This window comes from Escherichia sp. E2586 (assembly GCF_005781105.1).
Classification (GTDB): Bacteria; Pseudomonadota; Gammaproteobacteria; order Enterobacterales; family Enterobacteriaceae; genus Escherichia.
Window position 1 is genome coordinate 115,344 of record NZ_VATN01000013.1, and the last position, 56,186, is coordinate 171,529.

Sequence of the window (56,186 nt, forward strand, 5' to 3'; positions counted from 1 at the left end):
ACGCCTTACCTGCCTACACAAAATGGCATCGGTTTGTAGGTCTGATAAGCGTAGCGCATCAGGCAATTTTGCATTTGTCTCAACACGAGGAACACTTCACGTGGACAAAATGGCAATCAAACCAGTACGAAAGCAAAAAAAAAGCCAGCACCCGGCTGGCTAAGTAATACTGGAAGCAATGTGAGCAATGTCGTGCTTTCAGGTTCTCCGCGAGGGTCTTCCTGATCGCGAGACAATAATAATCATTCTCATTCGCACTTGTCCAACACTTTTTGCAAAAAAATGCATTTGACTCGTATTTGAAAGTCAATGATGTTGAAAGGGACATTTACCCTAAAGAGGACAGAGGAATGAGTGAGATAGTAATACGCCACGCAGAAACGCGCGATTATGAGGCCATTCGACATATCCACGCCCAGCCGGAGGTGTATTACAACACACTACAGGTGCCTCATCCTTCAGAACATATGTGGCTGGAACGACTCGCCGATCGCCCCAGCATCAAGCAACTCGTCGCCTGTATTGATGGAACTGTAGTAGGTCATCTCACCATTGATGTACAGCAACGCCCGCGCCGCAGTCATGTTGCCGATTTTGGTATCTGTGTCGACGCCCGCTGGAAGAATCGCGGCGTCGCCAGCGCCCTGATGCGAGAGATGATTGAAATGTGCGACAACTGGTTGCGGGTAGATCGTATTGAACTAACGGTGTTCGTCGATAACGCGCCAGCAATTAAGGTCTATAAAAAATTCGGCTTTGAGATTGAAGGGACCGGCAAGAAGTACGCATTGCGTAATGGTGAATATGTTGATGCGTATTATATGGCGCGGGTGAAATAGAGAATTTGTAATCTAAGTTTGTCATTTAAGCCCTCACCTACCAGGAGAGGGCTTAAGATATTAGTACCCTGCCGTTAAATCATCCACCGAGCGCTGGTCGGATGCGCCGTACAACTCACCGTCAGGCCCAACCATAATGCTTTGTGTACTGCCCATCGCCTCTTTCAGCGCCACTTTCTGACCTTTTGCTTCCAGCAGCTTGATCGTATCCGGGCTAAACCCCTTCTCGACACGCAGCTCGTCCGGCAACCACTGATGGTGGAAACGCGGCGCATTGGTCGCTTCGGCGACGTTCATCCCATAATCGATGCTATTTACCACCATTTGCAGCACAGTGGTGATAATCCGGCTACCGCCAGGGCTACCAGTCACCAGCCAGGTTTTACCGTCTTTCACCACAATAGTCGGCGACATCGACGACAGCGGACGTTTGTTCGGCCCGACGGCGTTGGCATCACCGCCCACCAGCCCGTAAACGTTCGGTACGCCTGGTTTGGCGGAGAAATCATCCATCTGGTTATTGAGCAAAATACCGCTCTCGCCTGCGACAATACCCGTACCGAAGGTGGTGTTCAGCGTATAGGTCACCGCCACCGCGTTACCGTCTTTATCCACCACTGAGTAATGGGTAGTTTGATTACTCTCATAAGGCGCAAGCTTGCCAGGACGAATTTCGCTGGATGGCTTCGCTTTATTGATATCGATTTGATCGGCAATGGATTTGGCATAGGCTTTATTGGTCAGCGCCTGCCACGGGACTTTGACAAAATCCGGGTCGCCAAGATATTCCGAGCGGTCGGCGTAGGCGTATTTCTCAGCTTCTGCCATGATTTGCATCGCATCGGCGCTGCCAAAGCCGTATTTCTGCATATCGAAGTTTTCCAGAATATTGAGGATTTGTACGATATGAATACCGCCGGAAGATGGCGGTGGCATGGAGTAAACCTGATACCCGCGATAATCGCCGCTAATCGGTGTGCGTTCTACTGCTTTATACGCGGCTAAATCTTCTTTAGTAATCAAGCCGCCGTTTTTCTGCATCTCCTGGGCAATCTGCTCCGCTATCGTGCCTTTATAGAATTCATCCGGGCCGTTTTCGGCAATCATCTCCAGGCTCTTTGCCAGATTCGCCTGCACCAGTTTGTCGCCCTTTTTCAGCGGCTCGCCCTCTTTCCAGAAGATAGCTTTACTGTTTTCGTGATTCGGCAACACTTCGCTACCGTAGGTTTTGAGATCGTCTGCCAGCGCGTCGTTAACGATAAAACCATCGCGTGCCAGTTTAAACGCTGGCTGCACCACTTTGTTCAGCGGCATGGTGCCGTATTTATCCAACGCCAGCGAGAAACCTGCTACCGTACCGGGCGTGCCGGAAGCCAGATGCGAAGTGAGTGATTTTTTGCTGTCCGGGTTGCCCTGATCATCAAGGAACATATCGCGGGTCGCTTTGGCGGGCGCCATTTCGCGGAAATCGATAGCCGTGGTATTGCCATTTTTCGAGCGGATTAACATAAAACCACCGCCGCCCAGATTCCCTGCCTGCGGATGCGTTACCGCCAGCGCGTAGCCCACCGCCACGGCGGCATCAACGGCATTCCCGCCCTCCTTGAGGATATCCACCCCCACCTGAGTGGCAGTAGCATCTACAGACGCCACCATCCCCTGCTTTGCGCGTACCGGATGGAAGACATCTTCCTCCACACCATAAGAAACAGGTGGCGCGGCTGCCGCACTAAAACAACATCCTGAAAGCAAAGCTGCAATCGCCGCCCGGCGTAAAAACGTCGGTTTTATCATCGTTATTCTCCAGTTATGTGTGGGGCAACCCCAGCTAAGCCTGGTATATAACTCTGAATTAATCATCGTTTTGCCGGGAAGCGAGTAAACTTAAAGGATATCTTCAGAGGAGGATACGCGATGAAACGACTTCTGCTTTTGACGGCACTCCTGCCGTTTGTCGGCTTTGCACAGCCCATTAATACTCTGAATAATCCTAACCAGCCGGGGTATCAGATCCCCAGCCAGCAGCGGATGCAAACTCAAATGCAGACTCAGCAAATCCAGCAAAAAGGGATGCTGAATCAGCAACTGAAAACTCAGACGCAATTGCAACAGCAGCATTTAGAAAATCAGATTAATAGCAACTCTCAGCGGGTATTGCAGTCGCAGCCGGGGGAGCTAAATCCTGCCCGGCAGCAAATGCTGCCCAACACCAACGGCGGGATGTTAAACAGTAACCATAATCCGGATAGTTCGCTAAATCAGCAGCATATGCTGCAAGAGAGGAAAAACGGCGACATGCTGAATCCGCCCAGCACGTCGCAGCCTGACATTCCGTTGAAAACTATTGGGCCGTAAAGTTCGGACCAATCACATCAATCGCATCGGTACAGATGCAATCCACGCCCCAGCGCAGCAACTCTGCCGCGCGCTGGGGTTTGTTGACGGTATACACCAGAATCCGCAGTCCAGCGTCTTTCAACTGCATCACTCGCGCTTTATCGAGCAACTTATGATTGAGATGAATAGAGACGCAGCCCAGCCGCGCGGTCAGTTCGCGCCAGTCGTCGCGCCACTCATCAAGCAATAAACCACGTGGCAGCTCCGGTGCCGCCAATTGTGCGGCTTCTAAAGCATCAATCTCAAACGATGACAGCAGCGGCGGCGTCATACCTGCCCACAGTTCGCGCGCCGCCAGCGCCACCATTTTGCCCGTTAATGGCCCGGTGCCAGTGGTGGGCTTGATTTCGATATTCGCCATCATCCCATGTTCGCGACAGCGTTCCGCCACCTGCGAAAGCAACGGCAGCGGCTCACCTTTAAACGCTTTGCTGTACCAACTGCCTGCATCCACGCGCAGTAAATCCTGCCAGTTCAGCTCACCCGCGACGCCCCAGCCGTTGCTGGTACGTTCGAGGTTGTCATCATGGAGCAGAAAGATCTCGCCATCTTTCGATAACTTCGCGTCAAATTCGATCATCTTATGACCGTATTTTGCCCCTACGTCGATTGCCGCCAGGGTGTTTTCCGGGGCCAACTTACCGCCGCCACGATGAGCGACGATGCGGGGATAAGGCCAGTTACTCATACTCGTTGTCCTGTTTCACCATCAAAAAGATGTAGCTGATTTTCCGGCAGATGCAGCCACAGCGTGCTGCCTGCCGTCGGGCGCTCCTGATGCGCCAGCCGCACCACCAGCTTCTGTTCCCCCCAGCGTCCGTGTGCCAGGTTATCTGCGCCGAGGATCTCCAGCGTGTCCATCACCAGTGGCACGCCGCCTTCTGCCTGCGAACTTAGCGCAATATGTTCCGGGCGGATACCGAGGGTCATTTTACGCCCGGCATACTGGCGATAGTAACCGTTTAGCGGCAGCGCAATACCGCCTTCCAGTTCGAAATGCGTGCCTTCGTTATTCACGCGGCCTGTCAGCAGGTTCATCGCCGGACTGCCGATAAAACTCGCCACAAACAGGCTGGCGGGCTTTTCGTACACTTCCACCGGTGTGCCAACCTGTTCGGCAACACCGCCGTTCATTACCATCACTCGCTGGGCGAGGGTCATCGCTTCAACCTGATCGTGGGTAACGTAGAGTGAAGTTGTTTTCAGGCGACGGTGCAGTTGTTGTAGTTCAAGCCGCATCTGCACGCGCAGCTTGGCATCGAGGTTAGAGAGCGGCTCATCAAACAAGAACACCGCCGGCTCACGCACAATCGCGCGCCCCATCGCCACACGCTGGCGCTGACCGCCGGAAAGCTCGCGCGGGCGGCGCTTGAGCAGGCCGTCCAGCTCCAGAATACGCGCCGCTTCTTTAACGCGCTCGGCTATTTGCTGCTTGCCCATGCCGCGGATTTTCAGCCCCCACGCCATGTTCTCCTCAACGCTCATATGCGGATAGAGCGCGTAGTTCTGGAATACCATCGCAATTCCGCGATCTTTCGGCTCCATTTCAGTAACACGCTTGCGGTCGATCCAGATATCGCCCGTCGTTACCCGCTCCAGTCCGGCCACCATTCGCAATAACGTCGATTTCCCGCAGCCAGACGGCCCGACCATCACGATAAATTCGCCATCCGCCACATCAAGGGTTAGCGGTTTAATGACCTGGGTTTTGCCATCCCAGCTTTTGGTTACTGCCTGTAATTTCAGTCCTGCCATCTTATTTCTCACTATCGACCAGGCCGCGCACAAAGGCACGCTGCATCACTAAAACAATCACTACTGGTGGGATCAGGGTTAACAACATCGCCGCCATCACCGAGTTCCATTCCGTTGTACCTTCGCCAGTGGCGATCATCCCTTTAATCCCTGCCACGGTGGTGCCGAGATCAACGTCGGTAATAATCAACAACGGCCACAAATACTGGTTCCAGCCGTAAATAAAGGTGATCACAAACAGCGCCGCCAGATTGGTTTTTGACAGCGGAAAAACGATGTCGCAAAAGAAACGCATTGGCGACGCGCCGTCGATCCGCGCCGCTTCCACCAGTTCATCCGGCAGCGTCATAAAGAACTGGCGGAACAGGAAGGTAGCGGTCGCCGAGGCCATCAGCGGCAGCGTTAAACCAGCGTAGCTGTCGAGCATCTTCAGGTTGGCGATGACTTCCACCGTCGGGAAGATACGCACTTCAACCGGCAACATCAGGGTGATAAAAATCATCCAGAAGAAGAGGTTACGTAGCGGAAAACGAAACCAGACAATGGCAAATGCCGAGAGCATCGAGACGGTAATTTTGCCGAGCGTAATGCTGAACGCCATCACAAAGCTGTTAAGCAACATCCGCCAGAACGGCGCGCTATTCGTACCAACCCCGTTTACCCAGATATTGTGGATGTTTTCCAGCAGATGCGTGCCGGGAATAAGCGTCATCGGCGCGGCGTAGACTTCTTGTTTATCCAGCGTCGCCGCGACAAACGCCACGTACAGTGGGAAGAGGATCACCGCGATCCCGAGGATCAGCATGGTATGGCTGAATATCGTCAGCCACGGACGGTTCTCAATCATTGGTAACGCACCTTGCTTTCAACATAGCGGAACTGCACCACCGTCAGCACGATGACGAGGAACATCAACACCACCGACTGCGCGGCAGACGAAGCCAGATCCAGTCCGGTAAAGCCTTCGCGGTAGATCTTATAAATCAGCGTCGTGGTGGCCTGAACCGGCCCGCCGGACGTGGCGGCGTCGATCACCGGGAAGGTGTCGAAGAAGGCGTACACCAGGTTCACCACCAACAGGAAGAAACTCACCGGGGCGATAAGCGGCAGCGCAATCTTAAAGAAGCGGCGAATCGGCCCTGCGCCGTCAATAGCTGCGGCTTCAATCAACGAACGGGGAATGGATTGCAGCGCGGCATAGAAGAACAGGAAGTTGTAGCTAATTTGCTTCCACACCGAGGCAAACACCACCAGAAACATCGCCTGACCGCTGTTTTGCGCATGGTTCCAGTCGTAGCCGAACTCTGCGAGAAAATGAGTGATCAGCCCGCGACCGGGGTTAAACAGGAAGATCCACAATACGGCGGCAACGGCGGGAGCCACGGCATACGGCAGCAGCATTAAGGTTTGATAGAAACGGCTGCCGCGCACGATGTACTCCACCAGCGCCGCGAAGAACAACGACACCAGCAAACCGCTGACGGTGACAAAGGTGCTGAATTTTATCGTCGTCCAGAAGGAGTCGAGATAGTAGCTGTCATGGAACAGCGTGACAAAGTTATCCTGGCCGACAAACTGGCTGGAGAAACCAAACGGATCGACGCTTTGTAGCGAGTACCACAACGCTTCGCCCGCAGGCCAGATAAAAAAGATAACGGTGATGATGAGCTGCGGCGCGACCAGCAAATAAGGCAGCCAGCGCGAGCGAAACACCGGACGGGATGATGGCATTACGGTTAATTCCTGAACTGTGCCGGATACGCTTCGCTTATTCTGCCTACACTCGATGGCAGGTCGGATAAGCGAAGCGCACCCGACATTTCACTGGTTAAGACTTCGTCGATTTCTCAAAGCGGCGCAGCAACTGATTCCCACGCTCAACGGCGGTATCCAGCGCCTGCTGTGGCGTCTTCTTACCGGTCCACACGCTTTCCAGTTCTTCATCCACAATCACGCGGATCTGCGGCATGTTGCCCAGACGCAGCCCTTTGGTGAACGGCAACGGCGGCTTGTTCAGCATCTGACGCGTCGCGGTATCCGCCCCGGGGTTTTTCTCGTAAAAGCCCTGCTCACGGGTCAGCTCATACGCCGCTTTGGTGATTGGCAGATAACCGGTTTTCTGATGCCACTCGGCAGCGTTTTCTGGCTTCGCGAGGAAGTCGAGGAACTTCGCCACGCCGGTATACGTTTCTTTATCTTTGCCCTGCATCACCCACAGGCTGGCCCCGCCGATAATGGCGTTTTGTGGCGCACCTTTCGCATCGGCGTCGTAAGGCATCATGCCTACGCCGTAGTTGAATTTGGCGTACTCGCGAATGTTGGCAAGAGAACCAGAAGAGGCTGTCGTCATTGCGCAATCACCGTTATAGAACTTCTCGGTGGATTCATCCTTACGCCCGACGTAGCTGAAGTCGCCCTTCTTGTTCATCTCTTCGAGCATGGTGATGTGTTTCACCTGCTCCGGCTTGTTGAATTCAAGCACCGCGTCTGTGCCGTCAAAGCCGTTGTTTTTGCTGGCAAACGGCAGACCGTTCCAGGCGCTAAAGTTTTCCAGTTGGATCCAGCCCTGCCAACCGCTGGCGTAGCCGCAATTCATGCCGGAGGCTTTCAGTTTCGCGGCATAGTCAGCCAGATCCTGCCAGGTTTTCGGCGGCTGTTCCGGGTCTAACCCTGCTTTCTTGAAGGCGTCTTTGTTGTAATAGAGAACGGGAGTCGAGCTGTTGAACGGCTGGGAGAGTAAGTGGCCCGTTTTGCTGTCAGAGTAGTAACCTGAAACCGTCGGCACAAACTGCGACTCATCGAATTGAATCCCCGCCTCTTTAAACACGTCATACACCGGTTTAATGGCTTTCGACGCCATCATGGTGGCAGTACCAACTTCATAAACCTGCAAAATAGCCGGCGCGTTACCGGTACGGAATGCGGCAATCCCCGCGCTTAAATTCTGTTCGTAGTTGCCTTTATAGGTCGGTACAATTTTGTAATCCGGGTTTTCGGCGTTAAAACGTTGGGCCAGAGAGTCCACCTCTTTCCCCAGTTCCCCTTCCATAGAATGCCAGAACGGAATGGTCGTCACTGCCTGCGCATTGCCCATTAACGCCAGTCCGAGCGCCAGTGCTGAAGCTGTATAATGTAACGGTTTCATTGATTATCTCTCTTGTTGTACCGAATGCGCGAATTCACGCGTTTTATGCTCGCGGGGTAACATGACATGCTCGAATTACAGAAAAATAACTCTTTTGTTACATTTTTAAGATAGTAAGGTGTCAGAAAGATGACAAGGCGGTGACGGCGCGGGTGAGGGAAAATGGGAGATGGGGCACGGATATCCCAAGAATGCACTGAAAAGAGGCGATTAACGACCTTCTAATCGCCAGAACGCCTTACCATGAAGAGCAAAAATGGCAGCAAATTCTGCGTCCAGTTTTGCTGCCCGATGAGAAGTACATTTTTCAATTTTAACAATAGATTGCCGCTACACTGGTCTAACGGCAAAGAAGATTTTCATCGCACCACACTCTGCTTCAGCCGTTCATTGGCGGTCTTAATCCATTCCCGGTAGTGTTTTCTATAATGAGGTCTTGAGCGTTTAGCCGTATCAACCACAGCAACATACTGCTCGTTGGCTTCACGTAGTCGACTCATTTTCGCCAGCATTTCCGCATAGTAAATACGCGCCTGCGGGCCGGGGTAATAAGAAACAAGCACCTCAAACTCGCTTTCCGCATCAGCGTATTTTTCCTGGGCGGCTAAGGTTCTGGCGAACAATAAATGCCCGTCTGCCGACTGAAAATCGGGGTTATAACGCATCACATCTTCCAGCGTCTGCTGGCAGGCGGCGAACTCCTGGATGGCAAATTGTGCCTGCGCCAGGCTCAACATCATTGCCGCTTCATGGACGAATATCCCGCTTAACGCCCGCTGATAATGGGGAACGGCTTCGTGATAACGCCCAAGGCGCGCCAGTTCATTAGCCAACGCATAATGGTTTTGATTGGTCTTCGCAATCGCCAGCTCTTCGGTTAATTTGTGCAGGTGGCGTTCCGGGCTGATTGTGTCCTGCAGACGCATCAGCAAAGTACGCCCGTGACGGTCAGCGCCCGTTTCAGGCAGCATCACCATGACAAAATACGCCACGCAACCAATCACCGGAAAACAGAAGATGATAAAAATCCAATACCGCTCTTGTCCGGTACGGTAAGCGTGAATACAGCAAAGCAGTTCAAGCATGGCGACAACAGCATAATGCATGGGAGGGAACCTTTCCGTGGCAAATAAGTGGTCTGGTTTTAATCCTCCTGGTCAGTCGAAACAAGTCTGTATACGGACGAATACCCGACAGAAGCTGGCTGCCGGGTATTCGATAATTTACCCGCCTAAATACGCACTTCTCACCGCTTCATTCGCCAGCAGCGCATCGCCGGTATCGGAGAGCACCACATGACCGTTTTCCAACACGTAGCCGCGATCAGCAAGCTTCAGCGCCTGGTTGGCGTTCTGCTCGACAAGGAAGATGGTCATCCCCTGCTCGCGCAGCTGCTCGATGGTGTCGAAAATTTGCTGAATGATAATCGGCGCCAGTCCGAGTGATGGCTCATCAAGCAACAACAAACGCGGGTTGCTCATCAGCGCGCGACCAATCGCCAGCATCTGCTGTTCGCCGCCGGACATCGTTCCCGCCCGCTGAACACGGCGCTCATGCAGACGTGGAAACAGTTCATACACCCACTTTATGCGCTCCTGAAACTGGTCACGTTCAGCAAAAAAGCCGCCCATCGCCAGGTTCTCTTCCACCGTCATCCGCGAGAAGACGCGACGCCCTTCTGGGACAATCGCTACCGCTTCGCGCATGATTTTCGCCGTCTGCCAGTCGGTAATGTCTTTATCATCAAACACAATTCGCCCGCTGGTGGCGCGCGGGTCGCCGCATAACGTGCCGAGCAAGGTGGTTTTCCCCGCCCCGTTCGCGCCAATGAGGGTGACAATCTCGCCCTGATTGATATGCAGGCTCACCTCATGTAGCGCCTGGATTTTGCCGTAGTGGGCGCTGACTTTGTCAAAGGACAACATGACTTTTTCCATCTTATGCCTCACCTAAATAGGCACGGATCACGTCCGGGTTATTACGGATTTGCTCCGGCGTACCGTTTGCCAGCGGCGTACCCTGATTGACCACGTAGATTCTGTCTGAAATTCCCATCACCAGCTTCATATCGTGTTCAATCAACAAGATAGTGGTGTTGTGATGGTTACGCAGTTCGGCAATCAGCTCATCCAGCTCTTTCGTCTCTTTCGGGTTAAGACCTGCTGCCGGTTCGTCGAGCATTAAAATCTCCGGCTGCGTCACCATACAGCGGGCGATCTCCAGACGGCGCTGGTCACCGTAGGCCAGGTTACTCGCCTGACGGTTAGCGTGTTCCAGCAAACCAATGCGCTCAAGCCAGGTGGCGGCGCGATCGAGCGCTTCGCTCTGGGCGCGACGGAAAGAAGGCGTTTTCAATAGGCCAGAGAACAGCCCGGTTTTCAGTTGCTGATGCTGCGCCACCAGCAGGTTTTCAATCACCGTCATTTCGCGGAACAGACGCACATGCTGGAAGGTACGCACCACGCCCATGCGGGCAATTTGCTGACCTGGCAAACCTTCCAGATGCTGATCGCGCAGTAAAATGGTGCCGCCAGTGGGTTTGTAGAATCCGGTCAGGCAGTTGAAGACCGTGGTTTTTCCGGCTCCGTTAGGGCCGATTAACGAGACGATCTCCTGCGGGTACAGTTCAAGATTGACGTTGTTCACCGCCAGCAGGCCGCCGAAGCGCATCATCAGGCCGTTAACAGATAATAATGGCTGACTCATGCCTGCTCTCCTTTCGCTGCGCCGTTTTTCAGCTTCAGTTGCGGGCGCGTCATGGGCAGCAAGCCCTGCGGGCGCCAGATCATCATCAGCACCATCAAACCACCGAGCATTAACATGCTGTATTCGTTGAAATCACGCATCAACTCGCGCGATACCACCAGCAGAACTGCCGCCAGAATCACCGCGAATTGCGATCCCATACCGCCGAGCACCACTATCGCCAGCACAAACGCCGATTCGGCAAAGGTGAAGGATTCCGGGCTGACAAAGCCCTGACGCGCCGCGAACAGCGTTCCGGCAAAACCGGCAAACGCGGCACTGATGGTAAAAGCGGTCAGCTTGATACGACGCGGGCTTAAGCCCAGCGAACGACAGGCGATTTCATCTTCTCGCAACGCTTCCCACGCGCGGCCCAGCGGCATCCGCAGTAAGCGGTTGATGACGAATAAAGAAAACACCACCAGCAGCAACGCCACCAGGTAGAGGAAGATAACACGATCGGACGGATCGTATTTCAGGCCAAAGAAATTACTGAAGGTGTCCCAGCCGCCTTCACGGGCGGTACGGCTGAACTCAAGGCCGAAGAAAGTCGGTTTCGGGATCTGACTGATACCGTTTGGGCCGCCGGTAATCTCGGTGTTATTGAGCAGCAATATACGCACAATTTCGCCGAAACCGAGGGTAACTATCGCCAGATAGTCACCGCGCAGACGCAACACCGGGAAGCCGAGCAGGAAGCCCGCCGCCGCTGCCATCAATCCAGCAATCGGCAAACAGGTCCAGAAGCCAAGGCCGTAATAGTGATTGAGCAGCGCAAAGGTGTAAGCGCCGATGGCGTAAAAGCCGCCGTACCCCAGCACCAGCAGGCCGGAAAGCCCCACCACTACGTTCAGCCCGAGGCCGAGGATAATGTAGATCATGGTCAGGGTGGCAATATCCACCGTCCCGCGCGACACCATAAACGGCCACACCACCGCAAGCACCAGCAGCGCCACGAGGAACAGCTTTTGCTTCACCGTGGAGCCATCAATGGCTGGCAGAATAAACTTCGGCCCGGAAACGCTTTTTAGCCCTTTCTGGAAAGCAGGTCGCACAAGCTGGAAGAAAAAGACCACCGCCGTGCCGATAAACACCCACTCCCAACGGACATCCGAAGCCGTGTCGACCACCAGTTTGGTGCCGTCCAGCTCCAGCTGCACGCCCATAAAGACGCCCGCCAGCACAAAGAACATAGCGGCAGAGAGCAGCGCCATTGCAATATGCATCGGTTTCATACTTTCTCTACCTCCGGACGGCCCAGAATACCGGTCGGCATCACCAGCAGCACCAGAATCAGCAGGGCGAATGAGACCACATCTTTATATTCCGTACTCAGATAGGCAGAAGAGAGCGCCTCCGCAATCCCCAGGATCAGCCCGCCAATCATCGCCCCCGGAATGCTACCAATCCCACCGAGTACCGCAGCGGTAAAGGCTTTCATCCCGGCCATAAAGCCGATGTAGGGGTTAATTACGCCGTAGAACTGACCGAGCAGTACGCCCGCCACCGCCGCCATCGCCGCACCAATCACAAAGGTCAGCGCAATCACCCGGTCGGTGTTGATGCCAAGCAGGCTCGCCATTTTCAGGTCTTCGGCGCAGGCACGACAGGCGCGCCCCATGCGGGAATAGCGAATGAAAATCGTCAGCGCCAGCATGGCGAGGAAGGTGACAATCCAGATCACCGCCTGCATGGTAGTAATAGAGGCAGAGAAGTTTTCGCTATGGCCCACCACCCACTGCCCGTTAAACAGGCTGGGCAGCGCCACGTCGCGCGAACCTTCGGTCAGGCTGACGTAGTTTTGCAGGAAGATGGACATGCCGATTGCCGAGATGAGCGCAATCAGACGCTTAGAGTTGCGCACCGGGCGATAGGCCACCCGTTCGATACTCCAGCCGTAGGCGCTGGCAATGACTATCGCGCCGACGAATCCCGCCGCCACCAGCAACCAGCCGGTATCAATGCCCATCATCATCAGTGCGGCGATGATCATAAATGAGACATAGCTGCCAATCATATAAACCTCGCCGTGGGCGAAGTTGATCATGCCGATAATGCCGTAAACCATGGTGTAGCCGATGGCTATCAACGCATAGGTACTGCCCAGCGTGACGCCGTTAAACATCTGCTGCAAGAAATACAAAAACTGCTCAGACATAAGGTAACCTTTCTAAACCCGCCCGCATTTCACGGGCGGTGGGATGATCACTTGGCTGCCGTGGATGAACCGTCGGCGTGCCACTGGAAGACACCAAAATCAAATCCCTTAAGATCGCCTTTTTCATCCCAGTTCAGCGGCCCAATCACGGTATTTGCACCGTTAGCTTTTAAATCTTTCACCAGCGCCAGCGGTTCATCGCTGCCGGTACGCTCAAGGGCAGTCGCCAGAGATTGCACCGCCGCGTAGGTGATCCAGACATAGGGGCCGGTTGGATCTTTTTTGTCGGCTTTCAGGGCATCAACGATGCCCTGGTTTGCCGGATCCTGGTCATAGCGCTTTGGCATGGTGACCAACATACCTTCGGCGGCATCACCGGCAATGTTCGACAGCGACGCATTACCCACACCTTCCGGCCCCATAAACTGAGTTTTCAGGCCAACGGAACGGGCCTGGCGCAGCATCTGCCCCATTTCCGGGTAGTAACCACCGTAGTAAACAAAGTCGATATTTTCTTTTTTCAGGCGGGCAATCAGCGCGGAGAAATCTTTCTCGCCAGCGGTAATGCCGTCGAAGAAAACGATGTTGGCATTAGCCGCTTTCAGACTATCCTGCACCGAACGCGCCAGCCCTTCGCCATACTGTTGTTTGTCGTGAATGATGGCGATGCGCTGGGGCTTCACCGTCTCAAGAATGTATTTCGCCGCCGTTGGCCCCTGGGAGGAATCCAGTCCGGCAGTACGCATAATGTGTTGATAACCGCGTTGGGTCAGTTCCGGGTTGGTCGCTCCCGGTGAGATCATCAAAATACCTTCGTCTTCGTAGATATCTGATGCAGGTTGGGTAGAAGAAGAACACAGATGACCAATAACGTATTTAATGCCGTCATTAACGATTTTGTTGGCGACCGCAACGGCTTGTTTCGGGTCACAGGCATCGTCATATTCCACGCCAACCAGCTTATCGCCCTTAATTCCCCCTTTGGCATTGATGTCTTTGATTGCCTGACGCGCGCCGTTAAATTCCATATCGCCCCACTGGGCAACCGGGCCGGACATCGCGCCGACAACGGCAACTTTAATATCGTCGGCCAACGCGGTGTGTGATATTGCCAGTGCAATCATCCCTGCGATGATAGTTTTCGCATTCCGTTTCATTATTCAAAATCCCCACTCGTAATGTTGTGCTGCTTTGTTTTTATGTATTCAGAAATCAGACTGTTCTTTTTTTATACTGCACTGTTTTTACCTGTCTGATTAAGGGTTTAGCGCAGTATATTGTGATAATAGCGATTAAAATCCCTATTTTTCAGTCGATTAAGAACAGATAATATTCTGAATATGTTGATAGATAAACAGAAAAAAGCGTCGTTGTCAGCATAAAATAACGGCATAAAGGGCGGAACAATTCACTACCCATCAGGGGATTATGCTGGACAATTTTCATTCTCTAATGTTTTTAATTTGTAATTATTGCTGAAAAAAAATTAATCACCTGCCAAAAGAAATAAAAAAGAGAAAGCCTCCGATTAAATTATTTCGCTACACTGGTTCCACTTTTGTGATTTACACGGGTTACCCATGAAGCTGACCATCATTCGATTAGAAAACTTTAGCGACCAGGACCGGATTGACCTGCAAAAGATCTGGCCGGAGTATTCCCCTTCCTCTTTACAGATTGACGATAACCACCGTATCTACGCCGCGCGTTTTAACGAGCGTCTGCTCGCGGCCGTGCGGGTAACCTTAAGCGGCACCGAGGGAGCACTGGATTCCCTGCGCGTGCGGGAAGTCACCCGGCGTCGCGGTGTAGGGCAATATCTGCTGGAAGAGGTTTTGCGTAACAATCCTGGCGTTTCAGGCTGGTGGATGGCGGATGCTGGCGTGGAAGATCGCGGCGTGATGACAGCGTTTATGCAGGCACTGGGGTTTACGTCACAACTGGGCGGCTGGGAGAAGCGTTAATCGCTCTGTGTAAAAAGCAGTTCAATGGATTTAGTTGGGAAAAATAACGCATTTTCGTTTTCTCCGACCAACGGGATAAAGCCCAGCGACCGATAAAACGTATGGGCTTTTTCATTCAGCGCCTCGACAAAAAGACCGTGAATACCTACCGCTAAAGAGGCTGACCAGACGACTTTCATGGCATGAGCAACCAGTGTTGCTCCCCATCCCTGCCCCTGTAATGAACGATCAATTGCCAGACGCCCAAGAGTGACGCTGGGAATATTTTTGTAGGGAATTTTTTTCTGTTTCGATTTCGAGGGCAATGCGGCTCGTTCAAAACAACTGCCGGATAATGTGTAATATCCCAGCACCTGACGTTCTGGAGTGTTGCGACAAAGGATATACGCTCGCAGAATTTTATTGCGATGTTGACGAACCAGATGTGTCGTCAGAAAGAGATTTAACGCTTCCTCGCCGCAGTCGAATCGCTGTAGATCATAATCTGCATCATCGGTCAGAATCTCTATCGTCAGATCATCCATAAATTATTACATTCCCTGAAGACGTTTTGCCGCGCGTTTTAGCTTTTCACCTGGTGACGGGGGATTACTCAGCGCATCCATCACCCGCGTCCAGGATTCCTCATTGAGGATCATCCGCCGATGCTGTTCAATCACTTCCGCAGCCCGCTGTGAAGCGCTGTTCAACATAAATTGGCTGACGGACTGATTAGATATCGCTGCCGCTTCCTCAATCATACTTTTATCATCGTCAGTTAAACGCAGATCGATACGCTGCTTTTTAACAGCAGACATGTGAACTCTCCTGCTCCGTATAATATGTACGGCACATCACCGTACAATAAGCATATCCTGGATTGTTTAATCTTTCTACAACCATTTCGACAAACACAAAAAAACCCGATAGCCGTTAAGCGCATCGGGCATTTTCATTTATCTATCTGTTACTTCGCATCGGTCGCCGTGCCATTGGCGTGCCAGTCAAATACGCCGAACTCAAAACCTTTCAGGTCGCCTTTCTCATCCCAAGTCAGTGGTCCCATCACGGTATCAACCGAGTTCGCTTTCAGGTATTTAGCGATCTCCGCCGGATCGTCAGACTGATTCAGGCCCGCCTGCAAAGATTGCAGCGCGGCGTAGGTGGTCCAGACGAACGCACCGCTTGGATCCTGTTTTTTCGCTTTGATCGCGTCAACAATCGGTTTGTTCGCCGGAACCTGATCGTAGTTCTTCGGCTTGGTCACCAGCAGCCCTTCCGCTGACTCGCCCGCGATATTAGACAGCGAGACGTTAGCCACGCCTTCCGGCCCCATAAACTGAGTTTTCAGCCCTGCCGCGCGTGCCTGACGCAGGATTTGCCCCATTTCCGGGTGGTAACCGCCGTAATAAACGAAGTCGATATTCTCTTTCTTCAGACGCGCCACCAGCGTCGAGAAATCTTTTTCCCCAGCGGTGATGCCATCAAAGAACACCACGTTAGCATTGCCTTTCTTCAGGCCGTCCTGCACCGCACGCGCCAGACCTTCACCGTACTGTTGTTTGTCGTGGACGATAGCAATACGCTGCGGTTTCACTTTCTCAAGAATATATTTCGCCGCCGTCGGTCCCTGGTCGGAGTCCAGGCCGGTGGTGCGCATAATCAACTTATAGCCGCGCGCGGTCAGCTCTGGCGCGGTTGCCGCTGGGGTGATCATTAAAATGCCTTCGTCTTCGTAGATGTCAGACGCTGGCTGCGTTGATGAAGAACAGAGGTGACCAATCACGTATTTAATGCCATCGTTAACGACTTTGTTCGCCACCGCGACCGCTTGTTTCGGGTCACAGGCATCGTCATATTTTACGATTTGCAGTTTGTTGCCTTTAACGCCGCCTTTAGCGTTGATATCCGCTACCGCCTGCTCTGCGCCAGTAAACTCCTGGTCACCGTACTGGGCCACCGGACCAGACATCGCGCCCACGACCGCAACTTTAATATCTTCCGCCAGAGCCATATTGCTGAATGCCAGCGCGATACATCCTGCCAGTAACGCTTTACCCTTTATATTCATCCTGAGAATCCCCATTCTTCTGGTTATTACGTGTGTTGTGATGTTGTTATTCAGCACTTTATTTCGTTTTATGCATGGCTACCCGTGCTTTAGCAGCATACTCTGCTAAAACATACCCGATTTTTATGATATTGGAATAGCTATTTTGACAGTTTATTAACAATCTGCGTGGGGATTGGCGTTTTGCCGGAGGGGGAAATTGATTATTGCAGAGGCCCAAAAAACAAAAACCCCGGACTCTCATCCAGGGTTCTCTGCTTAACAGCGGAAATTACGCTTCAATAGCAGCGCGAAGTTTTTTCATCGCGTTCTTTTCCAGCTGACGCACACGCTCAGCGGAAACACCGTAACGGTCAGCCAGTTCCTGCAACGTGGACTTGTTGTCTTCGTCCAGCCAGCGCGCGCGGATGATATCCTGGCTACGCTCGTCCAGACCTTGCATCGCATCGGTCAGGCGGTTTGCCGCCTGCTCTTCCCAGTTATCATCTTCAATGCCGTCGGCAAAGTTGGATGATTTATCCTGCAGATAGAGCACCGGAGCCATCGGCTGGCTATCGGAATCGTCGTCGGAAGACAGGTCAAAGGTCATGTCCTGCGCTGCCATACGTGACTCCATCTCACGCACGTCTTTGCTGGTTACGCCCAGTTCACGGGCCACCATTTCGACTTCGTCCTGGTTAAACCAGCCCAGACGCTGCTTGGTTTTACGCAGGTTGAAGAACAGTTTGCGTTGCGCTTTGGTGGTCGCAACTTTGACGATACGCCAGTTACGCAGAACGTATTCGTGGATCTCTGCTTTGATCCAGTGAACGGCGAAGGAGACCAGGCGCACACCCACTTCCGGGTTAAAACGGCGCACTGCTTTCATCAGGCCGATGTTACCTTCCTGAATCAAATCCGCCTGTGGCAGGCCATAGCCCGCATAATTACGAGCAATATGAACAACAAACCGCAGGTGAGACAGGATCAGCGTTTTAGCTGCTTCCAGATCGCCATGGTAATGCAGCTTTTCAGCCAGCGCCCGCTCCTCGTCAGCCGACAACATCGGCCACGCGTTAGCTGCCCGGATGTAGGAATCCAGGTTGCCAACAGGGGCTAAAGCTAAACTTTGCATTTTGTCAGTCATTCAAATCCTCTCAATCGATATCTTCTGGCGCCTCAGTGGTAGCAACAACTGTGCCAGAGCTTAAGAGCAATGAGGTTATCATTCACTGTTTTATCAGACCGTGATTTTATCCACAAGTTCAATGCAACGCTGTGAATAAATTACGCACAAAATGTGACATAGAGATGAAATACCGGGAAGAGACAACGGGGTCTCTTTCCCTGCTACGGAACCCATTGCAGGGAAAGAGTATAACACGCTTTTATTATTCAGGCGTAAAATGGCGTAAATGTTGTACCGTGGCAAGCCAGGCTGCCACCCAGCCAATCATCGAACACACCAGCAGCAAAAGCAGACATTCATCGAAAGATAAGCCATTGATATCAAACTTAGTTCCGAAAACCTGCGCCACTTCCGCCACCGCTGACGACAAACGCAGTACCAGAATTTCTGACAAAATTAATGACAACAATGCGCCAGAAAATCCCAGCAGCGCACCGCCGTACAGGAACGGGCGAAGGATGAAACCATCCGTCGCACCAATCAGTTTCTGCACGTTGATGGAGTCACGGCGAGCAAAGATGCTCAGACGTACGCTGTTGCCGATGACGAGGAACACGGCCGCCACCATCAACACGCCGATCATCGCCGAAACGCGCCCGACCAGCCCGGTCAACGCCGCCAGACGGGCAAACCAGCTGTCATCCATCCGCACTTCGTCAATGCCGTTAATCTGAGTGATTCGATCGCGCAGCGTATTCAGTGACTCCGTCCCCTGAAAATCGAGTTTCGGGATCACCACCGCTACTGCCGGAAGCGGGTTTTCTTCCAGCATATCCAGCGCACCACCAAAGCCAGACCAGTTACGGAACTCGCCCAGTGCGTCTTCACGAGAAAGATAGTTCACTTTCTCCACGCCCTGCTCGGCCTGTAGCTGCGCCACCACGCCTGCTGCGGCGTCATCATCCAGTGTTTTTTGTAGATAAACAGTGATTTGTGGTGACGGATAATACTGCGTCGCCGCCTGGTTAACGTTTTTGTACACCATATAACAGACGCTTGGCAGCGTCAGGGAGATGGCAATGACCATCACGGTTAGAAACGTGGCGAACGGTTTGCTTTTCAGATCCTGCAAAGCGCCGTGGAACGCATAGCGCACCTGTTCGTTGAAAACGTTGGTTTTGCGATTTGCCGGTTTTGGCGAGGACTTCGCGCGTTTCGGCGCGTTACGCCCCCCGTCGCCAGAGCCGCCAGCCGATTTACGGAAGCGATCAAGACGCCCGCCAAACTGCCGGATATGATTGATTGCATCGCGCTTATTCATGGCCCACGCCTCCATGCAAGTGACCATCGCTCAGGGTGAGCATGCGATAGGAACGTCGTGAAATCAGGTTGATGTCGTGTGTAGCCATCAATACTGTTACCCCAACGCGATTAAACTCTTCAAACAGACGTAAAATCCCTTCTGACAGCGCATCATCCAGGTTACCGGTCGGTTCGTCCGCCAGCAGTACCGCAGGTTTGTTCACCACCGCGCGGGCAATGCCAACGCGCTGCTGTTCACCGCCAGAAAGCTGTATTGGAAAGTTTTTCGCTTTGTCCAGTAGCCCGACTTTGTCCAGCGCCGCCGATACACGGCGACGAATATCGTCACCGCTGGCACCGGCGATAATCAACGGGATCGCCACGTTATCATAGACAGTACGGTCCATCAGTAGATGGTGCTCCTGGAAAATCATGCCGATCTGGCGGCGCAGAAACGGAACTTCACGGTTTTTCAGACGCGTGATGTCATGGCCGCTAAACCAGATTTTCCCGGCGCTTGGCCGCTCAATCCCACAGATCAGCTTCAGGAGGGTACTTTTCCCTGCACCGGAATGACCGGTCAGAAACGCCATCTCACCCGGCTGCATATGAAACGTAACGCCCTGCAGCGCCTGTCTCCCACCGAGATAAGCCTTGCTGACATGTTCAAAGCGAATCATTGTTAATCCTCTCGGGCAAAAAGTGCCTCTATAAAGTCGTCCGCCTTAAACGGACGCAAATCCTCAATACGTTCGCCGACACCAATATAGCGGATAGGAATACCAAACTGGTCAGCCACCGAGAAAATTACCCCGCCTTTCGCCGTGCCGTCCAGTTTCGTTAACGTGATGCCGGTTAAGCCAACCGCTTCGTGGAACAATTTGGCCTGGCTTACCGCATTCTGCCCGGTGCTGGCATCGATAGTCAGCATAACTTCATGCGGGGCTTCAACGTCGAGTTTCTTCATCACGCGGACGATTTTCTTCAGCTCTTCCATCAGGTGCGATTTGTTCTGCAAGCGTCCGGCGGTATCGGCAATCAGAACGTCAACATTACGCGCCTTCGCAGCCTGAATGGCGTCGAAGATAACAGAGGCGGAATCCGCACCAGTATGCTGGGCAATCACCGGGATATTGTTGCGCTGCCCCCAGACCTGAAGCTGCTCAACCGCTGCCGCACGGAAAGTATCGCCCGCCGCCAGCATGACAGATTTACCTTGCTGTTCAAACTGACGCGCCAGCTTGCCAATCGTCGTGGTTTTCCCCACGCCATTGACGCCGACCATCAGGATCACAAACGGCGCTTTGCCTTCGACGTTCAGTGGTTCATCGACTTTCGCCAGAATCTCGCCCATCTCTTCTTTCAGCAGGCCATAGAGCGCCTCGGCGTCACGAAGCTGCTTGCGGGATGCGCCTTCTGTCAGATTGGTGATGATTTTACGCGTGGTTTCCACACCCACATCGGCGATCAAAAGCTGCTCTTCCAGCTCCTCAAACAGATCATCGTCGATTTTTTTACCGCGGAACAGGCTGATAAATCCGGAACCGAGATTTTCTTTGGTTTTTAACAGGCTGCGTTTCAGGCGCGCGAAGAAACCTTCTTTGGTCGGTTTTTCTTGCTCCTGGGCAATTTCTTCAACCGGCTGCTCTTCTTCTGCCGGAGGAACCACCATCACCGCCTCTTCTGCCGCTTCGGCAGCCAGCGCCTGTGCTTCCAGCTCTTCGTCGGTGATTTCTTCTTTAGCCGCTTCTTCTTGCGCCGCTGCGACAATCTCCACGGTTTCCGCTTCTGCCTGCCATTCTTCTGGCGAAACCTCTTCGGCGTTGACGTCTTCCGGCAATGGCAGCTCTTCACGCTCGATAGCCACTGGCTCCGGCGTGACTTCAGGTTCAACTACCGGTGCTGGCGATTCTTCCACTACGGGTTCTGGCTGCGCACTGACTTCCGCTTCGATAACAGCGTCAGGCTGCACTTTCTCGCTTTCGGCAACCTGTTCCGTCACTTCCACCACTTCGGCAGCAAAAGTTTCCGCCTCGGCTTCAGTATGGGACTGCGGCAACTCCTCAACAGGTTGTTCAGCAACCTTCGCAGGCTCTTCTGCCTGGACAGTTTCTTCTACAACCGATTGATCATTTTGGACTTCTGTCTCTTTTTCCGGGGTCTGCTCTTTTTGACCAAAGCCCAGCCAGGAAAAAAAGCCACGTTTTTTTTCTTTCGCCATCTGCGACTACACTCCTCGCTGTTGCTTCATGGCACAGCGTTAACGCTATGTACATAGCAGCTAAAAAAATGATGAAATAGTCTATCACTTAACTGAATACACATCACCGCCTGCAATTATGTGTTATCTGGCGGATTGAGCAATTTATCATGAAAAAACCGAATCATTCCGGTAGCGGCCAAATCCGCATTATTGGCGGGCTGTGGCGAGGCCGTAAACTCCCGGTTCCGGACAGCCCTGGCCTGCGCCCCACCACCGATCGCGTGCGCGAAACGTTATTTAACTGGCTGGCTCCGGTTATCGTCGATGCGCAATGTCTGGATTGCTTCGCCGGTAGCGGCGCGCTGGGGCTGGAAGCCTTGTCTCGCTACGCTGCGGGTGCCACGCTGATTGAGATGGATCGTGCGGTGCATCAGCAATTAATCAAGAATCTGGCAACCCTGAAAGCAGATAATGCGCGGGTGGTTAACAGCAATGCAATGTCATTCCTGGCGCAAAAAGGCACACCGCATAATATCGTGTTTGTCGATCCGCCATTCCGCCGTGGCTTGTTGGAAGAAACCATTAATTTACTGGAAGATAACGGCTGGCTGGCTGACGAAGCCTGGATATATGTCGAGAGTGAAGTAGAAAATGGCCTGCCTACTGTTCCGGCAAACTGGTCGTTATATCGGGAAAAAGTGGCGGGTCAAGTTGCTTATCGGTTGTATCAGCGTGAAACACAAGGAGAAAGTGATGCTGATTAATATTGGACGTTTGTTAATGCTTTGCGTATGGGGATTTTTAATCCTCAATCTTGTTCAGCCATTTCCGCGACCGCTGAATATATTCGTTAACGTGGCGCTGATTTTTACCGTGCTGATGCATGGTATGCAGCTGGCGCTATTGAAATCCACTTTGCCGAAGGATGGTCTGCAGCTAAGCAGTGCCGAAAAGGTGCGTATTTTCCTTTTCGGCGTGTTTGAACTGCTGGCCTGGCAGAAGAAATTTAAAGTTAAAGTTAAAGTTAAAAAATAACCTTATTCTTCGCCAGCAAAGCTGACAAAACGCGTGCCTTTATAGCTCAGCGTACCTTTATCGCCCACTGTCAGGGCGTGGTACTGCTGGGCATCTAGACGGAACGTCTGCTCCAGTCCACCGCTTTGCGGTTTGAAGCTTGCCTCATAGCGCACACTGGTGCCAGCCGGTGTCACTTCCTGCTGGCGCGAACGGCGATCGTTAATTGGTTTTTCCCGCTTGTTACTCACCACCACCAGTTTTTGCTGGAGCGGTGCCATATCATTATCAACTTTTTCCCGCCGCTGCTGCATAAAGCGAAACGATGCAGCGACAACAATTAAGCCAATGATAACAATAAAGAAAAGAGGTGGTTTACTCATCTTTGTACCTTATCGGAAAATGCGGAAATAAGCATACCCTGCCCGTTATGGTGTTGTCATCTGTCCGCCCTCGCCACTAAACTGAATAGCAAGACTGTAGGCATTCCGCTTACTAAATAATAACGAATTCAAGGAACTAAGATGCTTTGGTCGTTTATCGCTGTCTGTCTTTCCGCATGGCTATCTGTGGATGCCTCCTATCGTGGTTCAACCTGGCAACGCTGGGTGTTTAAACCGTTAACTCTTCTTCTCCTGCTATTACTGGCGTGGCAAGCGCCGATGTTCGACGCCATTAGCTATCTGGTGCTGGCGGGGCTATGTGCGTCGCTGCTGGGCGATGCGCTAACGCTATTGCCACGTCAGCGTCTGATGTACGCCATTGGCGCATTTTTCCTCTCGCACCTGCTGTACACCATCTATTTTGCCAGCCAGATGACGCTCTCTTTCTTCTGGCCATTGCCGCTGGTGCTGCTGGTACTGGGCGCGCTGTTGCTGGCCATTATCTGGACACGCCTGGAAGAGTTACGTTGGCCCATTTGTACCTTTGTCGGTATGACGCTGGTGATGGTGTGGCTGGCAGGCGAACTGTGGTTCTTCCGCCCGACCGCTCCGGCGCTCTCTGCGTTTGTCGGCGCTTCGTTACTGTTTATCAGTAACTTTGTCTGGCTGGGTAGTCACTATCGCCGACGCTTCCGGGCCGATAACGCGATTGCTGCTGCCTGCTACTTTGCCGGTCACTTCCTCATCGTCCGCTCGCTGTATCTCTGATAAAACTTGACTCTGGAGTCGACTCCAGAGTGTATCCTTCGGTTAATGAGAAAAAACTTAACCGGAGGATGCCATGTCGACTCCTGACAATCTCGGCAAGAAAGCCCCTCAATTTGCTGCGTTCAAACCGCTAACACCAGTAAAGAACGCTAACGACTGTTGCTGCGACGGCGCATGTTCCAGTACGCCAACACTCTCCGAAAACGTCTCCGGCAACCGCTATAGCTGGAAAGTCAGCGGTATGGACTGTGCCGCCTGTGCGCGCAAGGTAGAAAATGCCGTGCGCCAGCTTGCAGGCGTGAATCAGGTGCAGGTGTTGTTCGCCACCGAGAAGCTGGTGGTTGATGCCGACAATGACATCCGTGCACAAGTTGAATCTGCGGTGCAAAAAGCAGGCTATTCCCTGCGCGATGAACAGGCCGCCGACGAACCGCAAGCATCGCGCCTGAAAGAGAATCTGCCGCTGATTACGCTTATCGTGATGATGGCAATCAGTTGGGGACTGGAGCAGTTCAATCATCCGTTTGGTCAACTGGCGTTTATCGCGACCACGCTGGTTGGGCTGTACCCAATTGCTCGTCAGGCATTACGGCTGATCAAATCCGGCAGTTACTTTGCTATTGAAACGTTAATGAGCGTAGCCGCCATTGGTGCGCTGTTTATTGGCGCAACGGCTGAAGCTGCGATGGTGTTGCTGCTGTTTTTGATTGGCGAACGACTGGAAGGCTGGGCCGCCAGCCGCGCACGTCAGGGCGTTAGCGCGTTAATGGCGTTGAAACCAGAAACCGCCACGCGCCTGCGTAACGGTGAGCGGGAAGAGGTGGCGATCAATAGCCTGCGCCCTGGCGATGTGATTGAAGTTGCGGCAGGTGGGCGTTTGCCTGCCGACGGTAAACTGCTCTCACCGTTTGCCAGTTTTGATGAAAGCGCCCTGACCGGCGAATCCATTCCTGTGGAGCGCGCGACGGGCGATAAAGTTCCTGCAGGCGCCACCAGCGTAGACCGTCTGGTAACGCTGGAAGTGCTGTCAGAACCGGGTGCCAGCGCCATTGACCGGATTCTGAAACTGATCGAAGAAGCCGAAGAGCGCCGCGCGCCCATTGAGCGGTTTATCGACCGTTTCAGCCGTATCTATACGCCCGCGATTATGGCCGTCGCTCTGCTGGTGACGCTGGTGCCACCGCTGCTGTTTGCCGCCAGCTGGCAGGAGTGGATTTATAAAGGGCTGACGCTGCTACTGATTGGTTGCCCGTGTGCGTTAGTTATCTCCACGCCCGCGGCGATTACCTCCGGGCTGGCGGCGGCGGCACGTCGTGGGGCATTGATTAAAGGTGGCGCGGCACTGGAACAGCTAGGTCGCGTTACCCAGGTGGCGTTTGATAAAACCGGAACGCTGACCGTCGGGAAACCACGCGTTACCGCCATCCATCCGGCAACAGGTATTAGCGAATCTGAACTGCTGACACTGGCGGCGGCGGTCGAGCAAGGCGCAACGCATCCACTGGCGCAAGCCATAGTTCGTGAAGCGCAGGTCGCTGCACTCGCTATTCCCGCCGCCGAGTCACAGCGGGCGCTGGTCGGGTCCGGCATTGAAGCGCAGGTTAACGGTGAGCGCGTATTGATTTGCGCTGCCGGAAAACATCCTGCTGATGCATTCGCCGGTTTGATTAATGAACTGGAAAGCGCCGGGCAAACGGTAGTGCTGGTGGTACGTAACGATGACGTGCTGGGTGTCATTGCATTGCAGGACACCCTGCGCGCCGATGCCGCAACTGCTATCAATGAACTGAACGCGCTGGGCGTCAAAGGGGTAATCCTCACTGGCGATAATCCACGCGCAGCGGCGGCAATTGCCGGGGAACTGGGGCTGGAGTTTAAAGCGGGCCTCTTGCCGGAAGATAAAGTCAAAGCGGTGACCGAGCTGAATCAACATGCGCCGCTGGCGATGGTCGGCGACGGTATTAACGACGCGCCAGCGATGAAAGCCGCCGCCATCGGAATTGCAATGGGCAGTGGCACAGACGTGGCGCTGGAAACCGCAGATGCGGCATTAACCCATAACCACCTGCGCGGCCTGGTGCAAATGATTGAACTGGCGCGCGCCACTCACGCCAATATCCGCCAGAACATCACCATTGCGCTGGGGCTGAAAGGCGTTTTCCTCATCACTACGCTATTAGGGATGACCGGGTTGTGGCTGGCAGTGCTGGCAGATACGGGGGCGACGGTGCTGGTGACGGCGAATGCGTTAAGGTTGTTGCGCAGGAGATAAAGGTGTTGCCTGATAGCCTCTGGCTATCAGGCTTAGTGCTGAGGCGGGAACGGCGGCATGGTCAGAATAGCGTAATATAGCGCTAACATCAGAATGACTGAGATAACACAGCATGCAGCAACCAGGCGGGATGCTAATGATGGCCTTTTGAACATCAACCACAGGGCATAAGCAAGCCCAACACCGTTAAGTAAAGGTAAAAAAATCATTAGCCAGAGCCAACCCCAGGCAAGTACCCCCAGCCATCCCCCCACGACGATAAAAACAGGGATCAGCCAATTGGGAGTGAAGATCGCCAGCAATCCCAGCAATGCCAGACAAACTGGAATTAAATAATCCATTTTTGTATTCCATTACGCTTGCGTGCCGGATGCGGCGTGAACGCCTTATCCGGCCTACATAAGGCATCGAACTCGTAGGCATGATAAGACGCGACAGCGTCGCATCAGGCATTGCGCACCGTATCGCCAGATGCAGCTTGAACGTTTTATCCGTCCTACAAACCCGTTGCAAACCGCAAAATTGAGCGCGATCGGTCCGCTAGCCTGCTCCACCTTAACCCGATTTGCGAATCAAATAACGATAAGGCAGTCCATCCGTCTCTTTAGCAACCAGTTCGTGTTCCATAAAGGTACAAAACCCAGGAATATCTCGGGTCGTCGCCGGATCGTCGGCGATAATCAGTAACGTTTCGCCAGGCTGCATATTGCGCACGGTTTTGCGCACCATCATCACCGGTTCCGGGCAGCGCAGGCCAAGCGCGTCGAGTGTGTGGTCAGGGCTGGAAAAGAGATCGGTCATTTTCTTCTCATCACATAAAAAAACGGCGCTAGTTTACGCTCTGTATGTCCGTTAGCAAACCAGGTTAACGATTGCGTGAAAATTAGCCATTGCATTGTCAACGTAAAGCAGTATCATGCGGCGGCTCGAAAAAAGGGTAAGAACGTTATTTAATCAAGGTAAAATAGCGTGTCGTACGTATTGGGTTCCCTCACCCCAATGGTTAATCAAAAAGGTACAATATGAACGTTTCCTCACAAACTCAACGCTATAAGGCGTTGTTCTGGTTATCGTTATTTCATCTGCTGGTGATCACCTCCAGTAACTATCTGGTTCAGCTTCCGGTCTCCATTTTTGGTTTTCACACCACCTGGGGTGCGTTTAGCTTTCCGTTTATCTTTCTCGCTACCGACCTGACCGTGCGTATTTTTGGCGCACCGCTGGCCCGTCGTATCATCTTTGCAGTGATGATCCCGGCGTTATTGATCTCCTATGTCATCTCGTCGCTGTTCTATATGGGTTCATGGCAGGGATTCGGCGCTCTCGCCCACTTCAACCTGTTTGTCGCCCGTATCGCTGCCGCCAGTTTTATGGCCTACGCACTGGGGCAGATCCTCGACGTGCATGTATTTAACCGCCTGCGCCAGAATCGCCGCTGGTGGCTGGCACCGACGGCGTCCACACTGTTCGGTAACGTCAGTGACACACTGGCCTTCTTCTTCATTGCTTTCTGGCGTAGTCCGGATGCCTTTATGGCCGAACACTGGATGGAAATCGCGCTGGTTGATTACTGTTTCAAAGTGTTAATCAGCATCGTTTTTTTCCTGCCAATGTATGGCGTATTACTCAATATGCTATTGAAAAGACTGGCAGATAAATCCGAAATCAACGCTTTGCAGGCCAGTTAAAGGTTCGTTATCAGACTTGTGATAAGATGGATGAATGAGCCGTTATGGCCGTTTATCGAAAGGAAGATGTCAATGCGCAATCTGGTTAAATATGTCGGAATTGGCCTGCTGGTTATGGGGCTTGCGGCCTGTGATGATAAAGACACTAACGCTACAGCGGAAGGTACAGTCGCGGAAAGTAACGCTACCGCGAATCCCGTCAACCTGCTTGATGGCAAGTTAAGCTTCTCGCTGCCAGCGGATATGACCGACCAGAGCGGTAAGCTGGGAACACAGGCCAATAACATGCACGTCTGGTCCGACGCCACCGGGCAGAAAGCGGTGATTGTTATTATGGGCGATGATCCGAAAGAAGACCTGGCTGTGCTGGCGAAGCGTCTGGAAGATCAGCAACGTAGCCGCGATCCACAGCTGCAAGTGGTGACCAACAAAGCCATTGAGCTGAAAGGTCACAAAATGCAGCAGTTAGACAGCGTTATCTCTGCTAAAGGCCAGACGGCGTACTCTTCCGTCATTCTGGGTAACGTAGGCAACCAACTGCTGACCATGCAAATCACACTGCCTGCTGACGATCAGCAAAAAGCGCAGACTACCGCAGAAAACATCATTAACACGCTGGTTATTCAGTAAGTTTTAAGATGACGAAACGGCCTCAGGTGCTTCCACCGGAGGCCGTTTTTTTAATCGCCACGTCAGCAATAACGCGATTGCGACCAGCCCCGCCGCCGCCAGATAAATCACCGGTACGCCCGCCCAACTCATCACCAGCCCTGCCAGTGGTCCGGTCACGCCAAGCGATAAATCCATAAATACGGTGTAGGTTGCCAGCGCCGCCCCCTGATTCCGCTGCGGCACCGCTTTGACCGCCACTACGCCCAATGCCGGGAACACCAGCGAAAAGCCCGCTCCCGCCAGTAAGACGCCGATTTTCGCCATCCACGGCATAGTCGCCACGCCAACCAGCAGCAGGCCGATTATCTCAACGCTAAAGCAGAGCATCGCCACGTTTAAGCCACCAATGCGGTTTATGCCGTTAGGGAATAACAATCGCGTTCCAACAAACGCACAGCTAAACAACGTCAGCGCGAAGGCCGCACCGTCCCAGCCTTTAGCGTCATAAAACAGCGTGATAAAAGTGGCGATAACGCCAAACCCAGCGGAAGCCAACGCCAGCGCCATACCGTACAGCCAGACGCGCCCAAGCACCGCGCGAAACGGCAAAGGTTTGCCTTTACTGGCTTTCACCGTCGGACGCGGTATTGCCAACAAAATAGCCACCAGCGCCACGCCCATAATGATTAATGCTAACGCCTGCAAACCGCCCCAGTGATAAAACACCACACCTAACGGCGCGCCCATCGCCATCGCCCCGTAAGTGACAATACCATTCCACGAAATCACTCGCCCGATATGCAGCGAACCGACCACGCCAACGCCCCACAGTGTCGACCCCGTTCCGGCAAAACTTTGCCCAATACCAAGAATCACGCGCCCCAGGCAAAGTAATAACAGACTGATAATTGGCAGACTGGCGGTTAACCCTGCCACCAGATAACCCAGCCCGCTCAAAAAGCAGCCGCACAAACCGAAGACGACAATCTTTTTTGGCCCCAGCAAATCAGCATAACGCCCGGCATGAGGACGACTCAGCAACGTGGCGAAATATTGCAGGCTGATAACCAACCCCGCCCAGAAGGCGCTAAAGCCCATCACATCATGGACATAGCCCGGTAGCACGGCGAGCGGTAACCCAATGGTCAGATAGCTGGCGAAGTTAAACATGACAATGGAGACAATGCGCAAATTCAGACGCATTCCGTTAAGCGCCGGTTCGGCAACAGGTACGGGCATGAGAAGCACCACATTTTTACAACAGTGTTTCATTTTTACCACGTGGTGGCGTGTAAATCAGCAAGAAGAATCAGAATATTGCTGGCGTGACTCCCGCTACACTTAATACAAAAAGTCATAAGGAAGCCCCAATGGAAACATCTCAACCCGATAAAACGGGCATGCACATTCTACTCAAGCTGGCTTCACTGGTAGTAATCCTCGCAGGTATTCACGCAGCGGCAGATATCATTGTGCAATTGTTACTGGCGCTGTTTTTCGCCATCGTCCTCAATCCACTGGTGACCTGGTTTATTCGTCGCGGAGTTCAGCGTCCCGTTGCCATTACGATTGTGGTCGTAGTGATGTTGATTGCGCTTACTGCGCTGGTCGGTGTGCTGGCGGCATCGTTTAACGAATTCATCTCTATGCTGCCGAAGTTTAATAAGGAGCTGACGCGCAAGCTTTTTAAATTGCAGGAGATGCTGCCTTTTCTTAATTTGCATATGTCGCCGGAACGAATGTTGCAGCGGATGGATTCAGAAAAAGTGGTTACCTTCACCACCGCTTTAATGACCGGGCTTTCCGGGGCCATGGCGAGCGTACTTCTGCTGGTGATGACCGTTGTTTTTATGCTGTTTGAAGTACGCCACGTCCCTTACAAAATGCGCTTTGCGTTGAATAACCCACAGATTCACATCGCCGGATTACACCGCGCATTAAAAGGCGTTTCGCATTATCTGGCATTAAAAACGCTGCTAAGTTTATGGACGGGCGTTATCGTCTGGCTGGGGCTGGCGCTGATGGGCGTGCAGTTTGCGCTGATGTGGGCGGTACTGGCTTTTTTACTCAACTACGTCCCCAATATCGGCGCGGTAATTTCCGCCGTACCGCCAATGATTCAGGTGCTGCTGTTTAATGGTGTTTACGAATGTATTCTGGTCGGCGCATTGTTTTTAGTTGTCCATATGGTCATCGGCAATATTTTAGAACCACGGATGATGGGCCATCGCCTGGGGATGTCCACCATGGTGGTATTTCTTTCGTTGTTGGTTTGGGGATGGCTGCTCGGTCCGGTAGGGATGCTACTTTCGGTGCCATTAACCAGCGTCTGTAAAATCTGGATGGAAACCACGAAAGGCGGTAGCAAACTGGCGATTTTACTGGGGCCAGGCAGACCGAAAAGTCGGTTACCGGGGTAATAGCGCACCCTGATCAGACAATGGCCACCGTTTATCTAACGGTGGCCATTTGATTCGAGAAAATGATGCAATATTATTCAGAAAATTAATTTCTAAAAACCACTCCTTAAGTCAAATATATATAAACACCGAATAATCATTAAATTCCCATCCCAGAGAACGCACTGATTATATTGTGTTATTTTTATTGCCTCATTTTTCTCACTCACTTATAGTTGGTCCCCGCTGGCAGTAATTTAGTCATCTCAAAATGATTTGTTCTGATGTGCACTTACTGACTTATCTCATAAGTAAATTTTTCGCTAAATAAAGAATAGTGATACCAGCAATTACAGTTAAATCCTGCTTTACTCGTAAAAACAATACTTTAATGGGGCTTTAATGAAACACTACATGAAATGGTTTGCTGCTATTGCTGTTGTCGGCGCTTTAGCGGGTTGTGCGCGTACTGCACCAATTGATCAAGTCCACTCAACCGTCAGCGCCGGTCATACCCAGGATCAAGTTAAAAAAGCGATTCTGAAAGCTGGCGTTGAACGCAAATGGATTATGTCCGAAGCCGGACAAGGTGTAATTAAAGCACGTCAACAATCACGCGATCATTCAGCAGAAATTCGCATTAACTACACGGCATCCAGCTACGATATCAATTATGAAAATAGTCAGAACCTGCAAGCATCAGGCGGACAAATTCATAAAAACTATAATCGCTGGGTCCGCAATCTCGACAAAGATATTCAACTGAATTTGTCGGCTGGCGCAGATTTGTAATTTCCCCTAAAGTCGGGCCGCTTCGGTCCGATAATAATTTAATTCCCTCTTAACAGGTTGTGCCCAACATGTACGAACAGGATTCTCTTAGCGCACTGGATGCGATTACCGAAGCTCAACGCATTGCCTTTGCCCCCATGCTTTTTCAAACAGCTCTCTGCCTGCGTAATGCGGGTGTACTTTCTTATCTGGATCGGCAAGGCAAAGATGGCGCAACGCTGGCTGATATCACCGAAAATAGTCATATCAACGAATATGCTGCCAGCGTTCTGTTAGATATGGGCTTAAGCGGGCGAATTATTACCTGCAAAGAGGGAATTTATTACCTGGCGAAAATCGGTCATTACCTCCTGCATGACACCATGACGCGCGTGAATATGGATTTCACCCAGGATGTCTGTTATCAGGGGCTATTCTTCCTCGCCGATTCACTCAATGAAGGCAAACCTTCCGGGTTAAAAGTATTTGGCGACTGGCCGACGATATATCCGGCACTTTCACAATTACCTGACGCCGCCCGTGAAAGCTGGTTCGCGTTTGATCATTACTATTCAGATGGCGCATTTAACGCCGCACTGCCTTATGTATTCGCCAACAACCCCACAACCTTGTACGATGTAGGCGGCAATACCGGTAAGTGGGCTTTGCGCTGCTGTAAATACAACGAAAACATCACCGTTACGTTATTAGATCTGCCACAACAAATCGTGCTCGCCAAAGAAAATATCGCGAATGCAGGCTTTTCTGATCGTATAGATTTCCATGCTGTGGATATGCTAAGCGATGCGCCGTTACCGGGCGAGGCTGATATCTGGTGGATGAGTCAATTTTTAGACTGTTTTTCACCCGAACAAATAATTAGCATACTCAGCAAAGTTGCCAGCGTAATGAAGCCCGGCGCAAAACTTTGCATTATGGAGTTGTTCTGGGATGCGCAGCGGTTTGAAGCGGCATCGTTTAGCCTGAATGCCTCCTCACTTTATTTCACCTGCATGGCAAACGGTAACAGTCGTTTCTATAGCGCAGAGAAATTTTACGACTATCTGAATAAAGCAGGATTTCAGGTAGCAGAGCGCCACGATAATTTAGGCGTTGGGCATACATTATTGATATGCCAAAAGAAATAATCGTCACTTAATAATTTTGGTTTACCGCGGGCGCGCGTTGATGAAATTTACATTAAATATTACCGACTGGAAGGCACTGGCGCCTGGACTTAGCGAAGTCCAGCAATGGCAAGCATGGTCGCGCCAGCCTTGGGCGGTTGACCCTGCGGCACCGTTGGCAAAATTATGCGAATTGCCAATGATGACCGCCCGCCGTCTCAGTTCTGGCAGTAAACTGGCCGTGGAGTGCGGTCTGGCAATGCTACGCCGCCATCAAATAGACGCCGTTTTGTATACCAGTCGTCATGGCGAACTGGAACGCAATTACCGCATTGTTCATGCACTGGCAACCGAACAGGCACTCTCTCCGACAGACTTCGCGCTCTCCGTACACAACTCTTCCGTGGGTAACCTGACCATTGCGGCCAAACAACCGATCGTTTCGTCATCGCTTTCGGCTGGTCGCGACAGTTTCCAGCAAGGTTTATGTGAAGTGCTTAGCCTGTTACAAGCGGGATACCAGCGCGTGTTGATGGTCGATTTTGATGGCTTTCTGCCTGAGTTCTATCACCCACAACTGCCAGCAGAAATGCCGACCTGGCCGTACGCCATCGCGCTGGTGATTGAAGCTGGCGATGACTGGCAATGTGAAACACAGCCAGCCATTGCGGGCAATGAAACATCACTGCCGCAAAGCATGTTGTTTTTACAGCACTATTTACAAAACGCTAATAAATTTTCACTGCATGGCGAGCGCGTGCAATGGCGCTGGAGCCGCAGATGCGTAAGCTGATGTCGCGCCTGGAGTGGGCATGGCGATTGGTTATGACCGGGTTGTGTTTTGCCCTGTTTGGCCTCGGCGGACTACTGCTCTCTGTGGTGTGGTTTAACGTATTGTTAGTTTTGGTGTGGGATACTTCCCGCCGCCGTCGTGTGGCGCGCCGCAGCATTGCCGCCAGTTTTCGTCTGTTTTTAACAGTCGCAAAAGGGCTTGGCGTGCTGGATTATCGGATTGATGGGGCTGAAATTTTACGTCAGGAACGCGGTTGCCTCGTCGTAGCCAATCATCCCACGCTGATCGATTACGTACTGCTGGCGTCAGTCATGCCAGAAACTGACTGCCTGGTGAAAAGCGCGCTGTTAAAAAATCCTTTTCTTGGCGGCGTCGTGCGGGCGGCAGATTATTTAATCAACAGCGAAGCTGAAACCCTCTTACCCCGTTGCCAACAGCGACTGGCACAGGGCGACACTATCTTGATTTTCCCCGAAGGCACGCGAACGAAGCCTGGTGAAAAAATGACGTTGCAGCGCGGGGCAGCGAATATTGCCGTGCGCTGTGCCAGCGATTTACGCATCGTGACGATCGGCTGTAGCGAGCATCTGCTGGATAAACAAAGTAAATGGTATGACGTTCCGCCTGCCAGGCCGTTTTTTACGGTTGAAGTCCGTGGGCGGGTAGAAATCAATAAATTTTACGATGCAACTTCACAAGAACCGGCGCTGGCAGCAAGGCGGTTAAACCGGCATCTTTTGCTTCAATTACAACAAGGTTGTTTACCTCTCTCAGGAATAAATAATGCAAGCGCTTTATCTGGAAATTAAAAATCTCATCATCAGCACCCTCAATCTGGACGAGTTGACTCCTGATGATATCGATACCGATGCGCCGCTGTTCGGCGACGGTTTAGGGCTGGATTCCATCGATGCCCTGGAACTGGGGCTGGCAGTGAAAAATGAATATGGCGTTGTACTTTCCGCGGAAAGTGAAGAGATGCGTCAGCACTTTTTCTCCGTCGCCACTCTGGCCTCTTTCATTGCTGCGCAACGCGCCTGAGGAAAGCCATCATGACAGAACAACAAACCGTCTATCAGGAAGTCTCAGCCCTGCTGGTCAAGCTGTTTGAAATCGATCCGCAGGACATCAAACCTGAAGCGCGCCTGTACGAAGATCTGGAACTGGACAGCATCGACGCCGTTGACATGATTGTGCACCTGCAAAAGAAAACCGGTAAGAAAATCAAGCCGGAAGAGTTTAAAGCAGTGCGTACAGTCCAGGATGTCGTAGAGGCCGTAGAACGCCTGCTACAAGAAGCCTGATCTGATGTCGGGCATTCGCTCGCTACCGATTATTAAGCTGCTGACCGGATTATTGCTGCTCGCCTGGCCGTTTGTGATTTGGCTTGGTTTGGCACATAACGGCCTGCATTGGCTGTTGCCGCTGATGGCGCTGCTGCTTTTGTTGCGCCTGCGCCAGACCCGTCGCCAGGCGGGGCCACTACAAGCCGTCACACAAATCGTCGCTGTCGTAGGCATCGCCTTGTGTGTCGCCAGCTTTCTGTTGAAAACGCACCAGCTACTGCTGTTTTACCCGGTAGTGGTTAATACGGTAATGCTGGCGGTTTTTGGCGGTTCGCTGTGGTCGGCAATGCCGATAGTTGAGCGGTTGGCGCGTTTGCAGAAGCCAGACCTTCCAGAAAAGGGCGTGCACTATACCCGCCACGTCACGCAAATCTGGTGCGGCTTTTTCATCATCAACGGCGGAATTGCCCTTTTTACCGCGCTGCATGGCGATATGTCGTTATGGACTGCCTGGAACGGCATGATTGCTTATTTGTTGATGGGAACATTAATGGCTGGTGAATGGCTGGTGCGCCGTCAGGTGATGAAAAGAGATCGCTCATGAAGCAGACCTTACCGCTTGCACGCTGGCTGACTGCGCCACGCCCTGATGACACGCCCATTGCGTGGCTGGACGAAAGCACCTGGACGCTGGGCGATTTGCGTCACGATGTCGCGCAACTTATCTGCCGTTTACAGCAACAGCCCGGGAAACGCTGGGCGCTATGCTTTGAGAACAGCTATCTGTTTATCGTTGCCCTGCTCGCCACGCTACACGCCGGAAAAACGCCGGTGCTTCCGGGGCATAACCGCGTCATCCAGCTTAATGAGCAACGTGAACTGTTCGATGGTGTGCTTAGCGACAGCGAACTTAACTGGCAAGGTTCATTGCTGTTGGTAGCAAGTTCCCCACAAGTCGCGCCACAATCATTCACCTTTGCTGCTATAGCGCCAGACGCTTATATCGAGCTATTTACCTCTGGTTCCACGGGACAGCCGAAGCGGGTGATTAAACCTGTTCATTTGCTGGACCGTGAAGCAGAACTGCTGGCTGAACGATTAGGCGCACGTCTGGCGGGTTGTCGGGTGGTCGGTTCCGTATTGCCGCAGCATTTGTATGGCCTGACTTTTCGCATTTTCCTGCCAATGGCGCTGGGAATACCCCTGCATGCCGCCATGCTCTGGTATGTCGAACAGTTTGCCGCGTTGAGTCACCAGCATCGCTATATCTTCATCAGCAGCCCGGCATTTTTGAAGCGTCTGGATGCTCAGCTATCCCCGCCGCCTGTTCAGGTGCTTCTCTCTGCTGGTGGTGAGCTACCGTGGCAGGACGTACAACACACCGCGAGCTGGCTGCGCGTCTGGCCTGATGAAATCTACGGCAGCACGGAAACCGGCGTCATCGCCTGGCGTTACCGCGAACAGGAGCAACGCCGCTGGCTGCCTTTCCCAGGTATGCAGTTCCAGGTCGAAGGTGATGTTTTTCGCCTCTTTTCACCGCTGATGGCGGATGATAACGGCCTGTTACTCGACGATATCTTGCAGTTTAGCGAAGACGGCCAGTTCCATCTGATGGGGCGTCGTGGGCGCATCGTTAAGATTGAAGAAAAACGTATTTCTCTGCAGGAAGTGGAACAGCGTCTGCTGGCGCTGGACGGTATTCGCGAGGTGGCGGCAGTTCCCGTTACGCGCGGCGGGCGTCAGTGCATTGGCGTTTTGCTGGTGCTGGATGACGAAGCTCATCTGCAATGGCAGAACGGTGGCGGGCATAGCCAGGAAATGACCTGGCGGCGATTACTGCGCCCGACGCTGGAGCCAGTTGCCATTCCGCGTTACTGGCGCGTTATTGATGAAATGCCAGTAAACAGTATGAACAAGCGTGTCTATGCGCAATTACAGGAGTTATTTCATGAAGCCCCATGAAATCGAGCGCCATCAGGCACAAGCGAATCACCTTGAGATTGTTTTGCATCTCAGGGCAGATCTGTTCTGGTTTCGCGGTCATTTTGCCGTGCAACCATTACTCCCTGGCGTGGCGCAAATCGACTGGGCGATGAGCTACGCGCTCACTCTGCTCGCGCCCGGCTGGCGTTTTCACTCCATTCAGAACATAAAATTTCAGTCTCCGTTGCAGCCGGAAAACCGCGTCACGCTCACGCTTAACTGGCAGGAAGATCGCCAGATTCTGAGCTTTAGCTATCAGCGTCACGACGGTGACGCCCGCCACACCGCCAGTAGCGGGAAGATCCGCCTATGTCGGTAAACTTTTCTCCCTGCGTGTTGATCCCCTGCTACAACCACGGCGCAATGATGCCGGGCGTGCTGGCGCGTCTTAAGCCATTTAATCTGCCCTGTATTGTGGTGGATGACGGCAGCGATGCCGCCACGCAACAGCAACTGGATAAGCTGGTTAGCGAACAGCCTGGCGTGACCTTAATTCGCCTGGCAGAAAACGCAGGTAAAGGCGCGGCGGTGATGCGCGGCTTACAGGCGGCGGCAGACGCAGGGTTCAGCCATGCGGTACAGGTGGATGCTGACGGCCAGCACGCGATTGAAGATATCCCCAAACTGCTGGCACTTGCCGAACAGCACCCTGCGGCGCTGATCTCCGGCCAGCCGATTTACGATGAATCCATCCCCCGCTCACGGCTGTACGGGCGCTGGGTCACCCACGTCTGGGTATGGATCGAAACGCTCTCCCTGCAACTGAAAGACAGCATGTGCGGCTTTCGCGTTTATCCGGTTGCGCCAACGCTGCAACTGGCAAAACACGCCACCATCGGCAAGCGGATGGATTTCGACACCGAAGTGATGGTGCGCCTCTACTGGCAGGGAAATACCAGTTATTTCGTGCCGACCCGCGTCACCTATCCGCTGGACGGGCTTTCGCATTTTGATGCCCTGAAAGATAACGTCCGCATCTCGCTCATGCACACGCGTCTGTTTTTCGGCATGTTGCCGCGTATTCCTTCGCTGTTAATGCGCCGCTCTTCCAGCCACTGGGCGCGGCAGAGTGAAGTGAAAGGATTATGGGGAATGCGCCTGATGCTGCTGGTCTGGCGTCTGCTGGGAAGAACGGCGTTTAGCGCGCTGCTTTACCCGGTAGTGGGCGTCTACTGGCTCACCGCCTCCCGTGCGCGTAAAGCATCGCAAGACTGGCTCGCCCGTGTGCGCCAGCATCAACCACAGGCAGCAAAACTCAACAGCTACCAGCACTTTTTACGTTTCGGCAACGCCATGCTCGACAAAATCGCCAGTTGGCGCGGCGAGCTGCAACTGGGGCGCGATGTGCTGTTTGCGCCAGGCGCAGAAGCGGCGCTTGACGTCCGCGATCCGCGCGGCAAATTGCTGCTGGCCTCGCATCTTGGCGATGTAGAAGTGTGCCGGGCGCTGGCAAAAATTCAGGGCTACAAAACCATTAACGCGCTGGTGTTTAGTGAAAACGCCCAACGCTTTAAACAGATAATGCAGGAGATGGCCCCGCAGGCTGGCATCAACCTGCTCCCGGTAACAGATATCGGCCCGGAAACCGCCATCCTGCTGAAAGAGAAGCTGGATAACGGCGAATGGGTGGCGATTGTCGGTGACCGCATCGCCGTCAACCCGCAACGCGGCGGCGACTGGCGCGTCTGCTGGAGTCCGTTTATGGGCCAGCCTGCGCCCTTTCCACAGGGGCCGTTTATTCTCGCCTCTATTTTGCGCTGCCCGGTGAATCTGATTTTCGCCCTACGCCAGCACGGCAAGCTGCATATTCACTGCGAAACCTTTGCCGACCCACTGCAGCTGCCGCGTGGCGAACGCCAGCAGGCGCTGCAAAACGCTATCGACCACTACGCCGCGCGTCTGGAACATTACGCGCTCCAGTCGCCCCTCGACTGGTTTAATTTTTTCGATTTCTGGCAACTGCCGGAAATTCAGGACAAGGAGTAAAGGGTGCTTAACGATCCCCGATTTACCGCTGAAGTCGAGCTGACCATTCCCTTTCACGACGTCGATATGATGGGCGTGGCCTGGCACGGTAACTATTTTCGCTACTTTGAAGTGGCCCGCGAGGCGCTGCTCAACCAGTTCAATTACGGCTATCGGCAGATGAAAGAGTCAGGTTATTTGTGGCCAGTGGTCGATGCGCGGGTGAAATATCGCCACGCCCTCACCTTTGAGCAACGCATCCGCGTGCGTGCGCATATCGAAGAGTTCGAAAACCGTCTGCGGATTGCCTATCAGATTTTCGATGCCGAAACGGGTAAACGCGCCACCACCGGATACACCATTCAGGTCGCGGTCGACGAGCAAAGCCGCGAACTGTGCTTTGTCAGCCCCGATATTCTGTTTGAACGCATGGGAGTCAAACCATGAAATTTTTGCCGCTGCTGGCGATGCTGATTAGCCCGTTTGTCAGCGCCCTGACCCTGGACGATCTTCAGCAACGCTTTACCGAACAGCCGGTGATCCGCGCCCATTTCGATCAAACCAGGACGATTAAAGATCTGCCGCAGCCGCTGCGATCTCAGGGCCAGATGTTGATCGCCCGCGACCATGGGTTATTGTGGGATCAAACCTCACCGTTCTCCATGCAGCTATTGCTGGACGATAAACGCATGGTGCAGGTGATCAACGGTCAGCCGCCGCAAATCATCACGGCAGAAAATAACCCGCAGATGTTCCAGTTTAACCACCTGCTGCGCGCGCTGTTCCAGGCCGATCGCAAAGTGCTGGAACAAAACTTCCGCGTCGAATTTGCTGACAAAGGCGAAGGCCGCTGGACGCTGCGCCTGACCCCAACCACCACGCCGCTGGATAAAATTTTCAACACCATCGATCTCGCCGGGCAAACCTATCTGGAGAGCATTCAGCTTAATGATAAACAGGGCGATCGCACCGATATCGCTCTTACCCAACATCAACTGACGCCAGCGCAACTGACCGATGACGAACGCCAACGTTTTGCCGCCCAGTAAACGCCCCGCGCTGTTATGGGGGATCGTCTGCCTGGTCATGGCGGCGGCGTTGCTGATTCTGCTGCCGCAATCACGGCTGAACAGTAGCGTGCTGGCAATGTTACCCAAACAGGCGATGGGCGATATTCCCCCAGCGCTGAATGACGGCTTTATGCAGCGTCTGGACCGCCAACTGGTGTGGCTGGTCAGCCCCGGTAAAGAGGCTAATCCCAGGGTGGCTCAGGAGTGGCTGACGCTGCTGCAAAAATCCGCTGCGCTCGGCGACGTTAAAGGGCCAATGGATGCCGCCAGCCAGCAGGCGTGGGGAGCATTTTTCTGGCAGCACCGCAACGGCCTGATTGACCCCGACACTCGCGTCCGCCTGCAAAACGGCGGCGAAGCGCAGGCGCAGTGGATCCTCTCCCAGCTTTATTCTGCGTTCTCCGGGGTAAGCGGCAAGGAGCTGCAAAACGATCCGCTGATGTTAATGCGCGGCTCGCAGCTGGCGATGGCGAAAAACGGCCAGCGTTTACGACTGATGGACGGCTGGCTGGTGACGCAGGATCCCCAGGGCAACTACTGGTATCTGCTGCACGGAGAACTGGCGGGATCGTCGTTTGATATGCAGCAAACCCACCTGCTCATCACGACCCTGAATACGCTGGAAAAGGATCTGAAAACGCGTTACCCGCAAGCGCAGTTGCTCTCGCGCGGCACGGTGTTTTACAGCGATTACGCCAGCCAACAGGCGAAGCAGGACATCTCCACCCTGGGCGTGGCAACGCTGCTGGGGGTGATATTGCTGATTGTGGCGGTGTTCCGCTCTTTACGTCCGTTGCTGCTCTGCGTGATTTCCATCGGCATCGGCGCGCTGGCGGGAACGGTCGCCACCTTGTTGATTTTCGGTGAATTACACCTGATGACGCTGGTGATGAGCATGAGCGTTATCGGCATTTCCGCTGACTACACGCTCTATTACCTCACCGAACGGATGGTGCACGGCAACGACGTTTCGCCGTGGCAAAGCCTGGCGAAAGTGCGTAATGCCCTGCTTCTGGCGCTGCTCACCACCGTGGCGGCATATCTGATTATGATGCTCGCCCCCTTCCCCGGTATTCGCCAGATGGCGATTTTTGCCGCCGTCGGGTTGAGCGCCTCCTGCCTGACCGTCCTGTTCTGGCATCCGTGGCTGTGCCGTGGCCTGCCGGTGCGTCCGGTTCCGGCGATGGCGCTGATGCTGCGCTGGCTGGCAGCGTGGCGGCGTAATAAAAAACTGTCGCGGGGTCTGCCCGTCGCGCTGGCGCTATTTTCGCTGGCAGGGATGTCAATACTGCGCGTCGATGACGATATCTCGCAGTTACAGGCGCTGCCGCAGCATATTCTGGCGCAGGAAAAAGCCATTACCGCCCTGACCGGACAAAGCGTCGATCAAAAATGGTTTGTAGTTTACGGCGACTCCCCACAGCAAACCTTGGGACGACTGGAGACATTTACCACCTCGCTGGAGAAAGCGAAAAAAGACGGCCTTATCAGCAACTACCGCACTATTCCGCTGAACTCCCTGGCGCGGCAGAAGGAAGATTTACATCTGCTGAAAACGGCTGCCCCGACAGTAACGAAAGCACTGCAAAATGCCGGGCTGACGGCGGTGAAACCAGATCTCAACGCCATGCCAGTGAAGGTCGATGAATGGCTGGCAAGCCCCGCCAGTGAAGGCTGGCGTCTGCTGTGGTTGACGCTGGAAAACGGCGCAAGCGGCGTACTGGTGCCGGTTGAAGGGGTTAAAAGTAGCGAGTTGTTGCAGGAAATCGCCAGCTATTACCCTGGCGGCATTGCCTGGGTTGATCGCAAAAGTACCTTTGATGAATTGTTCGCACTTTACCGCTACGTCTTAACCGGCTTGTTGCTGGTGGCGCTGGCAGTGATTGCCTGCGGCGCAGTGGCCCGCCTCGGCTGGCGCAAAGGGCTTATCAGCCTGGTGCCTTCGGTACTTTCGCTGGGCTGCGGTCTGGCGGTGCTGGCGATGAGCGGGCAGGCGGTGAATCTCTTTTCGCTACTGGCGCTGGTGCTGGTGCTTGGCATCGGCATCAACTACACGCTGTTTTTCAGTAATCCGCGCGGTACACCGTTAACTTCACTACTGGCGATCACGCTGGCAATGCTCACCACCTTGCTGACGCTGGGTATGCTGGTATTCAGCACCACCCAGGCCATCAGCAGTTTTGGCATTGTGCTGGTGAGCGGTATTTTCACTGCCTTCCTGCTTTCGCCGCTGGCTATGCCCGATAAAAAGAGAACAAAAAAATGATCAAACCTACCTTCTGGCGAGCGTTCGCCCTGACCGCTACGCTTATCCTCACCGGCTGTAGCCACTCGCAACCGGAACAGGAAGGCCGCCCGCAAGCGTGGCTGCAACCTGGCACACGCATCACGCTGCCTGCGCCGGGGATTTCACCCGCCGTCAATTCCCAACAACTATTGACCGGAAGCTTCAACGGCAAAACCCAGTCGCTGCTAGTGATGCTTAACGCCGACGACCAGAAAATCACCCTTGCCGGGCTGTCGTCGGTCGGCATTCGCCTGTTTCTGGTGACCTACGATGCGCAAGGGCTACGCGCCGAGCAATCCATCGTCGTCCCACAGTTACCGCCCGCAAGTCAGGTACTGGCTGACGTAATGCTCAGCCACTGGCCGATTAGCGCCTGGCAGCCGCAACTTCCCACTGGCTGGACGCTTCGCGACAACGGCGACAAACGCGAGCTACGTAACGCCAGCGGCAAACTGGTCACGGAAATCACCTATCTGAATCGCAAGGGCAAACGCGTGCCAATCAGCATTGAGCAGCATGTCTTTAAATACCACATCACCATTCAATACTTAGGTGACTGATATGATTTATATTTCCGCCGTCGGCATGATCAACGCCCTGGGAAATAACCTTGACGAAATCGCGACCAACCTGACTCGCGGTGCCGCTCCCGGAATGCGCCCACGCGCAGGCTGGTTGCAGGGCCATCCGCAGGCAGTCCTGGCTGGCGTGGATGGCGAGCTTCCGCTTATCCCGGAAAAATTCGCTGCGCACCGCTCGCGCAACAATCAGATCCTGCTGGCGGCGCTGGCGCAGATCCAGCCGCAGGTTGATGACGCTATCGCGAAATATGGCCGCGAGCGCATCGCGATTGTGCTTGGCACCAGCACCTCCGGCCTGCATGAAGGCGACACGCACGTTAAGCTGCGCACCAACGGACAGCCGAGCACCACGTGGCACTATGCACAACAGGAACTCGGCGATCCGTCGCGTTTTCTCAGCCACTGGCTGGCGCTCGACGGCCCGGCCTATACCCTTTCAACCGCCTGCTCCTCCAGTGCCAGAGCGATGATCAGCGGGCGCAGACTTATCGAAGCGGGGCTGGTCGATGCCGCCATTGTGGGTGGCGCAGATACCCTGAGCCGAATGCCGATTAACGGTTTTCACAGCCTCGAATCGCTCTCGCCAACCTTATGTCAGCCGTTTGGTCGTGACCGCGCGGGTATTACCATTGGCGAAGGGGCGGGGCTGATGTTATTAACCCGCGAACCGCAGCCCATCGCGTTGCTGGGCGTTGGTGAATCAAGCGACGCTTACCATATTTCGGCCCCGCATCCGCAGGGCGAAGGGGCGATCCGCGCTATTAATCAGGTGCTGACCGATGCGCAGCTTACGCCAGATGACGTCGGCTATATCAACCTGCACGGCACCGCCACACAACTCAACGATCAGATTGAATCAATGGTGGTTAACGCCCTGTTTGGCGAACGCGTACCTTGCAGCTCCACCAAACATTTGACCGGACACACGCTGGGCGCGGCGGGCATTACCGAGGCGGCAATCAGCATGTTGATCTTACAGCGTGATTTACCGCTGCCCGCTCAGGACTTCAGCCTGTCGCCGCGCGATCCCAGGCTGCCACCGTGTGGCATTATCGAACAACCGCAGCCGCTGGCACGTCCGGTGATCCTGTCCAATTCCTTCGCCTTTGGCGGCAATAACGCCAGCATTCTGCTCGGGAGGGTTTCGTGAGCCACTATTTATCACCCGGCGCTTATCTGCCCCACGACGCGCCCATGTTACTGCTGGAAGAAGTGGTGAGCGTCAGCGATGACAGCGCGGTGTGCCGCGTAACAGTCTCGCCCAGTGGCGTACTGGCACCGTTTCTCGACCCGGACGGCAATCTCCCTGGCTGGTTTGCCCTTGAACTGATGGCGCAAACCGTCGGCGTCTGGTCTGGCTGGCATCGCCACCAGCAGGGTAAAAACAGTATTGAGTTAGGGATGGTACTGGGCGCGCGTGAATTGCTTTGCACCACTGGCATTCTGCTCACAGGCCAGACACTGACCATTACCGTCAAACTGCTGATGCAAGACGATCGCTTCGGCAGTTTTGAGTGCAGCATCAACGACGGCGAGGCGACGGGCCGCATTAACACCTTCCAGCCGACCGCGGAAGAACTTACCACCCTGTTTCAACAAGGAGCGTCCTGATGAGTCGTTCAGTTCTGGTTACTGGTGCCAGCAAAGGCATTGGTCGCGCCATCGCCTGCCAACTGGCGGCAGACGGCTTTAACATTGGCGTTCACTATCACCGTGACGCCGCAGGCGCTCAGGAAACGCTGAATGCCATTGTCGCCAACGGTGGTAACGGGCGTTTGCTCAGTTTCGACGTCGCAAACCGCGAACAATGTAGGGAAGTGCTGGAGCACGAGATCGCGCAACACGGCGCCTGGTACGGCGTAGTCAGTAACGCCGGGATCGCCCGCGACGCCGCTTTTCCGGCTTTAAGCGATGACGACTGGGATGCGGTGATCCACACCAATCTCGACAGTTTCTACAACGTCATTCAGCCGTGCATTATGCCGATGATCGGTGCGCGCCAGGGCGGACGCATCATCACGCTGTCCTCGGTTTCCGGCGTAATGGGCAATCGCGGCCAGGTGAATTACAGCGCTGCCAAAGCCGGAATTATCGGCGCAACAAAAGCACTGGCTATCGAACTCGCGAAGCGCAAAATCACCGTCAACTGCATCGCGCCGGGACTTATTGATACCGGGATGATCGAAATGGAAGAGAGCGCCCTGAAAGAGGCAATGTCGATGATCCCAATGAAACGCATGGGCCAGGCGGAAGAAGTTGCCGGGCTTGCCAGCTATTTAATGTCTGATATTGCGGGTTACGTCACCCGCCAGGTTATTTCCATCAACGGAGGGATGTTATGACACGTCGCGTAGTGATTACAGGAATGGGCGGCGTGACTGCCTTTGGTGAAAACTGGCAGGACGTTTCTGCACGCTTACTGGCGTATGAAAACGCGGTGCGCAAAATGCCGGAGTGGCAGGTCTACGATGGCCTGCACACCCTGCTTGGCGCGCCTATTGATGATTTCACGCTGCCGGAGCACTACACCCGCAAGCGTATCCGTGCGATGGGCCGCGTGTCGCAAATGTCGACCCGCGCCAGCGAGCTGGCGTTAGAGCAGGCAGGGTTGATTGGCGATCCGATATTAACCAGCGGCGAAACGGGCATTGCGTACGGTTCATCGACCGGCAGTACCGGTCCGGTGAGCGAATTTGCCACCATGCTGACGGAAAAGCACACCAATAACATCACTGGCACCACCTATGTGCAGATGATGCCGCACACCACCGCCGTTAATACTGGCCTCTTTTTCGGCCTGCGCGGGCGGGTGATCCCAACCTCCAGCGCTTGTACCTCCGGCAGCCAGGCGATCGGTTATGCGTGGGAAGCCATTCGCCACGGTTATCAAACGGTGATGGTTGCTGGTGGTGCCGAAGAGTTATGTCCTTCAGAAGCAGCGGTATTTGATACGCTTTTCGCCACCAGCCAGCACAATGATGCGCCGAAAACCACACCTTCACCGTTCGATGAAAACCGCGACGGGCTGGTGATTGGTGAAGGCGCAGGGACGCTCATCCTCGAAGAACTGGAGCACGCCAAAGCGCGCGGCGCGACCATTTACGGTGAAATCGTCGGCTTTGCGACTAACTGCGACGCCGCGCATATCACCCAGCCACAGCGTGAGACCATGCAGTATTGTATGGAGCAATCGCTGAAAATCGCCGGGTTAAGCGCACAAGATATCGGCTATATTTCAGCGCATGGCACGGCGACCGATCGTGGTGATATGGCAGAAAGTCTGGCGACAGCAACCATTTACGGTGATAATGTGCCGCTCTCCTCGCTGAAAAGTTATTTTGGTCATACGCTTGGTGCCTGTGGCGCGCTCGAAGCCTGGATGAGTCTGCAAATGATGCGCGAAGGCTGGTTTGCTCCTACGCTAAACCTGAATAAACCAGACCCGAATTGTGGCGCGCTGGATTACATCATGCATGAAGCCCGCAAGGTTGATTGTGAGTTTTTGCAGAGTAACAACTTTGCCTTTGGCGGCATTAATACATCCATCATCATTAAACGTTGGCCCTGATATGTATCGGATAGTTCTGGGGAAAGTTTCGACCTTAAGCGCAGCTCCACTGCCACCGGCTTTACACGATCAAGCACCGCAAGGTCCACGACGCGAACGCTGGCTGGCGGGGCGTGCATTGCTTTCGCACACGCTTTCCCCGCTACCGGAGATCATCTATGGCGAACAAGGCAAACCTGCATTCGCGCCGGAAACGCCGCTATGGTTCAACTTAAGCCATAGCGGTGACGATATCGCCCTGCTGTTGAGCGATGAAGGCGAAGTCGGCTGCGATATCGAAGTGATTCGCCCGCGCGCCAACTGGCGCTGGCTGGCGAACGCCGTGTTCAGCCTCGGGGAACACGCTGAGATGGACGCCGTGCATCCTGATCAGCAACTGGAAATGTTCTGGCGCATCTGGACGCGCAAAGAAGCCATCGTTAAACAGCGTGGTGGCAGCGCCTGGCAAATCGTCAGCGTAGACAGCACCTATCAGTCATCGCTGTCAGTCAGCCATTGCCAGCTCGACAATTTAAGCCTGGCAATCTGCACCCCTACCCCCTTTACGCTCACCGCTGACAGTGTGCAATGGATCGATTCAGTTAACTGATCCGCCCGTCCGACTGCCTATCTCTTGATCCAGAACAGGTAATCAGTATGACGAATACTTAAAATCGTCATACTGATTTCCGCCATCTATTTTAATCCATTGGGGTTACCATGCTCTCCACACTCCGCCGCACTCTATTTGCGCTGCTGGCTTGTGCGTCTTTTATCGTTCATGCCGCTGCGCCAGATGAAATCACCACCGCCTGGCCGGTGAATGTCGGGCCACTAAACCCACACCTTTACACGCCTAATCAGATGTTCGCCCAGAGCATGGTTTATGAACCATTGGTGAAATATCAGGCTGATGGTTCGGTGATCCCGTGGCTGGCAACAAGCTGGACCCATTCGGAAGATGGCAAAACCTGGACCTTCACTCTGCGTGATGGCGTGAAATTCTCTAACGGCGAACCGTTTGATGCAGAGGCGGCGGCAGAAAACTTCCGCGCAGTGCTCGATAACCGTCAACGTCACGCCTGGCTGGAGCTGGCAAACCAGATTGTTGATGTCAAAGCACTCAGTAAAAACGAGCTGCAAATCACCCTGAAAAGCGCCTACTATCCTTTCCTGCAAGAACTGGCCCTGCCCCGCCCTTTCCGCTTTATCGCCCCCTCGCAGTTTAAAAACCATGAAACCATGAACGGGATTAAAGCGCCGATTGGCACCGGGCCGTGGGTTTTGCAGGAATCGAAACTGAATCAGTACGATGTCTTCGTCCGAAACGAAAACTACTGGGGCGAAAAGCCGGCGATTAAAAAGATCACGTTTAACGTGATCCCGGACCCGACTACCCGCGCGGTGGCGTTTGAAACTGGCGATATCGACCTGCTGTACGGAAACGAAGGGTTATTACCGCTCGATACCTTCGCCCGCTTTAGCCAGAATCCGGCTTACCATACCCAACTGTCACAGCCGATCGAAACCGTGATGCTGGCACTTAATACCGCCAAAGCCCCCACCAACGAGCTGGCAGTACGTGAAGCTCTCAATTACGCGGTAAACAAAAAATCGCTGATTGATAACGCGTTGTATGGCACCCAGCAGGTCGCAGACACTCTGTTTGCCCCTTCTGTACCCTACGCCAACCTCGGCCTGAAACCGCGCCAGTACGATCCGCAGAAAGCGAAAGAGTTGCTGGAAAAAGCAGGCTGGACGCTACCTGCGGGCAAAGACATCCGCGAGAAAAACGGTCAGCCGCTGCGCATTGAACTGTCGTTCATCGGTACCGATGCGTTAAGCAAATCGATGGCGGAAATCATTCAGGCTGATATGCGCCTGATTGGCGCAGATGTCTCGCTGATTGGCGAAGAAGAGAGCAGTATCTATGCTCGTCAGCGCGACGGTCGTTTTGGCATGATTTTCCACCGCACCTGGGGCGCGCCATACGATCCACACGCCTTCCTGAGTTCAATGCGCGTACCGTCGCATGCTGACTTCCAGGCACAGCAAGGATTAGCCGACAAACCGCTGATTGATAAAGAGATCGGCGAAGTGCTGGCGACCCATGACGAAACGCAACGTCAGACGCTGTATCGCGACATTCTGACCCGTCTGCATGACGAGGCGGTTTATCTGCCTATCAGTTACATCTCAATGATGGTGGTATCAAAACCGGAGCTGGGTAACATCCCCTACGCGCCGATCGCCACCGAAATTCCGTTCGAACAGATTAAACCGGTGAAACCTTAATGTTGCGTTACGTATTACGCCGCTTTCTGCTGCTGATCCCGATGGTGCTCGCCGCCTCGGTGATCATTTTTCTGATGCTGCGCCTCGGCACCGGCGACCCGGCGCTCGATTATCTGCGTCTGTCTAACCTGCCGCCGACACCGGAGATGCTGGCCTCTACCCGCACCATGCTGGGGCTGGATCAGCCGCTGTACGTGCAATACGGCACCTGGCTATGGAAGGCGCTGCATCTCGATTTCGGTATCTCATTCGCCAGCCAACGCCCGGTGCTGGACGATATGCTGAACTTCCTGCCCGCCACGCTGGAACTGGCGGGTGCGGCGCTGGTATTAATTCTGCTCACCTCCGTGCCGCTCGGTATCTGGGCGGCGCGCCACCGCGATCGCTTGCCCGATTTCGCCGTCCGTTTCATCGCGTTTCTCGGCGTGTCGATGCCTAACTTCTGGCTGGCGTTTTTACTGGTGATGGCGTTTTCGGTGTATCTGCAATGGCTACCTGCGATGGGCTACGGCGGCTGGCAGCATATCATTTTGCCTGCGGTTTCCATCGCCTTTATGTCGCTGGCGATTAACGCGCGGCTGCTGCGCGCCAGTATGCTGGACGTTGCCGGTCAGCGTCATGTGACCTGGGCGCGACTGCGCGGTTTGAACGACAAACAGACCGAACGCCGCCATATTCTGCGCAATGCGTCGCTGCCGATGATCACCGCAGTGGGGATGCACATCGGCGAACTGATCGGCGGGACGATGATTATCGAAAACATCTTTGCCTGGCCGGGCGTCGGGCGCTATGCGGTGTCGGCGATTTTTAACCGTGACTATCCGGTTATTCAGTGCTTTACGCTGATGATGGTGGTGGTTTTTGTGGTCTGTAATTTGATTGTTGATTTGCTCAACGCCGCGCTGGACCCGCGCATTCGTCGTCATGAAGGAGCGCACGCGTGAACTTTTTCCTCTCTTCCCGCTGGTCGGTTCGCCTGGCGCTGATCATTATCGCCCTGCTGGCGCTGATTGCGCTCACCAGCCAGTGGTGGCTGCCGTATGACCCCCAGGCGATTGATTTGCCTTCGCGCCTGCTTTCACCGGATGCGCAGCACTGGCTGGGCACCGATCATTTAGGGCGCGATATTTTCTCGCGGCTGATGGCAGCGACCCGCGTGTCGCTCGGTTCGGTAATGGCCTGCCTGCTGCTGGTGCTGACATTAGGGCTGGTTATTGGCGGCAGCGCCGGACTGATTGGCGGGCGCGTTGATCAGGCCACCATGCGCGTCGCCGATATGTTTATGACCTTCCCGACTTCGATTCTGTCGTTCTTTATGGTTGGCGTGCTCGGCACCGGGCTGACCAACGTGATTATCGCCATCGCCCTGTCGCACTGGGCGTGGTATGCACGCATGGTGCGCAGCCTGGTGATTTCACTGCGCCAGCGCGAGTTTGTGCTGGCGTCACGGCTTTCTGGTGCGGGCCATGTGCGGGTGTTTGTTGATCATCTGGCAGGTGCGGTGATCCCCTCGCTGCTGGTGCTGGCAACGCTGGATATCGGCCATATGATGCTGCACGTCGCGGGGATGTCCTTCCTCGGCCTCGGCGTGACCGCGCCGACCGCCGAATGGGGCGTGATGATTAACGACGCGCGCCAGTATATCTGGACCCAGCCGCTGCAAATGTTCTGGCCGGGGCTGGCGCTGTTTATCAGCGTGATGGCCTTTAACCTGGTGGGTGACGCACTGCGCGATCATCTGGATCCTCATCTGGTGACGGAGCACGCACACTAATGCCGCAACAGATTGAACTACGTAATATCGCGCTACAGGCCGTGCAGCCGCTGGTGCACGGTGTATCGTTAACCCTGCAACGCGGGCGCGTGCTGGCGTTAGTCGGCGGCAGCGGCAGCGGAAAATCACTGACCTGCGCCGCAGCGCTGGGCATTCTGCCCGCTGGCGTTTGCCAGACGGCGGGGGAAATTTTAGCCGATGGCAAACCGGTTTCTCCCTGCGCCCTGCGCGGCATCAAAATTGCCACCATCATGCAGAACCCGCGCAGCGCCTTTAATCCGCTACACACCATGCACACTCACGCGCGAGAAACCTGCCTGGCGCAGGGGAAACCCGCCGACGACGCCACGCTTACCGCAGCCATAGAAGCGGTGGGGCTGGAAAACGCCGCACGCGTGCTGAAGCTGTACCCGTTCGAGATGAGCGGCGGCATGTTGCAGCGCATGATGATTGCGATGGCGGTGCTGTGTGAATCACCATTTATCATCGCCGATGAACCTACCACTGACCTTGACGTGGTGGCGCAGGCCCGCATTCTCGATCTGCTGGAAAGCATTATGCAAAAACAAGCACCGGGAATGCTGCTGGTCACCCATGATATGGGCGTGGTGGCGCGCCTGGCGGATGACGTGGCGGTGATGTCGCACGGTAAGATTGTCGAACAGGGCGATGTAGAAACGCTGTTTAACGCTCCCAAACATGCGGTGACGCGCAGCCTGGTTTCCGCTCATCTCGCCCTCTACGGTATGGAGTTGGCATCATGACTTTACTTAACGTCTGCGACCTTTCCCATCACTATGCGCACGGTGGATTCAGCGGTAAGCACCAGCATCAGGCGGTGCTGAATAACGTTTCCCTGACCCTGAAAAGCGGCGAAACCGTCGCTCTGCTGGGGCGCAGCGGCTGCGGAAAAAGCACTCTCGCGCGGCTGCTGGTAGGCTTAGAGTCTCCCTCACAAGGGAATATTAGCTGGCGCGGCGAACCGTTGGCAAAGCTCAATCGCGCGCAACGTAAAGCGTTCCGCCGTGATATTCAAATGGTGTTTCAGGACTCCATCAGCGCCGTGAATCCGCGCAAAACCGTGCGCGAGATCCTGCGTGAACCGATGCGCCACCTGCTATCGCTGAAAAAATCCGAACAACTGGCGCGCGCCAGCGAAATGCTGAAGGCGGTCGATCTTGACGACAGCGTGCTCGACAAACGCCCACCGCAGTTAAGCGGCGGCCAGCTCCAGCGCGTCTGCCTGGCGCGCGCGCTGGCGGTCGAACCGAAACTGCTGATTCTGGATGAAGCCGTTTCTAACCTTGATCTCGTGTTACAGGCGGGCGTCATTCGCCTGCTGAAAAAGCTACAACAACAGTTTGGCACCGCCTGCCTGTTCATCACCCACGACTTACGTCTTGTAGAACGCTTCTGTCAGCGGGTGATGGTGATGGACAACGGACAAATCGTCGAAACCCAGGTGGTGGGAGATAAATTAACCTTTTCCTCTGACGCCGGACGTGTGCTACAAAACGCGGTATTACCCGCATTCCCCGTGCGCCGTCGCGCCGCAGAAAAGGTTTAAGTCAATGCAACGAGTCACTATCACACTTGATGACGATTTACTGGAGACGCTGGACAGCCTGAGCCAGCGTCGTGGTTATAACAACCGTTCCGAAGCTATCCGCGATATTCTGCGCAGCGCCCTGGCGCAGGAAGCTACCCAGCAGCACGGCACACAAGGTTTCGCGGTGCTGTCGTATGTGTATGAACACGAAAAACGCGACTTAGCCAGCCGTATTGTCTCCACGCAGCATCACCACCACGATCTCTCGGTCGCCACGCTGCATGTGCACATTAATCACGACGACTGTCTGGAAATTGCCGTGCTGAAAGGTGACATGGGCGACGTGCAGCATTTTGCCGATGACGTTATCGCCCAACGCGGCGTGCGGCACGGGCATTTGCAGTGCTTACCGAAGGAAGATTGAGTTATTTCTAAAACGAGGAAAGAAAAGATATTAACTGAACTTAATTTATATAATTAAGTTCAGTTGCATAGATAGATCCTGTAAAGGCAGATATTCTGCGTAATGTACGCCGCTAAAATTTATAAATGATTCAAACGCTCATTCAGCGTTTCAATAATATAAGTATTAACAGAGACTTGTTGCTGCGCAGCCGCATTATTAAGGCGTTCACTCAGCGATTCTGGATAGCGTAACGTAAAGGTTTTAATCTTTTCTGTACGCGCATACGGCTCAATACCCGCAGCTTTACAATCCTCAAGATACTCTCGCAGGGAAAGCTCCCCTTCTTTTTGCAGCCCCTGAATGCTGTCAGAGACAAAATCACAATAACCTGACAAGCCCAGGAATTTGCCACGAAATGCATTTAGTTCTGGCACGTAGGTAATAACAGCAGGTTGCCCGGCAATCTCCATAGAGTTTGGCGTCTTCAGTTTGATCATGGTTTTACCCCTATACTTAGTAACCAGTCACGCACGCTTTCTACAGCGCCTTTATCGGTATCTGGCGACGGATGAGGCCGATGGAAACACGCAACGCTCATATTTAGTATGAACTTACAACGCGAACCTCTTCCTTCCTTAATTTCTCCGCCTAATGCTTTAACCAGTGACTCTATATCAGACCACTTGATCCCTTGAGGAACAGGAGATTTAAATATTTGATCCAATGTGTTTTTTTGTTTCTTCCGTAAAGCCTGTACCTGGGTTCTCATGGCATGTCCTTATGACTTCACTTTATGACATCAATAGTATGACATCACAGTATGAAGTCAAGTTTCCCTTCCTTACGCCATTGTTCCAATCGTCTTCCTGAATCGCAGTAGCGCGATGGTGAAAAACGCGCCGCCAATTGCCATCAGCGTCAGGAACTGCGGCCAGACGATTTCGAATCCGGCACCACGGTAGAGAATGGCCTGCGCAAGGCTGACAAAGTGTGTCGTCGGCATGGTCAACATAATGTCCTGCACCATCTGCGGCATACTTTCGCGCGGCGTGGAGCCACCAGAAAGCATTTGCAGCGGCAGCAGCACCAGAATCACCAGCAGCCCCAGTTGCGGCATTGAACGCGCTATCGTCCCCATAAAAATGCCAATTGACGTAGTGGCAAACAGACTGAGCGCCACGCCCAGCATAAACAGCGGGATAGAGCCTTCAATCGGTACGCCTAGCACGCCTTTCACCATCAATACCAGCGATAATCCCGATACCACCAGCACCACCAGCCCCATCGACCAGACCTTCGCCATCATGATCTCAAACGGCGTTATCGGCATCACCAATAAATGTTCCACCGTGCCGTGTTCACGCTCGCGGATCAGCGCCGATCCGGTCAGCACAATCGCCAGCATGGTAATGTTGTTGATGATCGCCATCACCCCGCCAAACCACGCAGGATCAAGGTTCGGGTTAAAGCGCATCCGGGTTTCCAGCGATACCAACGGTTCGCTGTTATCACGGTAGCGCGCGACGAAACTGTTCACTTCACCGTTGATAATATTCTGGATATAACCGTTGCCAGTGAATGCCTGGCTCATGCGCGTGGCATCGACGTTCACCTGAATATCCGGCTGGCGTCCGGCGAGGACATCACGCTGAAAATTAGGCGGGATATTTATCGCGAAGGTATAGCGTCCGGCGTCCAATCCGGCATCCATCTCATCGGCGGTGATCATCTCCGGTGGCAAAAACCACGGGCGATAGAAGCTGTTAACGATCCGGTTCGATAACTGCGATTGATCCATATCGGCAATGGCGATCGGCGCCAGGTTCAATGATCCTGGCGTGACGGTCGCTGACGAATACACCGACACCGTAAACGAGAAGACAATCAGCGTCAGCATCGCTTTATCGCCGAGCAGGCTGCGCAACTCTTTGATACCCAGATTAAAAATATTGCGTAAATGGCGCATCATCCCTCCTGTTTTTTCAGCAGCAGGATGCTTAAGCCCATCACCAGCGGGATGGCTATCAGCAACGGGATAAAAAGTTGCCACAAATCAGTCAGATCAAGTGCCTTCGAGAACGTCCCGCGGGCGATAGTCAGAAAATGACTGGTCGGGTAAACCTCGCCGATCCAACGTCCAGGCCCTTCCAGCGAAGCTACCGGATCGATCATCCCGGAAAACTGTGTCGCCGGGATCAACGTGATAATCGCCGTACCGAAAATGGCGGCAATCTGGCTTTTCATAAAGGTGGAGATCAGCAGCCCCATTCCGGTGGCGATGATGATATACAGCAGCGCCGCCAGGGTGAGCGTCAGGAAACTGCCTTTATGCGGTACGCCAAACACAAACACTGACAGGCCGCAGAGCAGGAAAAAGTTCAGCATCCCCAGCGCGATGTACGGCAGCTGTTTGCCAAGCAAAAATTCGCTACGGGTGGTAGGAGTCACGTAAAGGTTGATAATCGACCCAAGCTCTTTTTCCCGCACCACGCTAAGGGCGCTTAGCATTGATGGAATCATCATCAGCAGAAGCGGGATCACCGCAGGAACAATCGCTGGCAGGCTTTTTACGTCCGGGTTATAGCGATAGCGCGTCTCAATGTTCATCAGCCCGCTTTGGCTGGCAGGCGTGGATTGTCGACTCGCCACATCCTGTAGCCAGCTCTGGTGCATGGCCTGCACGTAACCTTTTACCGTTTCGGCACGGCTCGGCATCGCACCGTCGATCCAGACACCGAGTTCCACAGGCGTACCACGCGCGATATCGCGCCCGAAATTGGGTGGGATCTCAATCGCCACCGTGATATCGCCCGCACGCATCCGACGGTCAAGTTCGTCATAACTGGTGAGCGGCGGCTGTTCGATAAAGTAACGGGAACCGGAGAGATTGAGCGTCCACGCCTGGCTACTGACGGTCTGGTCGCGGTCGAGCACCGCAAAGCGCAGGTTTTCCACATCCATACTGATGCCGTAACCCATTATCAGCATCAGGATCACCGTTCCCATCAGCGCCAGCGTCGAACGTACCGGATCGCGTCGCAGTTCCAGTGCTTCGCGACGGCTGTAGCTAAACAGACGGCGCAGGCTAAATCCCTGACGCGGCGCGTGGGTAGTGTCATGTACCACAGGTGGCGCTTCGGCTTCGTTGCTCTGCCCTGCCGCCTCCTGCAAATAGGCGATAAATGCCTCTTCCAGACTGGCGGCTCCACGTTTTTCAACCAGTTCCTGCGGTGTACCGCTGGCAAGCACTTTTCCGGCGTGCATCAGTGAGATACGGTCGCAGCGTTCCGCTTCGTTCATAAAGTGGGTGGAGATGAAGATAGTCACTTTGTCCTGGCGCGAGAGATCGACCATCAACTGCCAGAACATATCCCTCGCCACCGGATCGACGCCAGAAGTGGGTTCATCGAGGATTAACATTTCCGGGCGATGAATCACCGCCACCGCCAGCGAAAGCCGCTGGCGAATGCCGAGCGGCAATGACTCCGGCAGAACATCTTCAACGTCGTTGAGCTTAAAACGCTCGCTCATTTCAGCCACTCGAGCGGGAATTTCTGCTTCCGGGATGTGAAACAAACGGGCATGTAACTCAAGGTTTTGCCGCACGGTGAGTTCGTTATAGAGCGAAAACGCCTGCGACATATAGCCCACCCGACGACGGGTATCGATATCTTTTGGATCAACCGGTTGCCCGAACAGCCACGCCTCACCTTCGCTGGCGGGCAGCAGTCCGGTAAGCATTTTCATGGTGGTGGATTTACCGCAGCCATTCGAACCAAGGAAACCAAAAATCTCCCCGCGTGGAATGCGGAAATTGACGTGATCAACGGCAACGAAGGAACCAAAACGCATGGTCAGATCGCGCGCTTCGATGGCAATCTCTGCGTTTTCAGCTTGATACGGTGGGATCACTACCGCCTGATGCGCCTGGCGTTGCGCTTCTGGTAACA

62 protein-coding genes (1 of these 62 only partly in view) are annotated in these 56,186 nt (G+C 53.8%); 35 read left to right on the forward strand and 27 right to left on the reverse strand.

Annotation, left to right across the window (positions count from 1 at the left end; translation table 11 throughout):
- The first annotated feature begins 350 nt into the window (after positions 1-350).
- Positions 351-839 (forward strand): N-acetyltransferase, encoded by a 489-nt coding sequence (gene yhhY / locus FEK50_RS14325; RefSeq protein WP_130217728.1) that lies wholly within the window; start codon positions 351-353, stop codon positions 837-839.
- A 60-nt stretch (positions 840-899) separates the two neighbouring features.
- Here the strand turns inward: yhhY and ggt are convergent, their stop codons facing one another.
- Positions 900-2,633 carry a gamma-glutamyltransferase gene (gene ggt, locus FEK50_RS14330; RefSeq protein WP_131161851.1) on the reverse strand — a complete coding sequence of 578 codons (1,734 nt, stop codon included), beginning with the start codon at positions 2,631-2,633 and terminating at the stop codon, positions 900-902.
- Between the two features lie 120 nt (positions 2,634-2,753).
- Here ggt and FEK50_RS14335 point away from each other — a divergent pair, with 120 nt between their 5' ends.
- Positions 2,754-3,194 (forward strand): DUF2756 family protein, encoded by a 441-nt coding sequence (locus FEK50_RS14335; protein WP_130209058.1) that lies wholly within the window; start codon positions 2,754-2,756, stop codon positions 3,192-3,194.
- Here the strand turns inward: FEK50_RS14335 and ugpQ are convergent.
- The 11 genes from ugpQ to livK form a co-directional block, all read right to left on the reverse strand.
- Positions 3,181-3,924, reverse strand: coding sequence for a glycerophosphodiester phosphodiesterase (gene ugpQ, locus FEK50_RS14340; RefSeq protein ID WP_001600616.1), 744 nt, complete (start codon positions 3,922-3,924; stop codon positions 3,181-3,183). The two genes, FEK50_RS14335 and ugpQ, sit on opposite strands and share 14 nt — an antisense overlap.
- Positions 3,921-4,991: a sn-glycerol 3-phosphate ABC transporter ATP binding protein UgpC gene (gene ugpC, locus FEK50_RS14345; protein ID WP_135495247.1), complete on the reverse strand. Its 1,071-nt coding sequence runs from the start codon at positions 4,989-4,991 to the stop codon at positions 3,921-3,923. Before ugpC ends, ugpQ begins: the two co-directional genes overlap by 4 nt.
- A 1-nt stretch (position 4,992) precedes the next feature.
- Positions 4,993-5,838, reverse strand: a complete 846-nt coding sequence (gene ugpE / locus FEK50_RS14350; RefSeq protein WP_000572183.1) for a sn-glycerol-3-phosphate ABC transporter permease UgpE — start codon at positions 5,836-5,838, stop codon at positions 4,993-4,995.
- Positions 5,835-6,722, reverse strand: a complete 888-nt coding sequence (ugpA, locus tag FEK50_RS14355; protein ID WP_131161853.1) for a sn-glycerol-3-phosphate ABC transporter permease UgpA — start codon at positions 6,720-6,722, stop codon at positions 5,835-5,837. Before ugpA ends, ugpE begins: the two co-directional genes overlap by 4 nt.
- A 97-nt stretch (positions 6,723-6,819) precedes the next feature.
- Positions 6,820-8,136, reverse strand: coding sequence for a sn-glycerol-3-phosphate ABC transporter substrate-binding protein UgpB (gene ugpB, locus FEK50_RS14360; RefSeq protein WP_131161854.1), 1,317 nt, complete (start codon positions 8,134-8,136; stop codon positions 6,820-6,822).
- 359 nt (positions 8,137-8,495) lie between these two features.
- Complete coding sequence (locus tag FEK50_RS14365) at positions 8,496-9,242, reverse strand: tetratricopeptide repeat protein (protein ID WP_131161855.1); 747 nt, start codon at positions 9,240-9,242, stop codon at positions 8,496-8,498.
- A 117-nt stretch (positions 9,243-9,359) separates the two neighbouring features.
- Positions 9,360-10,073 (reverse strand): high-affinity branched-chain amino acid ABC transporter ATP-binding protein LivF, encoded by a 714-nt coding sequence (gene livF / locus FEK50_RS14370; protein ID WP_000416895.1) that lies wholly within the window; start codon positions 10,071-10,073, stop codon positions 9,360-9,362.
- Position 10,074: 1 nt separating this feature from the next.
- On the reverse strand, positions 10,075-10,842 hold the full coding sequence (gene livG / locus FEK50_RS14375; protein WP_000082101.1) for a high-affinity branched-chain amino acid ABC transporter ATP-binding protein LivG: 768 nt from the start codon (positions 10,840-10,842) through the stop codon (positions 10,075-10,077).
- Positions 10,839-12,116 (reverse strand): branched chain amino acid ABC transporter permease LivM, encoded by a 1,278-nt coding sequence (gene livM, locus FEK50_RS14380; protein ID WP_131161856.1) that lies wholly within the window; start codon positions 12,114-12,116, stop codon positions 10,839-10,841. Before livM ends, livG begins: the two co-directional genes overlap by 4 nt.
- On the reverse strand, positions 12,113-13,039 hold the full coding sequence (livH, locus tag FEK50_RS14385) for a high-affinity branched-chain amino acid ABC transporter permease LivH (protein WP_001295111.1): 927 nt from the start codon (positions 13,037-13,039) through the stop codon (positions 12,113-12,115). Before livH ends, livM begins: the two co-directional genes overlap by 4 nt.
- Positions 13,040-13,086: 47 nt before the next feature.
- Positions 13,087-14,196, reverse strand: a complete 1,110-nt coding sequence (livK, locus tag FEK50_RS14390; RefSeq protein WP_131161857.1) for a high-affinity branched-chain amino acid ABC transporter substrate-binding protein LivK — start codon at positions 14,194-14,196, stop codon at positions 13,087-13,089.
- A gap of 423 nt (positions 14,197-14,619) precedes the next feature.
- Here livK and panM point away from each other — a divergent pair, with 423 nt between their 5' ends.
- Entirely contained in the window at positions 14,620-15,003 is a 384-nt protein-coding gene (gene panM / locus FEK50_RS14395) for an aspartate 1-decarboxylase autocleavage activator PanM (RefSeq protein ID WP_130260964.1), read from the forward strand.
- On the opposite strand, the gene ataT is transcribed toward panM, so the two are convergent.
- The 7 genes from ataT to ftsY all read right to left on the reverse strand — a co-directional run bounded on the left by ataT (position 15,000) and on the right by ftsY (position 21,684).
- Positions 15,000-15,527, reverse strand: coding sequence for a type II toxin-antitoxin system toxin acetyltransferase AtaT (ataT, locus tag FEK50_RS14400; RefSeq protein WP_130260965.1), 528 nt, complete (start codon positions 15,525-15,527; stop codon positions 15,000-15,002). The two genes, panM and ataT, sit on opposite strands and share 4 nt — an antisense overlap.
- Before the next feature lie 6 nt (positions 15,528-15,533).
- Positions 15,534-15,800, reverse strand: a complete 267-nt coding sequence (gene ataR / locus FEK50_RS14405; RefSeq protein WP_001277106.1) for a type II toxin-antitoxin system antitoxin AtaR — start codon at positions 15,798-15,800, stop codon at positions 15,534-15,536.
- 149 nt (positions 15,801-15,949) lie between these two features.
- A complete protein-coding gene (livJ, locus tag FEK50_RS14410) occupies positions 15,950-17,053 on the reverse strand; it encodes a branched chain amino acid ABC transporter substrate-binding protein LivJ (protein WP_130209078.1) in 1,104 nt (367 codons plus the stop codon).
- Between the two features lie 271 nt (positions 17,054-17,324).
- Complete coding sequence (rpoH, locus tag FEK50_RS14415; RefSeq protein ID WP_000130217.1) at positions 17,325-18,179, reverse strand: RNA polymerase sigma factor RpoH; 855 nt, start codon at positions 18,177-18,179, stop codon at positions 17,325-17,327.
- A 244-nt stretch (positions 18,180-18,423) separates the two neighbouring features.
- A complete protein-coding gene (gene ftsX, locus FEK50_RS14420; RefSeq protein ID WP_130209080.1) occupies positions 18,424-19,482 on the reverse strand; it encodes a permease-like cell division protein FtsX in 1,059 nt (352 codons plus the stop codon).
- Positions 19,475-20,143 carry a cell division ATP-binding protein FtsE gene (ftsE, locus tag FEK50_RS14425; RefSeq protein WP_131161858.1) on the reverse strand — a complete coding sequence of 223 codons (669 nt, stop codon included), beginning with the start codon at positions 20,141-20,143 and terminating at the stop codon, positions 19,475-19,477. Before ftsE ends, ftsX begins: the two co-directional genes overlap by 8 nt.
- 2 nt (positions 20,144-20,145) lie before the next feature.
- A complete protein-coding gene (ftsY, locus tag FEK50_RS14430; RefSeq protein WP_131161859.1) occupies positions 20,146-21,684 on the reverse strand; it encodes a signal recognition particle-docking protein FtsY in 1,539 nt (512 codons plus the stop codon).
- 149 nt (positions 21,685-21,833) lie between these two features.
- On the opposite strand from ftsY, the gene rsmD reads away from it, so the two are divergent.
- Positions 21,834-22,430, forward strand: coding sequence for a 16S rRNA (guanine(966)-N(2))-methyltransferase (gene rsmD, locus FEK50_RS14435; RefSeq protein ID WP_131161860.1), 597 nt, complete (start codon positions 21,834-21,836; stop codon positions 22,428-22,430).
- On the forward strand, positions 22,420-22,701 hold the full coding sequence (locus FEK50_RS14440) for a DUF1145 family protein (protein WP_131161861.1): 282 nt from the start codon (positions 22,420-22,422) through the stop codon (positions 22,699-22,701). Before rsmD ends, FEK50_RS14440 begins: the two co-directional genes overlap by 11 nt.
- 2 nt (positions 22,702-22,703) lie before the next feature.
- Here the strand turns inward: FEK50_RS14440 and FEK50_RS14445 are convergent, their stop codons facing one another.
- Positions 22,704-23,063, reverse strand: coding sequence for a DUF2500 domain-containing protein (locus FEK50_RS14445; RefSeq protein WP_130209088.1), 360 nt, complete (start codon positions 23,061-23,063; stop codon positions 22,704-22,706).
- Positions 23,064-23,204: 141 nt separating this feature from the next.
- Between FEK50_RS14445 and FEK50_RS14450 the strand changes: the two genes are divergently transcribed.
- Positions 23,205-23,831: a lysoplasmalogenase gene (locus FEK50_RS14450; protein ID WP_064527705.1), complete on the forward strand. Its 627-nt coding sequence runs from the start codon at positions 23,205-23,207 to the stop codon at positions 23,829-23,831.
- Positions 23,832-23,904: 73 nt separating this feature from the next.
- Positions 23,905-26,103, forward strand: a complete 2,199-nt coding sequence (gene zntA / locus FEK50_RS14455; RefSeq protein ID WP_131161862.1) for a Zn(II)/Cd(II)/Pb(II) translocating P-type ATPase ZntA — start codon at positions 23,905-23,907, stop codon at positions 26,101-26,103.
- Between the two features lie 32 nt (positions 26,104-26,135).
- Here zntA and FEK50_RS14460 read toward each other — a convergent pair whose 3' ends face one another.
- Both FEK50_RS14460 and tusA read right to left on the reverse strand, forming a co-directional pair.
- Positions 26,136-26,444: a hypothetical protein gene (locus tag FEK50_RS14460; protein WP_131161863.1), complete on the reverse strand. Its 309-nt coding sequence runs from the start codon at positions 26,442-26,444 to the stop codon at positions 26,136-26,138.
- A 214-nt stretch (positions 26,445-26,658) separates the two neighbouring features.
- Positions 26,659-26,904 (reverse strand): sulfurtransferase TusA, encoded by a 246-nt coding sequence (gene tusA / locus FEK50_RS14465; protein ID WP_000130623.1) that lies wholly within the window; start codon positions 26,902-26,904, stop codon positions 26,659-26,661.
- A gap of 221 nt (positions 26,905-27,125) precedes the next feature.
- Between tusA and FEK50_RS14470 the strand changes: the two genes are divergently transcribed.
- Complete coding sequence (locus FEK50_RS14470) at positions 27,126-27,791, forward strand: 7-cyano-7-deazaguanine/7-aminomethyl-7-deazaguanine transporter (RefSeq protein WP_130209094.1); 666 nt, start codon at positions 27,126-27,128, stop codon at positions 27,789-27,791.
- Positions 27,792-27,863: 72 nt separating this feature from the next.
- Complete coding sequence (dcrB, locus tag FEK50_RS14475; protein ID WP_130209096.1) at positions 27,864-28,421, forward strand: phage sensitivity protein DcrB; 558 nt, start codon at positions 27,864-27,866, stop codon at positions 28,419-28,421.
- A 3-nt stretch (positions 28,422-28,424) separates the two neighbouring features.
- On the opposite strand, the gene FEK50_RS14480 is transcribed toward dcrB, so the two are convergent.
- A complete protein-coding gene (locus tag FEK50_RS14480) occupies positions 28,425-29,675 on the reverse strand; it encodes an MFS transporter (protein WP_131161864.1) in 1,251 nt (416 codons plus the stop codon).
- Positions 29,676-29,773: 98 nt separating this feature from the next.
- On the opposite strand from FEK50_RS14480, the gene FEK50_RS14485 reads away from it, so the two are divergent.
- The 26 genes from FEK50_RS14485 (at position 29,774) to nikR (ending at position 52,254) form a co-directional block, all read left to right on the forward strand.
- Complete coding sequence (locus FEK50_RS14485) at positions 29,774-30,823, forward strand: AI-2E family transporter (protein WP_130209100.1); 1,050 nt, start codon at positions 29,774-29,776, stop codon at positions 30,821-30,823.
- A gap of 393 nt (positions 30,824-31,216) precedes the next feature.
- Positions 31,217-31,594: a hypothetical protein gene (locus FEK50_RS14490; RefSeq protein WP_130209208.1), complete on the forward strand. Its 378-nt coding sequence runs from the start codon at positions 31,217-31,219 to the stop codon at positions 31,592-31,594.
- A gap of 68 nt (positions 31,595-31,662) precedes the next feature.
- Positions 31,663-32,721: a methyltransferase gene (locus FEK50_RS14495; protein ID WP_131161865.1), complete on the forward strand. Its 1,059-nt coding sequence runs from the start codon at positions 31,663-31,665 to the stop codon at positions 32,719-32,721.
- A gap of 40 nt (positions 32,722-32,761) precedes the next feature.
- Complete coding sequence (locus tag FEK50_RS14500; protein WP_131161866.1) at positions 32,762-33,493, forward strand: beta-ketoacyl synthase chain length factor; 732 nt, start codon at positions 32,762-32,764, stop codon at positions 33,491-33,493.
- Entirely contained in the window at positions 33,481-34,302 is an 822-nt protein-coding gene (locus FEK50_RS14505; RefSeq protein ID WP_131161867.1) for a lysophospholipid acyltransferase family protein, read from the forward strand. The genes FEK50_RS14500 and FEK50_RS14505 overlap by 13 nt, the downstream gene beginning before the upstream one ends.
- Positions 34,277-34,534 carry a phosphopantetheine-binding protein gene (locus FEK50_RS14510; RefSeq protein ID WP_047643688.1) on the forward strand — a complete coding sequence of 86 codons (258 nt, stop codon included), beginning with the start codon at positions 34,277-34,279 and terminating at the stop codon, positions 34,532-34,534. Before FEK50_RS14505 ends, FEK50_RS14510 begins: the two co-directional genes overlap by 26 nt.
- Positions 34,535-34,545: 11 nt before the next feature.
- Positions 34,546-34,797 carry an acyl carrier protein gene (locus FEK50_RS14515; RefSeq protein WP_000139646.1) on the forward strand — a complete coding sequence of 84 codons (252 nt, stop codon included), beginning with the start codon at positions 34,546-34,548 and terminating at the stop codon, positions 34,795-34,797.
- A 4-nt stretch (positions 34,798-34,801) separates the two neighbouring features.
- Positions 34,802-35,383, forward strand: a complete 582-nt coding sequence (locus FEK50_RS14520) for a hypothetical protein (protein WP_131161868.1) — start codon at positions 34,802-34,804, stop codon at positions 35,381-35,383.
- On the forward strand, positions 35,380-36,741 hold the full coding sequence (locus FEK50_RS14525; RefSeq protein ID WP_131161869.1) for an acyl-CoA synthetase: 1,362 nt from the start codon (positions 35,380-35,382) through the stop codon (positions 36,739-36,741). Before FEK50_RS14520 ends, FEK50_RS14525 begins: the two co-directional genes overlap by 4 nt.
- The gene (locus FEK50_RS14530; RefSeq protein ID WP_131161870.1) at positions 36,728-37,081 is read left to right on the forward strand and encodes a 3-hydroxyacyl-ACP dehydratase FabZ family protein; all 354 of its coding nucleotides are present in this window, start codon (positions 36,728-36,730) and stop codon (positions 37,079-37,081) included. Before FEK50_RS14525 ends, FEK50_RS14530 begins: the two co-directional genes overlap by 14 nt.
- Positions 37,072-38,748, forward strand: a complete 1,677-nt coding sequence (locus FEK50_RS14535) for a glycosyltransferase (protein WP_131161871.1) — start codon at positions 37,072-37,074, stop codon at positions 38,746-38,748. Before FEK50_RS14530 ends, FEK50_RS14535 begins: the two co-directional genes overlap by 10 nt.
- Before the next feature lie 3 nt (positions 38,749-38,751).
- Positions 38,752-39,174, forward strand: a complete 423-nt coding sequence (locus tag FEK50_RS14540) for a thioesterase family protein (RefSeq protein ID WP_131161872.1) — start codon at positions 38,752-38,754, stop codon at positions 39,172-39,174.
- A complete protein-coding gene (locus FEK50_RS14545) occupies positions 39,171-39,776 on the forward strand; it encodes an outer membrane lipoprotein carrier protein LolA (protein WP_130260977.1) in 606 nt (201 codons plus the stop codon). Before FEK50_RS14540 ends, FEK50_RS14545 begins: the two co-directional genes overlap by 4 nt.
- Positions 39,745-42,063, forward strand: a complete 2,319-nt coding sequence (locus tag FEK50_RS14550; protein WP_131161873.1) for an MMPL family transporter — start codon at positions 39,745-39,747, stop codon at positions 42,061-42,063. The genes FEK50_RS14545 and FEK50_RS14550 overlap by 32 nt, the downstream gene beginning before the upstream one ends.
- Positions 42,060-42,644, forward strand: a complete 585-nt coding sequence (locus FEK50_RS14555; protein WP_000595149.1) for a DUF3261 domain-containing protein — start codon at positions 42,060-42,062, stop codon at positions 42,642-42,644. The genes FEK50_RS14550 and FEK50_RS14555 overlap by 4 nt, the downstream gene beginning before the upstream one ends.
- A 1-nt stretch (position 42,645) precedes the next feature.
- The gene (locus FEK50_RS14560) at positions 42,646-43,815 is read left to right on the forward strand and encodes a beta-ketoacyl-[acyl-carrier-protein] synthase family protein (protein ID WP_131161874.1); all 1,170 of its coding nucleotides are present in this window, start codon (positions 42,646-42,648) and stop codon (positions 43,813-43,815) included.
- A complete protein-coding gene (locus FEK50_RS14565; protein ID WP_131161875.1) occupies positions 43,812-44,276 on the forward strand; it encodes a 3-hydroxy-fatty acyl-ACP dehydratase in 465 nt (154 codons plus the stop codon). Before FEK50_RS14560 ends, FEK50_RS14565 begins: the two co-directional genes overlap by 4 nt.
- Entirely contained in the window at positions 44,276-45,007 is a 732-nt protein-coding gene (locus tag FEK50_RS14570; RefSeq protein WP_000091660.1) for a 3-ketoacyl-ACP reductase FabG2, read from the forward strand. The genes FEK50_RS14565 and FEK50_RS14570 overlap by 1 nt, the downstream gene beginning before the upstream one ends.
- Positions 45,004-46,233: a beta-ketoacyl-ACP synthase gene (locus FEK50_RS14575; protein WP_000198469.1), complete on the forward strand. Its 1,230-nt coding sequence runs from the start codon at positions 45,004-45,006 to the stop codon at positions 46,231-46,233. Before FEK50_RS14570 ends, FEK50_RS14575 begins: the two co-directional genes overlap by 4 nt.
- 1 nt (position 46,234) lies before the next feature.
- Entirely contained in the window at positions 46,235-46,822 is a 588-nt protein-coding gene (gene acpT / locus FEK50_RS14580; RefSeq protein WP_130209127.1) for a 4'-phosphopantetheinyl transferase AcpT, read from the forward strand.
- Between the two features lie 110 nt (positions 46,823-46,932).
- Positions 46,933-48,507 (forward strand): nickel ABC transporter substrate-binding protein, encoded by a 1,575-nt coding sequence (gene nikA / locus FEK50_RS14585; protein WP_131161876.1) that lies wholly within the window; start codon positions 46,933-46,935, stop codon positions 48,505-48,507.
- A complete protein-coding gene (gene nikB / locus FEK50_RS14590) occupies positions 48,507-49,451 on the forward strand; it encodes a nickel ABC transporter permease subunit NikB (RefSeq protein ID WP_000947068.1) in 945 nt (314 codons plus the stop codon). Before nikA ends, nikB begins: the two co-directional genes overlap by 1 nt.
- Positions 49,448-50,281, forward strand: coding sequence for a nickel ABC transporter permease subunit NikC (gene nikC, locus FEK50_RS14595; protein WP_001008963.1), 834 nt, complete (start codon positions 49,448-49,450; stop codon positions 50,279-50,281). The genes nikB and nikC overlap by 4 nt, the downstream gene beginning before the upstream one ends.
- Positions 50,281-51,045, forward strand: a complete 765-nt coding sequence (gene nikD / locus FEK50_RS14600; protein ID WP_131161877.1) for a nickel import ATP-binding protein NikD — start codon at positions 50,281-50,283, stop codon at positions 51,043-51,045. Before nikC ends, nikD begins: the two co-directional genes overlap by 1 nt.
- Complete coding sequence (gene nikE, locus FEK50_RS14605) at positions 51,042-51,848, forward strand: nickel import ATP-binding protein NikE (RefSeq protein ID WP_131161878.1); 807 nt, start codon at positions 51,042-51,044, stop codon at positions 51,846-51,848. Before nikD ends, nikE begins: the two co-directional genes overlap by 4 nt.
- Positions 51,849-51,852: 4 nt before the next feature.
- Positions 51,853-52,254: a nickel-responsive transcriptional regulator NikR gene (nikR, locus tag FEK50_RS14610; RefSeq protein ID WP_001190062.1), complete on the forward strand. Its 402-nt coding sequence runs from the start codon at positions 51,853-51,855 to the stop codon at positions 52,252-52,254.
- Between the two features lie 119 nt (positions 52,255-52,373).
- Here nikR and FEK50_RS14615 read toward each other — a convergent pair whose 3' ends face one another.
- From FEK50_RS14615 to rbbA, 4 genes are all read right to left on the reverse strand, one after another.
- Positions 52,374-52,733, reverse strand: a complete 360-nt coding sequence (locus tag FEK50_RS14615) for a type II toxin-antitoxin system HicB family antitoxin (protein WP_000593555.1) — start codon at positions 52,731-52,733, stop codon at positions 52,374-52,376.
- Positions 52,730-53,005 (reverse strand): type II toxin-antitoxin system HicA family toxin, encoded by a 276-nt coding sequence (locus tag FEK50_RS14620; RefSeq protein ID WP_001260301.1) that lies wholly within the window; start codon positions 53,003-53,005, stop codon positions 52,730-52,732. Before FEK50_RS14620 ends, FEK50_RS14615 begins: the two co-directional genes overlap by 4 nt.
- Positions 53,006-53,077: 72 nt before the next feature.
- On the reverse strand, positions 53,078-54,202 hold the full coding sequence (locus FEK50_RS14625; RefSeq protein WP_001314210.1) for an ABC transporter permease: 1,125 nt from the start codon (positions 54,200-54,202) through the stop codon (positions 53,078-53,080).
- A protein-coding gene (gene rbbA / locus FEK50_RS14630; RefSeq protein WP_131161879.1) for a ribosome-associated ATPase/putative transporter RbbA crosses the window boundary here: on the reverse strand, positions 54,202-56,186 show its 3' portion. The gene runs 751 nt beyond the window's last position; only the last 1,985 of its 2,736 coding nucleotides appear in the window; its start codon lies beyond the right edge, outside the window; the stop codon is at positions 54,202-54,204. The genes FEK50_RS14625 and rbbA overlap by 1 nt, the downstream gene beginning before the upstream one ends.

Coding starts and splice junctions, on each gene's coding strand:
- yhhY (WP_130217728.1), top strand. CDS start 351: ATGAGTGAGATAGTAATACGCCACGCAGAAACGCGCGATTATGAGGCC.
- ggt (WP_131161851.1), bottom strand. CDS start 2,633: ATGATAAAACCGACGTTTTTACGCCGGGCGGCGATTGCAGCTTTGCTT.
- FEK50_RS14335 (WP_130209058.1), top strand. CDS start 2,754: ATGAAACGACTTCTGCTTTTGACGGCACTCCTGCCGTTTGTCGGCTTT.
- ugpQ (WP_001600616.1), bottom strand. CDS start 3,924: ATGAGTAACTGGCCTTATCCCCGCATCGTCGCTCATCGTGGCGGCGGT.
- ugpC (WP_135495247.1), bottom strand. CDS start 4,991: ATGGCAGGACTGAAATTACAGGCAGTAACCAAAAGCTGGGATGGCAAA.
- ugpE (WP_000572183.1), bottom strand. CDS start 5,838: ATGATTGAGAACCGTCCGTGGCTGACGATATTCAGCCATACCATGCTG.
- ugpA (WP_131161853.1), bottom strand. CDS start 6,722: ATGCCATCATCCCGTCCGGTGTTTCGCTCGCGCTGGCTGCCTTATTTG.
- ugpB (WP_131161854.1), bottom strand. CDS start 8,136: ATGAAACCGTTACATTATACAGCTTCAGCACTGGCGCTCGGACTGGCG.
- FEK50_RS14365 (WP_131161855.1), bottom strand. CDS start 9,242: ATGCATTATGCTGTTGTCGCCATGCTTGAACTGCTTTGCTGTATTCAC.
- livF (WP_000416895.1), bottom strand. CDS start 10,073: ATGGAAAAAGTCATGTTGTCCTTTGACAAAGTCAGCGCCCACTACGGC.
- livG (WP_000082101.1), bottom strand. CDS start 10,842: ATGAGTCAGCCATTATTATCTGTTAACGGCCTGATGATGCGCTTCGGC.
- livM (WP_131161856.1), bottom strand. CDS start 12,116: ATGAAACCGATGCATATTGCAATGGCGCTGCTCTCTGCCGCTATGTTC.
- livH (WP_001295111.1), bottom strand. CDS start 13,039: ATGTCTGAGCAGTTTTTGTATTTCTTGCAGCAGATGTTTAACGGCGTC.
- livK (WP_131161857.1), bottom strand. CDS start 14,196: ATGAAACGGAATGCGAAAACTATCATCGCAGGGATGATTGCACTGGCA.
- panM (WP_130260964.1), top strand. CDS start 14,620: ATGAAGCTGACCATCATTCGATTAGAAAACTTTAGCGACCAGGACCGG.
- ataT (WP_130260965.1), bottom strand. CDS start 15,527: ATGGATGATCTGACGATAGAGATTCTGACCGATGATGCAGATTATGAT.
- ataR (WP_001277106.1), bottom strand. CDS start 15,800: ATGTCTGCTGTTAAAAAGCAGCGTATCGATCTGCGTTTAACTGACGAT.
- livJ (WP_130209078.1), bottom strand. CDS start 17,053: ATGAATATAAAGGGTAAAGCGTTACTGGCAGGATGTATCGCGCTGGCA.
- rpoH (WP_000130217.1), bottom strand. CDS start 18,179: ATGACTGACAAAATGCAAAGTTTAGCTTTAGCCCCTGTTGGCAACCTG.
- ftsX (WP_130209080.1), bottom strand. CDS start 19,482: ATGAATAAGCGCGATGCAATCAATCATATCCGGCAGTTTGGCGGGCGT.
- ftsE (WP_131161858.1), bottom strand. CDS start 20,143: ATGATTCGCTTTGAACATGTCAGCAAGGCTTATCTCGGTGGGAGACAG.
- ftsY (WP_131161859.1), bottom strand. CDS start 21,684: ATGGCGAAAGAAAAAAAACGTGGCTTTTTTTCCTGGCTGGGCTTTGGT.
- rsmD (WP_131161860.1), top strand. CDS start 21,834: ATGAAAAAACCGAATCATTCCGGTAGCGGCCAAATCCGCATTATTGGC.
- FEK50_RS14440 (WP_131161861.1), top strand. CDS start 22,420: ATGCTGATTAATATTGGACGTTTGTTAATGCTTTGCGTATGGGGATTT.
- FEK50_RS14445 (WP_130209088.1), bottom strand. CDS start 23,063: ATGAGTAAACCACCTCTTTTCTTTATTGTTATCATTGGCTTAATTGTT.
- FEK50_RS14450 (WP_064527705.1), top strand. CDS start 23,205: ATGCTTTGGTCGTTTATCGCTGTCTGTCTTTCCGCATGGCTATCTGTG.
- zntA (WP_131161862.1), top strand. CDS start 23,905: ATGTCGACTCCTGACAATCTCGGCAAGAAAGCCCCTCAATTTGCTGCG.
- FEK50_RS14460 (WP_131161863.1), bottom strand. CDS start 26,444: ATGGATTATTTAATTCCAGTTTGTCTGGCATTGCTGGGATTGCTGGCG.
- tusA (WP_000130623.1), bottom strand. CDS start 26,904: ATGACCGATCTCTTTTCCAGCCCTGACCACACACTCGACGCGCTTGGC.
- FEK50_RS14470 (WP_130209094.1), top strand. CDS start 27,126: ATGAACGTTTCCTCACAAACTCAACGCTATAAGGCGTTGTTCTGGTTA.
- dcrB (WP_130209096.1), top strand. CDS start 27,864: ATGCGCAATCTGGTTAAATATGTCGGAATTGGCCTGCTGGTTATGGGG.
- FEK50_RS14480 (WP_131161864.1), bottom strand. CDS start 29,675: ATGAAACACTGTTGTAAAAATGTGGTGCTTCTCATGCCCGTACCTGTT.
- FEK50_RS14485 (WP_130209100.1), top strand. CDS start 29,774: ATGGAAACATCTCAACCCGATAAAACGGGCATGCACATTCTACTCAAG.
- FEK50_RS14490 (WP_130209208.1), top strand. CDS start 31,217: ATGAAATGGTTTGCTGCTATTGCTGTTGTCGGCGCTTTAGCGGGTTGT.
- FEK50_RS14495 (WP_131161865.1), top strand. CDS start 31,663: ATGTACGAACAGGATTCTCTTAGCGCACTGGATGCGATTACCGAAGCT.
- FEK50_RS14500 (WP_131161866.1), top strand. CDS start 32,762: ATGAAATTTACATTAAATATTACCGACTGGAAGGCACTGGCGCCTGGA.
- FEK50_RS14505 (WP_131161867.1), top strand. CDS start 33,481: ATGCGTAAGCTGATGTCGCGCCTGGAGTGGGCATGGCGATTGGTTATG.
- FEK50_RS14510 (WP_047643688.1), top strand. CDS start 34,277: ATGCAAGCGCTTTATCTGGAAATTAAAAATCTCATCATCAGCACCCTC.
- FEK50_RS14515 (WP_000139646.1), top strand. CDS start 34,546: ATGACAGAACAACAAACCGTCTATCAGGAAGTCTCAGCCCTGCTGGTC.
- FEK50_RS14520 (WP_131161868.1), top strand. CDS start 34,802: ATGTCGGGCATTCGCTCGCTACCGATTATTAAGCTGCTGACCGGATTA.
- FEK50_RS14525 (WP_131161869.1), top strand. CDS start 35,380: ATGAAGCAGACCTTACCGCTTGCACGCTGGCTGACTGCGCCACGCCCT.
- FEK50_RS14530 (WP_131161870.1), top strand. CDS start 36,728: ATGAAGCCCCATGAAATCGAGCGCCATCAGGCACAAGCGAATCACCTT.
- FEK50_RS14535 (WP_131161871.1), top strand. CDS start 37,072: ATGTCGGTAAACTTTTCTCCCTGCGTGTTGATCCCCTGCTACAACCAC.
- FEK50_RS14545 (WP_130260977.1), top strand. CDS start 39,171: ATGAAATTTTTGCCGCTGCTGGCGATGCTGATTAGCCCGTTTGTCAGC.
- FEK50_RS14550 (WP_131161873.1), top strand. CDS start 39,745: ATGACGAACGCCAACGTTTTGCCGCCCAGTAAACGCCCCGCGCTGTTA.
- FEK50_RS14555 (WP_000595149.1), top strand. CDS start 42,060: ATGATCAAACCTACCTTCTGGCGAGCGTTCGCCCTGACCGCTACGCTT.
- FEK50_RS14560 (WP_131161874.1), top strand. CDS start 42,646: ATGATTTATATTTCCGCCGTCGGCATGATCAACGCCCTGGGAAATAAC.
- FEK50_RS14570 (WP_000091660.1), top strand. CDS start 44,276: ATGAGTCGTTCAGTTCTGGTTACTGGTGCCAGCAAAGGCATTGGTCGC.
- FEK50_RS14575 (WP_000198469.1), top strand. CDS start 45,004: ATGACACGTCGCGTAGTGATTACAGGAATGGGCGGCGTGACTGCCTTT.
- acpT (WP_130209127.1), top strand. CDS start 46,235: ATGTATCGGATAGTTCTGGGGAAAGTTTCGACCTTAAGCGCAGCTCCA.
- nikA (WP_131161876.1), top strand. CDS start 46,933: ATGCTCTCCACACTCCGCCGCACTCTATTTGCGCTGCTGGCTTGTGCG.
- nikB (WP_000947068.1), top strand. CDS start 48,507: ATGTTGCGTTACGTATTACGCCGCTTTCTGCTGCTGATCCCGATGGTG.
- nikD (WP_131161877.1), top strand. CDS start 50,281: ATGCCGCAACAGATTGAACTACGTAATATCGCGCTACAGGCCGTGCAG.
- nikE (WP_131161878.1), top strand. CDS start 51,042: ATGACTTTACTTAACGTCTGCGACCTTTCCCATCACTATGCGCACGGT.
- nikR (WP_001190062.1), top strand. CDS start 51,853: ATGCAACGAGTCACTATCACACTTGATGACGATTTACTGGAGACGCTG.
- FEK50_RS14615 (WP_000593555.1), bottom strand. CDS start 52,733: ATGATCAAACTGAAGACGCCAAACTCTATGGAGATTGCCGGGCAACCT.
- FEK50_RS14620 (WP_001260301.1), bottom strand. CDS start 53,005: ATGAGAACCCAGGTACAGGCTTTACGGAAGAAACAAAAAAACACATTG.
- FEK50_RS14625 (WP_001314210.1), bottom strand. CDS start 54,202: ATGCGCCATTTACGCAATATTTTTAATCTGGGTATCAAAGAGTTGCGC.